56 protein-coding genes, 2 tRNA genes and 1 pseudogene (2 of these 59 only partly in view) are annotated in these 55,351 nt (G+C 62.7%); 24 read left to right on the top strand and 35 right to left on the bottom strand.

Annotation, left to right across the window (positions count from 1 at the left end; genetic code table 11):
* Positions 1-499 carry the start of a PAS-domain containing protein gene (locus H5P29_RS27615; protein ID WP_185910214.1) on the bottom strand. 2,996 nt of this gene lie to the left of the window's left edge, so only the first 499 of its 3,495 coding nucleotides appear in the window; its start codon is at positions 497-499; its stop codon lies beyond the left edge, outside the window.
* A 214-nt stretch (positions 500-713) separates the two neighbouring features.
* Between H5P29_RS27615 and mscL the strand changes: the two genes are divergently transcribed.
* Positions 714-1,136, top strand: coding sequence for a large conductance mechanosensitive channel protein MscL (mscL, locus tag H5P29_RS27610; protein WP_067965388.1), 423 nt, complete (start codon positions 714-716; stop codon positions 1,134-1,136).
* 114 nt (positions 1,137-1,250) lie between these two features.
* Complete coding sequence (locus tag H5P29_RS27605) at positions 1,251-2,417, top strand: pyridoxal phosphate-dependent aminotransferase (RefSeq protein WP_154387155.1); 1,167 nt, start codon at positions 1,251-1,253, stop codon at positions 2,415-2,417.
* Between the two features lie 84 nt (positions 2,418-2,501).
* Here the strand turns inward: H5P29_RS27605 and hemA are convergent, their stop codons facing one another.
* A complete protein-coding gene (hemA, locus tag H5P29_RS27600) occupies positions 2,502-3,779 on the bottom strand; it encodes a 5-aminolevulinate synthase (RefSeq protein ID WP_067965385.1) in 1,278 nt (425 codons plus the stop codon).
* A 248-nt stretch (positions 3,780-4,027) separates the two neighbouring features.
* Between hemA and galE the strand changes: the two genes are divergently transcribed.
* The 3 genes from galE (at position 4,028) to H5P29_RS27585 (ending at position 8,313) form a co-directional block, all read left to right on the top strand.
* Positions 4,028-5,023 (top strand): UDP-glucose 4-epimerase GalE, encoded by a 996-nt coding sequence (gene galE, locus H5P29_RS27595; RefSeq protein ID WP_154387154.1) that lies wholly within the window; start codon positions 4,028-4,030, stop codon positions 5,021-5,023.
* A 209-nt stretch (positions 5,024-5,232) separates the two neighbouring features.
* Positions 5,233-6,483 carry a D-amino acid dehydrogenase gene (locus H5P29_RS27590; protein WP_154387153.1) on the top strand — a complete coding sequence of 417 codons (1,251 nt, stop codon included), beginning with the start codon at positions 5,233-5,235 and terminating at the stop codon, positions 6,481-6,483.
* A gap of 3 nt (positions 6,484-6,486) precedes the next feature.
* Positions 6,487-8,313 (top strand): alanine racemase, encoded by a 1,827-nt coding sequence (locus H5P29_RS27585; protein WP_154387152.1) that lies wholly within the window; start codon positions 6,487-6,489, stop codon positions 8,311-8,313.
* On the opposite strand, the gene H5P29_RS27580 is transcribed toward H5P29_RS27585, so the two are convergent.
* The 3 genes from H5P29_RS27580 to H5P29_RS27570 are packed head-to-tail and all read right to left on the bottom strand — an operon-like array spanning position 8,314 to position 10,439.
* Positions 8,314-8,967, bottom strand: coding sequence for an amino acid ABC transporter permease (locus H5P29_RS27580; protein ID WP_154387151.1), 654 nt, complete (start codon positions 8,965-8,967; stop codon positions 8,314-8,316).
* Complete coding sequence (locus H5P29_RS27575) at positions 8,964-9,608, bottom strand: ABC transporter permease subunit (protein ID WP_154387150.1); 645 nt, start codon at positions 9,606-9,608, stop codon at positions 8,964-8,966. Before H5P29_RS27575 ends, H5P29_RS27580 begins: the two co-directional genes overlap by 4 nt.
* Before the next feature lie 27 nt (positions 9,609-9,635).
* Complete coding sequence (locus H5P29_RS27570; RefSeq protein ID WP_154387149.1) at positions 9,636-10,439, bottom strand: ABC transporter substrate-binding protein; 804 nt, start codon at positions 10,437-10,439, stop codon at positions 9,636-9,638.
* Positions 10,440-10,593: 154 nt separating this feature from the next.
* Here H5P29_RS27570 and H5P29_RS27565 point away from each other — a divergent pair, with 154 nt between their 5' ends.
* Positions 10,594-11,508: an ABC transporter substrate-binding protein gene (locus H5P29_RS27565; protein WP_154387148.1), complete on the top strand. Its 915-nt coding sequence runs from the start codon at positions 10,594-10,596 to the stop codon at positions 11,506-11,508.
* Here the strand turns inward: H5P29_RS27565 and tsaA are convergent.
* The 5 genes from tsaA to H5P29_RS27540 are packed head-to-tail and all read right to left on the bottom strand — an operon-like array spanning position 11,505 to position 15,093.
* Positions 11,505-11,996, bottom strand: coding sequence for a tRNA (N6-threonylcarbamoyladenosine(37)-N6)-methyltransferase TrmO (gene tsaA / locus H5P29_RS27560; protein ID WP_185910213.1), 492 nt, complete (start codon positions 11,994-11,996; stop codon positions 11,505-11,507). The two genes, H5P29_RS27565 and tsaA, sit on opposite strands and share 4 nt — an antisense overlap.
* Positions 11,997-11,998: 2 nt before the next feature.
* The gene (locus tag H5P29_RS27555) at positions 11,999-12,205 is read right to left on the bottom strand and encodes a molybdopterin-binding protein (RefSeq protein ID WP_154387146.1); all 207 of its coding nucleotides are present in this window, start codon (positions 12,203-12,205) and stop codon (positions 11,999-12,001) included.
* A complete protein-coding gene (locus tag H5P29_RS27550) occupies positions 12,202-12,990 on the bottom strand; it encodes an ABC transporter ATP-binding protein (protein ID WP_154387145.1) in 789 nt (262 codons plus the stop codon). The genes H5P29_RS27555 and H5P29_RS27550 overlap by 4 nt, the downstream gene beginning before the upstream one ends.
* The gene (locus tag H5P29_RS27545) at positions 12,987-14,018 is read right to left on the bottom strand and encodes an iron ABC transporter permease (RefSeq protein ID WP_154387144.1); all 1,032 of its coding nucleotides are present in this window, start codon (positions 14,016-14,018) and stop codon (positions 12,987-12,989) included. Before H5P29_RS27545 ends, H5P29_RS27550 begins: the two co-directional genes overlap by 4 nt.
* A gap of 22 nt (positions 14,019-14,040) precedes the next feature.
* Positions 14,041-15,093 carry an iron ABC transporter substrate-binding protein gene (locus H5P29_RS27540; RefSeq protein ID WP_067967080.1) on the bottom strand — a complete coding sequence of 351 codons (1,053 nt, stop codon included), beginning with the start codon at positions 15,091-15,093 and terminating at the stop codon, positions 14,041-14,043.
* Positions 15,094-15,314: 221 nt separating this feature from the next.
* On the opposite strand from H5P29_RS27540, the gene H5P29_RS27535 reads away from it, so the two are divergent.
* Positions 15,315-15,764: a universal stress protein gene (locus H5P29_RS27535; RefSeq protein WP_067965367.1), complete on the top strand. Its 450-nt coding sequence runs from the start codon at positions 15,315-15,317 to the stop codon at positions 15,762-15,764.
* A gap of 72 nt (positions 15,765-15,836) precedes the next feature.
* Here the strand turns inward: H5P29_RS27535 and H5P29_RS27530 are convergent, their stop codons facing one another.
* Entirely contained in the window at positions 15,837-16,895 is a 1,059-nt protein-coding gene (locus H5P29_RS27530; RefSeq protein WP_067965366.1) for a D-TA family PLP-dependent enzyme, read from the bottom strand.
* A gap of 159 nt (positions 16,896-17,054) precedes the next feature.
* On the opposite strand from H5P29_RS27530, the gene H5P29_RS27525 reads away from it, so the two are divergent.
* The 7 genes from H5P29_RS27525 (at position 17,055) to H5P29_RS27495 (ending at position 22,297) form a co-directional block, all read left to right on the top strand.
* Positions 17,055-17,894: a transporter substrate-binding domain-containing protein gene (locus H5P29_RS27525; protein ID WP_067965365.1), complete on the top strand. Its 840-nt coding sequence runs from the start codon at positions 17,055-17,057 to the stop codon at positions 17,892-17,894.
* Between the two features lie 72 nt (positions 17,895-17,966).
* Complete coding sequence (locus tag H5P29_RS27520) at positions 17,967-18,629, top strand: amino acid ABC transporter permease (RefSeq protein WP_067965363.1); 663 nt, start codon at positions 17,967-17,969, stop codon at positions 18,627-18,629.
* Between the two features lie 5 nt (positions 18,630-18,634).
* Positions 18,635-19,297, top strand: a complete 663-nt coding sequence (locus tag H5P29_RS27515) for an amino acid ABC transporter permease (protein WP_067965361.1) — start codon at positions 18,635-18,637, stop codon at positions 19,295-19,297.
* A gap of 10 nt (positions 19,298-19,307) precedes the next feature.
* Positions 19,308-20,078 (top strand): amino acid ABC transporter ATP-binding protein, encoded by a 771-nt coding sequence (locus H5P29_RS27510; RefSeq protein WP_067965359.1) that lies wholly within the window; start codon positions 19,308-19,310, stop codon positions 20,076-20,078.
* Between the two features lie 16 nt (positions 20,079-20,094).
* Positions 20,095-20,478, top strand: coding sequence for a RidA family protein (locus H5P29_RS27505; protein ID WP_067965357.1), 384 nt, complete (start codon positions 20,095-20,097; stop codon positions 20,476-20,478).
* 42 nt (positions 20,479-20,520) lie between these two features.
* The gene (locus H5P29_RS27500) at positions 20,521-21,342 is read left to right on the top strand and encodes an IclR family transcriptional regulator (RefSeq protein WP_067965355.1); all 822 of its coding nucleotides are present in this window, start codon (positions 20,521-20,523) and stop codon (positions 21,340-21,342) included.
* Between the two features lie 34 nt (positions 21,343-21,376).
* Positions 21,377-22,297, top strand: coding sequence for a sugar kinase (locus H5P29_RS27495; RefSeq protein ID WP_154387143.1), 921 nt, complete (start codon positions 21,377-21,379; stop codon positions 22,295-22,297).
* A gap of 36 nt (positions 22,298-22,333) precedes the next feature.
* Here the strand turns inward: H5P29_RS27495 and H5P29_RS27490 are convergent, their stop codons facing one another.
* Complete coding sequence (locus H5P29_RS27490) at positions 22,334-22,933, bottom strand: hypothetical protein (protein WP_154387142.1); 600 nt, start codon at positions 22,931-22,933, stop codon at positions 22,334-22,336.
* Between the two features lie 330 nt (positions 22,934-23,263).
* Here H5P29_RS27490 and H5P29_RS27485 point away from each other — a divergent pair, with 330 nt between their 5' ends.
* Entirely contained in the window at positions 23,264-23,947 is a 684-nt protein-coding gene (locus H5P29_RS27485) for an XRE family transcriptional regulator (protein WP_067967077.1), read from the top strand.
* Between the two features lie 102 nt (positions 23,948-24,049).
* Here the strand turns inward: H5P29_RS27485 and H5P29_RS27480 are convergent, their stop codons facing one another.
* From H5P29_RS27480 to H5P29_RS27450, 7 genes are all read right to left on the bottom strand, one after another.
* Entirely contained in the window at positions 24,050-25,090 is a 1,041-nt protein-coding gene (locus H5P29_RS27480; protein ID WP_067965351.1) for a DUF3445 domain-containing protein, read from the bottom strand.
* A gap of 42 nt (positions 25,091-25,132) precedes the next feature.
* A complete protein-coding gene (locus tag H5P29_RS27475; protein ID WP_067965350.1) occupies positions 25,133-26,098 on the bottom strand; it encodes a PDR/VanB family oxidoreductase in 966 nt (321 codons plus the stop codon).
* A complete protein-coding gene (locus tag H5P29_RS27470; protein WP_246787007.1) occupies positions 26,095-26,688 on the bottom strand; it encodes a dimethylamine monooxygenase subunit DmmA family protein in 594 nt (197 codons plus the stop codon). Before H5P29_RS27470 ends, H5P29_RS27475 begins: the two co-directional genes overlap by 4 nt.
* Positions 26,689-26,707: 19 nt before the next feature.
* A complete protein-coding gene (locus H5P29_RS27465) occupies positions 26,708-27,841 on the bottom strand; it encodes an aminomethyltransferase family protein (protein WP_067965348.1) in 1,134 nt (377 codons plus the stop codon).
* A gap of 285 nt (positions 27,842-28,126) precedes the next feature.
* Positions 28,127-29,806 carry a formate--tetrahydrofolate ligase gene (locus tag H5P29_RS27460; protein WP_067965347.1) on the bottom strand — a complete coding sequence of 560 codons (1,680 nt, stop codon included), beginning with the start codon at positions 29,804-29,806 and terminating at the stop codon, positions 28,127-28,129.
* Between the two features lie 53 nt (positions 29,807-29,859).
* Complete coding sequence (locus H5P29_RS27455) at positions 29,860-30,753, bottom strand: bifunctional methylenetetrahydrofolate dehydrogenase/methenyltetrahydrofolate cyclohydrolase (protein WP_067965343.1); 894 nt, start codon at positions 30,751-30,753, stop codon at positions 29,860-29,862.
* Between the two features lie 381 nt (positions 30,754-31,134).
* On the bottom strand, positions 31,135-32,844 hold the full coding sequence (locus tag H5P29_RS27450; RefSeq protein WP_154387581.1) for an APC family permease: 1,710 nt from the start codon (positions 32,842-32,844) through the stop codon (positions 31,135-31,137).
* Between the two features lie 439 nt (positions 32,845-33,283).
* Here H5P29_RS27450 and H5P29_RS27445 point away from each other — a divergent pair, with 439 nt between their 5' ends.
* On the top strand, positions 33,284-33,985 hold the full coding sequence (locus H5P29_RS27445) for a response regulator transcription factor (protein ID WP_154387582.1): 702 nt from the start codon (positions 33,284-33,286) through the stop codon (positions 33,983-33,985).
* A 433-nt stretch (positions 33,986-34,418) separates the two neighbouring features.
* Here H5P29_RS27445 and H5P29_RS27440 read toward each other — a convergent pair whose 3' ends face one another.
* On the bottom strand, positions 34,419-35,780 hold the full coding sequence (locus H5P29_RS27440; protein ID WP_154387583.1) for an NAD(P)-binding domain-containing protein: 1,362 nt from the start codon (positions 35,778-35,780) through the stop codon (positions 34,419-34,421).
* A 299-nt stretch (positions 35,781-36,079) separates the two neighbouring features.
* On the opposite strand from H5P29_RS27440, the gene H5P29_RS27435 reads away from it, so the two are divergent.
* Positions 36,080-37,255, top strand: coding sequence for an ABC transporter substrate-binding protein (locus H5P29_RS27435; protein ID WP_246670944.1), 1,176 nt, complete (start codon positions 36,080-36,082; stop codon positions 37,253-37,255).
* Here the strand turns inward: H5P29_RS27435 and H5P29_RS27430 are convergent.
* A complete protein-coding gene (locus H5P29_RS27430) occupies positions 37,238-37,963 on the bottom strand; it encodes a FadR/GntR family transcriptional regulator (protein WP_154387585.1) in 726 nt (241 codons plus the stop codon). The genes H5P29_RS27435 and H5P29_RS27430 overlap by 18 nt on opposite strands.
* 302 nt (positions 37,964-38,265) lie before the next feature.
* On the opposite strand from H5P29_RS27430, the gene H5P29_RS27425 reads away from it, so the two are divergent.
* Together H5P29_RS27425 and H5P29_RS27420 are read left to right on the top strand one after the other, a co-directional pair.
* Entirely contained in the window at positions 38,266-40,632 is a 2,367-nt protein-coding gene (locus tag H5P29_RS27425; RefSeq protein ID WP_185910212.1) for a DUF1989 domain-containing protein, read from the top strand.
* Positions 40,633-40,752: 120 nt separating this feature from the next.
* Complete coding sequence (locus tag H5P29_RS27420; protein WP_246787006.1) at positions 40,753-41,496, top strand: hypothetical protein; 744 nt, start codon at positions 40,753-40,755, stop codon at positions 41,494-41,496.
* Between the two features lie 353 nt (positions 41,497-41,849).
* Here the strand turns inward: H5P29_RS27420 and H5P29_RS27415 are convergent, their stop codons facing one another.
* The 3 genes from H5P29_RS27415 to H5P29_RS27405 all read right to left on the bottom strand — a co-directional run bounded on the left by H5P29_RS27415 (position 41,850) and on the right by H5P29_RS27405 (position 43,610).
* A complete protein-coding gene (locus H5P29_RS27415; RefSeq protein ID WP_154387621.1) occupies positions 41,850-42,872 on the bottom strand; it encodes a bifunctional diguanylate cyclase/phosphodiesterase in 1,023 nt (340 codons plus the stop codon).
* A 119-nt stretch (positions 42,873-42,991) separates the two neighbouring features.
* Positions 42,992-43,240, bottom strand: coding sequence for a hypothetical protein (locus tag H5P29_RS27410; RefSeq protein WP_083948695.1), 249 nt, complete (start codon positions 43,238-43,240; stop codon positions 42,992-42,994).
* Positions 43,241-43,355: 115 nt separating this feature from the next.
* Positions 43,356-43,610 carry a hypothetical protein gene (locus H5P29_RS27405; protein ID WP_154387625.1) on the bottom strand — a complete coding sequence of 85 codons (255 nt, stop codon included), beginning with the start codon at positions 43,608-43,610 and terminating at the stop codon, positions 43,356-43,358.
* Positions 43,611-44,061: 451 nt separating this feature from the next.
* Here H5P29_RS27405 and H5P29_RS27400 point away from each other — a divergent pair, with 451 nt between their 5' ends.
* From H5P29_RS27400 to H5P29_RS27390, 3 genes are all read left to right on the top strand, one after another.
* Complete coding sequence (locus H5P29_RS27400; RefSeq protein ID WP_067965327.1) at positions 44,062-45,435, top strand: efflux RND transporter periplasmic adaptor subunit; 1,374 nt, start codon at positions 44,062-44,064, stop codon at positions 45,433-45,435.
* Positions 45,436-45,437: 2 nt separating this feature from the next.
* Entirely contained in the window at positions 45,438-46,181 is a 744-nt protein-coding gene (locus H5P29_RS27395; protein ID WP_067965319.1) for an ABC transporter ATP-binding protein, read from the top strand.
* Positions 46,182-46,348: 167 nt separating this feature from the next.
* A complete protein-coding gene (locus H5P29_RS27390) occupies positions 46,349-47,569 on the top strand; it encodes an ABC transporter permease (RefSeq protein ID WP_067965317.1) in 1,221 nt (406 codons plus the stop codon).
* Positions 47,570-47,624: 55 nt separating this feature from the next.
* On the opposite strand, the pseudogene H5P29_RS27385 reads toward H5P29_RS27390, so the two are convergent.
* The 11 genes and pseudogenes from H5P29_RS27385 to H5P29_RS27335 form a co-directional block, all read right to left on the bottom strand.
* A pseudogene (locus H5P29_RS27385) lies at positions 47,625-47,909 on the bottom strand (helix-turn-helix domain-containing protein); the annotation flags it as partial.
* A 217-nt stretch (positions 47,910-48,126) separates the two neighbouring features.
* Positions 48,127-48,202: transfer RNA gene (locus H5P29_RS27380), tRNA-Phe, on the bottom strand.
* 170 nt (positions 48,203-48,372) lie between these two features.
* Positions 48,373-48,582: a DNA gyrase inhibitor YacG gene (gene yacG / locus H5P29_RS27375; protein ID WP_067965314.1), complete on the bottom strand. Its 210-nt coding sequence runs from the start codon at positions 48,580-48,582 to the stop codon at positions 48,373-48,375.
* Complete coding sequence (locus tag H5P29_RS27370) at positions 48,579-49,208, bottom strand: Maf-like protein (RefSeq protein ID WP_067965313.1); 630 nt, start codon at positions 49,206-49,208, stop codon at positions 48,579-48,581. Before H5P29_RS27370 ends, yacG begins: the two co-directional genes overlap by 4 nt.
* Positions 49,209-49,257: 49 nt before the next feature.
* Positions 49,258-49,476 carry a translation initiation factor IF-1 gene (gene infA / locus H5P29_RS27365; protein ID WP_006200926.1) on the bottom strand — a complete coding sequence of 73 codons (219 nt, stop codon included), beginning with the start codon at positions 49,474-49,476 and terminating at the stop codon, positions 49,258-49,260.
* Between the two features lie 87 nt (positions 49,477-49,563).
* Positions 49,564-50,022 carry a low molecular weight phosphatase family protein gene (locus H5P29_RS27360; RefSeq protein WP_083948693.1) on the bottom strand — a complete coding sequence of 153 codons (459 nt, stop codon included), beginning with the start codon at positions 50,020-50,022 and terminating at the stop codon, positions 49,564-49,566.
* A 2-nt stretch (positions 50,023-50,024) separates the two neighbouring features.
* Entirely contained in the window at positions 50,025-50,510 is a 486-nt protein-coding gene (locus H5P29_RS27355) for a UPF0262 family protein (RefSeq protein WP_067965312.1), read from the bottom strand.
* Positions 50,511-50,516: 6 nt separating this feature from the next.
* Positions 50,517-51,809: a histidinol dehydrogenase gene (hisD, locus tag H5P29_RS27350; protein WP_154385290.1), complete on the bottom strand. Its 1,293-nt coding sequence runs from the start codon at positions 51,807-51,809 to the stop codon at positions 50,517-50,519.
* A gap of 13 nt (positions 51,810-51,822) precedes the next feature.
* Complete coding sequence (locus tag H5P29_RS27345) at positions 51,823-52,257, bottom strand: DUF2948 family protein (RefSeq protein WP_154385291.1); 435 nt, start codon at positions 52,255-52,257, stop codon at positions 51,823-51,825.
* A 183-nt stretch (positions 52,258-52,440) separates the two neighbouring features.
* Positions 52,441-53,733 carry a UDP-N-acetylglucosamine 1-carboxyvinyltransferase gene (gene murA / locus H5P29_RS27340; protein ID WP_154385292.1) on the bottom strand — a complete coding sequence of 431 codons (1,293 nt, stop codon included), beginning with the start codon at positions 53,731-53,733 and terminating at the stop codon, positions 52,441-52,443.
* 131 nt (positions 53,734-53,864) lie between these two features.
* A complete protein-coding gene (locus tag H5P29_RS27335) occupies positions 53,865-54,053 on the bottom strand; it encodes a hypothetical protein (protein ID WP_154385293.1) in 189 nt (62 codons plus the stop codon).
* A gap of 159 nt (positions 54,054-54,212) precedes the next feature.
* Here H5P29_RS27335 and H5P29_RS27330 point away from each other — a divergent pair.
* Positions 54,213-54,287, top strand: a tRNA-Thr gene (locus tag H5P29_RS27330).
* Between the two features lie 289 nt (positions 54,288-54,576).
* On the top strand, positions 54,577-55,351 hold the 5' portion of the coding sequence (locus tag H5P29_RS27325; RefSeq protein ID WP_154385294.1) for a tyrosine-type recombinase/integrase. 740 nt of this gene lie beyond the right edge of the window; only the first 775 of its 1,515 coding nucleotides appear in the window; the start codon lies at positions 54,577-54,579; its stop codon lies beyond the right edge, outside the window.

Genomic DNA, 55,351 nt, shown 5'->3' with positions numbered 1-55,351 from the left:
CGATCAGCGAGATGTCGCTGACGAAGGGATCGAAGGATGGCGGCGAGCCGGTGTAGTGCTCGACCATCAGACTGACTGAGCCCGATATCGCCTTGAGCTGGAGCGCGATGTAGGGGATGGCGCCGACCGTGGCGATCAGGGTGGCGATCGAGGCGACGGAAAAGCTCTTGCCGTAGCGGGCGCCGAGGAAGTCGGCGATCGACGTGATCTTCTCGGCCTTGGCCAGCTTGATGATGCGGCTGAGCAGCGGGAAGCCGAACATGAACACCAGCACCGGGCCGACATAGATGGCGAGGAATTCGAGCCCGCGCTCGGATGCCAGCCCGACCGAGCCGAAGAAGGTCCAGGACGTACAGTAGATGGCGAGGCTGAGCGCGTAGATGAACGGTCGCGGCCGGCCCGGGCCCCAGTTCGCGGCCCGGCGGTCACCGATGCTCGCAATGGCGAACAACAGCGTCACATAGGCGACGGCGATGAGGACGACGGCCAGGCCCTGCACTCTTGGTTCTCACTCCCTCGGAAATGTCTGTTTCCGATGCAGTGAGGCAATCACAGCTGCGCCGGCATGTCCATTATCCTTGTCTCCTAGACTGGCCGCGTCGGCGCTTGCGGGGCGGGGTTTTGCAACCGGCGGTTTTTGCTATGGTGACGCTGTGCGGCGACGGTTGGCGGGGAACGATTCGCCTTTTTGCAGATCGTGAACGGAGGGTTCAATGCTAAAGGAATTCCAGGAATTTATTGCCAAGGGCAATGTGATGGATCTCGCGGTCGGCGTGATCATCGGCGGCGCCTTCGGCCTAATCGTTTCCTCGCTTGTCGGGGACATCATCATGCCGATCGTCGGTGCGATATTCGGCGGGTTTGACTTCTCGAACTACTTCCTGCCGCTGTCGTCGTCGGTGACGGCCGTGTCGCTTGAGGAAGCCAAGAAGCAGGGCGCGGTGTTTGCCTATGGCAACTTCTTCACTGTCGTCATCAACTTCCTGATCCTTGCCTGGATCATCTTCCTGATGGTCAAGGGCGTGAACACCATGCGCAAGCGCCTGGAGAAGCAGAAGGCGGCCGAGCCGGCCGGTCCTCCGCCCGCCGATGTCGCGCTGCTGACCGAAATCCGCGACCTGCTCGCCAAGAAATAGCCTGCGAAAGCTGGCATCGCGAAAACCCCCGGCTGGCTGGACCACCGGGGGTTTTTTCGTTTGTGCCGGCACGATAGGACTAAGCCCAAGCAGCAATTCAAGCCTGGGGTGACCATGAGCCTTCTCGACGCCGTTCGCATTGAGGCCCGCAGCGCGCCGATGAGCGGCATCGAGGCAGTGGCCAATTATGGGCGTGACCGCGCAGGGCTCATCCCGCTGTGGTCGGGCGAGAGCGACATGCCGACGCCGGCCTTCATCAGCGACGCGGCAGCGCGCGGGCTTGCCGATGGCGAGACCTTCTACACCTGGCAGGCCGGCATACCGGAATTGCGCCAGGCCATCGCACGCTACTACCAGCGCCATTTCGGCAAGAGCTTCGGCGCCAACGAATTCATCGTCACCATCGGTGGCATGCAGGCGATCACCATGGCGCTGCAAGTGACGGCGGGCGCCGGCGACGAAGCCATTTATCTGGCGCCGGCATGGCCGAACTTTGCCGGCGCGGCAGGCGTTGCCGGCGTCAGGCCGGTGCCCGTGCTGCTCGACATGACCGACAATGGCTGGAGCTGCGACGTCGAGAAGATCGCTGCCGCCATCACGCCGCGCACCAGGGCGATCTTCGTCAACTCGCCGTCCAACCCGACCGGCTGGACCGCCGACCGCGAGACGCTGCAGGCAATCCTCGACCTGGCGCGCCGGAAGAACCTGTGGATCATTGCCGATGAGATCTATGCGCTGTTCCACTATGATGGCCGCCGTTCGGCGTCGTTCATGGACATCATGGATCCGGAGGACAGGATCCTGTTCGTCAACACCTTTTCCAAGAACTGGGCAATGACCGGCTGGCGCGTCGGCTGGCTGAAGACGCATCCGTCGCTCAGTCGCACCTTCGAGAATCTGGTGCAATATTCGAGCTCCGGCGTGGCGCAGTTCATGCAGCGTGGCGGCATTGCCGCTCTCGACGAGGGCGATGCCTTCATCGCCGAGCAGGTCGAACGTGCCCACAAGGCGCGCGACATCGTCTGCAGGATTCTGGGCGAGACCGGCAAGGTGCGTTTCAGCGTGCCGCCGGGCGCCTTCTACCTGTTCTTTGCCGTCGACGGCATGAAGGATGCCGAGGCTGCCGCTTTCGACATTGTCGACAAGGTTGCGGTCGGCGTTGCCCCCGGCACCGCGTTCTGCGCCGGCGGCGAGGGGTTCCTGCGTCTGTGCTTCCACCGCCGCCTCGACCAGGTCGAGGAGGCATCGCAGCGGCTGGCCAGATGGATCAGGGAGCAATAGCCCGACCGGCGGATCCAAGGCTCAAGATGCAGAAAGGCCCGAAACCTGACCGGTTCCGGGCCTTTCGAATGAGATGAGCTGCAATCAGCCGCCCGACTGCGGCACCAGCAGCGAGACGATGCGCTCGCTCTTGGGAACTTCGGTATGGCCCTCGGTGCGATAGGGAATGCCCAGCGCGTTCCAGGTCTCGACGAGTGCTGCCTTGAGTTCGGCGATCAGCGCGTCGCTGTGGAACGGCGTCGGCGTCACGCGCAGCCGCTCGGTGCCGCGTGGCACGGTCGGGTAGTTGATCGGCTGGATGTAGATGCCGTGGACGCCGAGCAGGCGGTCGCTGGCCATCTTACACAGCTCAGGATCGCCGACCAGGATCGGCACGATGTGCGTTGCCGACTCCATGACAGGCAGGCCGGCGTCCGCCAGTACCTGTTTGGTGTGCGTCGCCTGGCGCTGCTGGGCGTCGCGCTCGGCTTGCGAGGTCTTCAGGTGGCGGATCGACGCCGTCGCTGCTGCTGCGATCGATGGCGGCAGGGCGGTGGTGAAGATGAAGCCGGGTGCATAGGAGCGTACGGCGTCGATGACGCTGCGCGTGCCGGTGATGTAGCCGCCGAGCGTGCCGAAAGCCTTGGCCAGCGTGCCTTCGATGATGTCGATGCGGTGGGCGAGGCCCTCGCGCTCGGTGATGCCGCCGCCGCGGCCGCCATACATGCCAACCGCATGAACCTCGTCGATATAGGTCATGGCGTTGTATTTCTCGGCGAGGTCGGCGATCTCGGCGATGGGGGCGATGTCGCCGTCCATCGAATAGACGCTCTCGAACACGATCAGCTTGGCGCGCTCACGGCCGGCGGCCTGTAGCAGGCTTTCGAGATGGGCGACGTCGTTGTGGCGGAACACCTTCTTCTCGGCGCCCGAGCGGCGCACGCCCTCGATCATCGAGGCGTGGTTGAGCTCGTCGGACAGGATCAGGCAGTTCGGCAGAAGCCGGCCGATGGTCGAGATGGCAGCTTCATTGGAGACGAAGCCGGAGGTGAAGACGAGGCCGGCTTCCTTGCCGTGCAGGTCGGCGAGCTCATGCTCAAGCTCGACAAGCGGATGGTTGTTGCCGGAAATGTTGCGCGTGCCGCCGGCACCGGTGCCCATGTTGCCGGCCGCCTGCTGCATGGCAGCGACCACGTCGGGGTGCTGGCCCATGCCGAGATAGTCGTTCGAGCACCAGACGGTGATTTCCTCGGCTTTGCCGTTGGCACGCCAGATGGCGCGCGGAAACTTGCCGACGATGCGCTCGAGATCGGCAAACACGCGATAACGGCGCTCGGCGTGGACCTGGTCGATCGCTTCTTCGAAAAACCGCTGGTAGTTCATATGGACGTCCCAATTTTTCAACCATGAGCATAATCAACGGTCGGTTCGGCGTCCATCGACCGTTTCTGGTCAAAATGCCACGCCCTCGACGTCCCAAACGACCACGGAACGCCGAAAAGTCCCTTGATGTGGATCAAATTCCACTGCGACCGAATGGTCAACGTGATCTCGCCGCGAAAGTCCTATCTCGCATTTGCCGGTATTGTCGGGCTACACAGAGCGCGACGGATGCGATGCGGAGTGTTGTCATGGCGGTATTGGTAACGGGCGGTGCCGGCTACATCGGCAGCCACATGGTCTGGGAGCTGCTCGATGCGGGCGAGAAGGTCGTCGTGCTCGACCGGCTGTCGACAGGTTTTGACTGGGCGGTGGCGCCCGAGGCCACGCTGGTCAGGGGCGACGTCGCCGACAACGATCTCGTCGGTCAGTTGATCCGCGAGCATGGCGTCGACGCCATTGTCCATTTTGCAGGCTCCATCGTCGTGCCGGAATCGGTGTCCGATCCGCTCGGCTATTACGAGAACAACACCTGCAAGACGCGCAGCCTGATCGAGACGGCGGTGCGCGAAGGGGTGAAGCATTTCATCTTCTCCTCGACCGCTGCCGTTTATGGCGCCGCTGGCATGGAGCCGGTGGTCGAGGACGCCCGACTTGCGCCGGAATCGCCTTACGGCCTGTCCAAGCTGATGAGCGAATGGATGCTGCGCGATGCGTCGGCGGCCCACCCACTGACCTACACGGCGCTGCGCTATTTCAACGTCGCCGGCGCCGATCCCAAGGGTCGTACCGGCCAGTCGACCAAGGGTGCGACGCATCTGATCAAGGTCGCCTGCGAAACCGCACTCGGCAAGCGCGGCTCGATGCAGGTGTTCGGCGAAGACTATGCGACCCCTGACGGCACCTGCGTGCGCGACTACATCCATGTTTCCGACCTCGCCGCCGCGCACCGCCTGGCGCTCGCGCGCTTGCGCGCAGGTGGCGGCAACCTCGTCGCCAACTGTGGCTACGGCCACGGCTATTCGGTGCTCGAAGTGATCGACAGCGTGCGCCGCGTCCATGGCGCCGACTTCGCCGTCGAGATGGCTGTCCGCCGCCCGGGCGATGCGGCCTCTGTCGTTGCCAATTCGGATCTGGCGCGCGGCGAACTCGGCTGGGCGCCAAAGCATGACGATCTCGATGCGATCGTCGGCGACGCGCTGAACTGGGAACGGCTGCTCAGCCGCAAGAACTCTTCCGTTATATAAGCTGCAGGTGGTGGATATCCGCCGCCCCGTCTCGATAATTGCAGCGCCAGGCGTTATGGGTGGCAAAGGGGCCTGGCCCCGCACGGTGAAGGGTTCCCGCCAGAGCCTGGTGCATCGGCCAATCCTCGGCATCGCCGATGCGCAAGAAACAGTTGGAGCGTCCTTTCCGCGTGCCAGGGGCACTGCACGACGCTCTATGGGGTGGGAGCATGAAGATACTGGTTCTCGGCGCAGGTGTGGTCGGAACGGCAGCAGCCTATTACCTGGCGCGCGACGGCCATGAGGTCACCGTCGTCGAACGCCATCCGGCGGCGGCACGCGGCACGAGCTACTCCAATGCCGGCCTGGTTTCGCCGGGCGACGCCACCGCCTGGGCCTCGCCGGCGGCGCTGAAGACCTTCATCCGCTCGCTCTATACCTCCGATCTCGGCATCAAGGTCAGGCTCAGGCTCGACCCCTATTTTTATGCCTGGAGCCTGCGCTTCCTGCGCCAGTGCACGACGGCGCGGCTGCGCGCCAACAGCGAGGTCAAGCTCCGGCTCGCGCTCTATTCGCGCCAGTGCATCAACGAGATCTCCGACGAAGCCGGCATCGGCTATGACGACCGGCGCAAGGGCATCCTCTATTTCTTCCGCTCGCAGAAGAGCCTCGACGAAGGCAGCGAGAATTACCGCTTCCTCGCAAAACACGGCCTGCCGATCGAGATCGTCGACCGCAATCGCATGGTTGAGCTGGAGCCCGGCCTGGCGGCCGCCAAGGACGGTATTGCGGGCGGCGTCTATTCGCCTGTGGATCAGACCGGCGACTCCCGCATGTTCGTCGAAAAGCTCGCCGCTTATGCCAGGGAGCGGCTGGGTGTGACGTTCAAGTTCGACACCACTGTCGAGGGCTTGGTCGTCGAGGGCGATCGCGTCGCTGGGGTGAAGACGCAAGCCGGCGTGCTCACAGCGGATGCGGTGGTCATCGCCATGGGGCCTGAGAGTGGATTGCTCGGTCGCCGCCATGGCATCGACCTGCCCGTCTATCCGGTCAAAGGCTACACCGCGACAGTGCCGCTCGATGCTCCCGAAAAGGGACCGACGATGGGCGGCGCCGATGAGGACAACCTGATCGCCTATTCCAGGCTTGGCGATCGCCTGCGGCTGGCTGCGACCGCCGAGTTCGCCGGCTTCGATCGCAGCTACAAGCCGAGCGATTTCGCCCGCCTGTTCAAGGCCGGCCAGGAGCTTTTCCCGGGCGCCTTCAATCCGCGCAAGGCCGAGGTCTGGGCCGGTCTCCGGCCAATGATGCCGGGCTCGGTGCCAGTCATCGGCCCGGCCCGCTACAAGGGGCTTTATCTCGACACCGGCCACGGCCATGTCGGCTGGACCATGGCCTGCGGCTCCGGCAAGTTCCTTGCCGACCTCGTGGCCGGCCGCAAGCCCGACATCGATCCACAGGGGCTGGTCTACGGGGGCTGAGTCATGTCTGGACCGCAAGTCGCCATCGATCTCGGTCGCATCGAGCGCAACGCGCGGGCAGTCGTCGAGCGCGCGAGCCAATCCGGCATCAAGGTGTTCGGTGTCACCAAGGGCAGCTGCGGCATGCCGCAGGTGGCGCGCGCCATGCTGCGCGGCGGTGTGGCGGGGCTCGCCGAGTCGCGTTTCGAGAACATCCGCCGGTTGCGCGAAAGCGGCATCGGCTGCCCTGTAATGCTGTTGCGCAGCCCGCCGATTTCGCGCGTCGAGGAGGTGGTGCGCACTGTCGACATCAGCCTGCAGTCGGAGCTGGAGATCATCCGCGAGATCTCGCGCATCGCCCAGCGCATCGGCCGTGTCCACGACATCATGCTGATGGTCGACCTCGGCGACCTGCGCGAAGGCATCTGGCCAAACGACCTTCTGCCGACCGTCGAGCGCGTGCTCGAACTGCCCGGCGTGCGCATTGCAGGCCTGGGCACCAACCTGACCTGCTTTGGCGCCATCATGCCGACGGAGGAGAACCTCAGCCAGCTTGTCGCCTATGCCTACAAGGTCGAGCGCCTTGCCGGCGTCAGCCTCGACTGGGTGTCGGGCGGCAATTCGTCGTCGCTGCCGCTGCTTCTGGACAACAAGCTGCCGGCCGGCATCAACAACCTGCGCATCGGCGAGGCGATCCTGCAGGGCGGCTACGAGACCTTCCGGGAAGAGCCGTGGCGGGAGCTGGAGTTCAACGCCTTCAAGCTCACCGGCGACCTGATCGAGGTCAAGCTCAAGCCGTCGCTGCCGATCGGTGAATCCGGCTACGACGCCTTCGGCAACCAGCCGGTGTTCGTCGACGAGGGCGACAGGCTGCGCGGCATCGCCAATATCGGCCGCGAGGACACGATGATTGAGGGCCTTGTGCCGATCCATCGGGGCGTGCGGGTGCTGGGCGCGTCGAGCGACCATCTCGTGCTCGACATTACCGACGCCGAGCCGCCGCTGGTCGTCGGCGATCGCGTCAGCTTCCACATGAACTATGGCGCGCTGTTGACGGCGATGACTTCGGAATATGTCGAGAAGGCGCCGATGCACGACATCACCGACGTCACCGGCCGCCGCATGGTCTCGATCGTGGCCGACAGTGCTGCCGGGCCACTGCTGGCAAGACAGTCTGTTGGTACGCGGCTCGAACAGATGCAGTTCGACGTCATCGAGATCGCCGATGCCGAGCATCCGCCGGCCGGCCTCATCAGGTTGCACGCCGGTGCTGACAGGCATGTGGCGTCGAAGGCGCTGGCAACAGCCGCCGAGGCGACACATTCCCTGGGACTGATCTGGATCGATTCCATTGCCGCGCTGATGCCGGAGGGCGAGGAGGGTGTCGAGGCGCCGGAGCGCTCGGTGCTGGCGCGGCTGCTCGGCCTCGACCACAAGCCCGGCGCGCTGCAGCCGCAGCTGTCGCCCGAAAATGTCGTGCTCGTCGGGCTGCGCGAGGCCGATCCGGCGGAGGTGCGCATCCTCAAGGATTCGCGCGTCACCGCCTTCACCATGGCAGAGGTCGACGGCTCCGGCATGCGCGAGGTGATGCGCGAGGCAATCCGCATCGCCTCATCGGGAACCGTCGGTTTCCACGTCAGCTATTCCCCCACGGCCACCGAAATTCCCGGCTGGGCGAGTGGCTCCGGCGGCATGACCGTGCGCGAGACGCACCAGGCGATGGAGGCGATAGCGCTGTCCGGCGGCATGCTGTCGATGGACGTTTCGGGATTGGCCGCGGAGACGGAGCCGCGCGTCGCCACCGAAGCGGTCAACTTCGTCATGTCCGCCTTTGGCAAGAGGATCCTCTGATCAGCGTCGGCGCGCGCTCTGCTTGGTTTCGTAGATGTACTGAAAGGCGATGATCGCCGCTGCGATGACGAGATAAAAGACCGACACCACCAGCAACACCTCGATGGCCTTGTAGGTCTCGGAGATGATGACGGTCGAGGCCGCCGTCAGCTCGTCTATGGCGACGAGGCTGGCGAGCGAGCTGCCCTTGACCATCTGGATGGCATTGGAAAACAGCGACGGTGCCGCCAGCCTGTAGGCCTGCGGGATCATCACCTTCCAATAGGTCGCAAATGGCCTAAGGCCGAGCGCCTTGGCGGCGTCGAGCTGGCCTGGGGGAATGCTCTCGAAGCCGGAGCGCAGGAATTCGAGATTGTAGGCGGTCGAGGCGAAGATCAGGCCGATCAACGCCGACGGCACCGGCTCGAGATAGATGCCGAGGCGAGGCAGGCCATAATAGAGCGCAAACAGCAATGCCAGAACGGGAGCCGCGCGGGCAAAGAAACTGTAGCCGATGATGACGCGGTGAAACGCGCCCTTGGGCCGCTGCATGTAGATGGCCAGCGGCAGTGCAAGGATGTTGGAGACAACGATGACGACCACCGAGATGAACAGCGTCATCGCCAGCCCGTCGAACAGCATCTGCTGGTAGGTCGGGTCGAGCAGGATGTTCATCGCGCCACCGCTTGCTTGGGCTTGCGCTCGTTGAAGACGAGCAGCGGCGTGACGATGAGGATGTAGAGGCCGACGGCGAGCGTCAGGAAGGTAAAAGGTGCGTTGGTGGCGGCGATGCCCTGCTTGGTGACGTAGAGAATCTCGCTGACCGACACCGCCGAGGCGATCGACATGCGCTTGACCGTGCCGATGGCGTAGGTGATCCAGCCCTTGCGTGCCAATGGCAGGATCTGCGGGATCAGCACCCTAAGGAACACGACCCGCTTGGGCAGGCCGAGCGCGAGGCCCGCCTCATACTGGCCGAATGGCACGGCCTTCAACGCGCCCTTGAATACCTGATAGTCGAAGGCGATGCCGACGAGCGTGAAGGCGATGATCGTCGAGCCGATCGGGCCGAAGTCGATGCCGACCTGCGGCCCGCCGAAGAAGAACAGGAACAGCACCACGAGTTCCGGCACCGAGCGGAAGAAGGCGCTGAACGCCTCGATACCGTTCCGGAGCCAGGATTTTTCGCGGCCGTAGTGAACGAGGGACAACAACAGGCCGAAGACTGCCGACAGGCTGAAGACCACTGCCGACAGCCCGATGGTGAGGGCCGCCGCAACCAACAGCCGCGGCAGCCAGGCAAGTGCGATTTCCATGTCCCGCGCCCCTCGCGGCAGCCCTGCTTACTGAGCCTTCGACCAGTCGATGGAGGCGCCGAACCACTTGTCGGCCAGACCCTGCAGGGTGCCGTCCTTGCGCCAGGTCTCGAACTGGGCGTCGATGGCGTCGGCCAGCGGCTTGTTCTTGTTGCTGACGGCAACGCTCTGGGTGATGGTCGACAACAGGTCGTCGAGGGTAACAGTGCCGGTCAGCTTGCCCGATTTGGCGAGGTATTTCGGACCGAGGAAGTCGTGGGCGGCAAAATCGATGCGGCGGTTCTCGAGGTCGAGGAACAGCTCGGTGGCGCCGGGATACTCACGGCTCTTGGTGACGCAATCGGCCGGAAGCTTCTCCTTGGCGACCTTCTGGAAGGCGCCGCCGCGCACCGCGCCCATTGTCTTGCCGCAGACATCCTTCCAGTTGGCGATGTCGGTGTCAGCCTCGCGGCGGGTGATGGCAGCACCGTTGACGATGTAGGGCGACAGCAGGAAGAAGTCCTTCGAAGCCAGGCGCTCCGGTGTGCGGGTCACGCCCGAGGCGATCAGGTCGAAGCGGCCTGCGGTGAGGCCCGGCAACAGCCCGGCGAAGTCGAGCTTCTCGAACTTGGCGGTCAGGCCGAGCTGCTTGGCGACGAGATTGACGACGTCGATGTCGAAGCCTTCAAGCTCGCCCGCAGCATTGGTCATGCTGAAGGGCGGGGCCGAGCCTGACGTGCCGACGGTGATGGTATCAGGTGCAACCAGGGCGGCCTTGTAGTCCTGTGCACTTGCTGCGCTCACGCCGAAAATCGCAATGAGGGCCAGCAGGGCTGTCCGCGCAATTCTCATGATCACTCCTTTGATGGGCTGCTTGAAAACAGAATGTTTGCGTTATATCGCAAATTGCTAAAGCCACCAAGGACGGCGGCCAATTTGGATACAATAGTTTCTGGAGAATCTGTTTCTCAAGAACGGCCGTTCCGAAAGTTCGAGGTTTTGTGAAATGGAACTGCGCTTCAAGCTCAACTATCTGTATCAAGGGCAGAATTCGCCGTTTCTGCATGCAGCCGACGCCGGCTATTTCGGTGACCATGGCCTGTCCTGCAGCTTCGTCGAAGGCTTCAGCTCGTCGCTGGTGACGCGCACGCTGGTGAACGATGAGGCCGATATCGGATACGGCGATGTATCCTCTGTCTTCGAGCGGGCGCTGCGCACAGGCGAAACCGAGATCTCCTGTCTCGTGCCGATCTATGAGCACACGCCCTGCTGTCTCGGCTACGTCTCCGACGGCAAGCGGCTGACCCTCGCCGATATTCCCGGCAGCACTTTGTGCGGACCGAACGGCGACACCTCGGCGCGGCTTCTACCGCTGCTGCTCAAGCGCAACGGCTTTGCGCCCGACAGCTACACCTATCTCGGCGTCCAGCCGGAAGAGCGTGACCGGCTGGTGGCGTCTCGCGCGGTGCTGGCGGCGACCTGTTTCGATGCGACACTGAAATTTGCCATGCAGATGCGTGGCCACGACGCCAGCGGCCTCGACTTCCTCTATTTCGCCGACAACGGGCTCGACATCTATTCGGGCGCGCTGGTGGCGTTGAATTCGGTGCTGGACCGGGAACCGGGTCTCGCCGGCAAGCTGCAGGCGATCACGCGCCAGGCCTGGCATGATTGCCTCGTCAATCCGCAGCTCGGCGTCGATGCGGTGATCAGGCGTTCGCCCGGCATGGATCCCGATATCGTCCTGCAACAGCTGACCTGGATCCTTGAACGGCAGGTCTTCCCGGATGGCGCGCGGGCGATGAAGTTCGATCTCGGCGGCGCCAAGATGGCCAACACGTTGGAATGCGCCACCTACTCCGTCGGCGCCGAGGCCAAGCGCAGTGCAGACGGAATGGCGGCCGAGATCTGCCTGAATTAGCTGGTCTGGAAGTCTCCCGGCTGGGGCGGGGCGATGGGGCTGAACAGCGTCCGGTCGGGCTTGATGTCGATCAGCGGCGTGCCGTCGAGGCAATCCATGCCGCGCACCGAAAGCATGTTGCCCTCGATGCTGACCAGTTCGACGATCTGGGTGCCTATCGGATTGGGGCGAACGGGCGAGCGCAGCGAGAAGGTGCCGCGCGCGGCGCCGTCATTGGCCGGACTCTGGCGCACCAGGTCGCGCCGGGAGAGGTGAAGCCAGTAGAGCACTTCCAGGCGTGCGAATTGCGCGACGTCTTCGAGGGCCGCCACGCATGGCTCGAAAATCTCGATATGGCAGACAGGACCATCGGCGCGGCCCTGTCGCGGGGTCAAAAGGCGCGAGTCCCAGGGTGTTCGGATGCGGCCGATGAAATAGATCTCGGCATCGTAACCCGAGGGCAGTGCGACGGCACTTTCAGCGTCGCGGATTTCGTTTTCGCGGACCACGCTCAGTCGACCGCGACCATGACGTCGGAGGCCTTGATGACTGCATAGGCGTCCTTGCCGACGGCGAGCTTCAGGTCGTCGACCGCCTCATTGGTGATCGAGGCGGTGACGACGGCGCCGCCGATGTCGATGCGGACATGCGGTGTTGTCGTGCCTTTGATCACTTCGACGATCTTGCCCTTGATCTGGTTGCGGGCGCTGATCTTCATGGTGCGTTCCTTTCGTTGAGGGTTGGCGTGCAGACATGGCGTCCGGCTTGTTCGAGATAGGCCACTGCAACGCCGACGCCATAGAGAGCTCGCAGCAATTGCGGTGTCAGCACGTCGGCAGGCTTGCCGATGGCGACCAGTGCCCCCGACTGCATCAGCGCGACACGGCTGGCGCAGGCAAAGGCATGGCTGGGATCGTGGGTGGAAATGACCACCGCCATGCCTGAGCCGGCGAAGCTCGAAATGCGACTCAAGACGCGGGCCTGATTGCCGAAGTCGAGGCTGGCCGTCGGCTCGTCCATCACGATCAGTTCGGGCTCCTGGGCGAGTGCGCGGGCAATCAGCGTCATCTGCTTTTCGCCGCCCGAGATGTCGGTGAAGGGGCGGGTGGCGAGATGGCCGATGCCGAGGGCTGCCAGCGCTTCCTGCGTGATCGCCCGGTCGGCCCTGGTCGGTGAGGCGAAGGTGTCGATGCGGCTGGCGCGGCCCATCAAGACGACGTCAAACACCGAGAATGGGAAATAGGCGCCGGTGGCCTGCGGCACATAGGCGATGTGGCGGGCGAACTGTGCGCGCGAGAAGGTCGAAATGTCCTTGCCGTTCAATTCCAGATGTCCGCCCTGGCGCGGCAATAGGCCGAGCAGGGTCTTGAACAAAGTGGTCTTGCCGCAGCCATTGGGACCGAGCAGGCACAACACTTCCCCGCGGTCGACCGACAGCGTGACCCCTTGGCCGATTTTGACGCGGCCATAGCCGAATGCGAGATCGGTTGCCTGAAGCATCATTGCCAGCCTCGCCGGGTCGTCAGAAGCAGATAGAGGAAGAATGGCGCGCCGATGGCGGCGGCGAGGATGCCCAGCGGGACCTCGATCGCGGCGATGCTGCGGGCAAGCGTGTCGACGCCGACCATGTAGGCGGCGCCGATCAGCATCGAGGTCGGCAGCAGGCGCGAGAAATCGGGCCCGACGAACATGCGCGCGACATGCGGCACCAAAAGGCCGATCCAGCCGATGATGCCTGAAGTCGAGACGGCGGCGGCGGTCATCAGCGTGGCGGCGGCGACGATGACGATTCGAATCCAGCGTGTCTCGACACCAAGCGCGCGCGCCTCCTCGTCGTCGAGCGTCATCAGGTTCATGCGCCAGCGCAGCAGCACCATCGGTAGCAGCGCGACAAGGACGGCGGGCAGGATGGAGCCAAGGTCGGCGCGGTTGATGCTGGCGAGACTGCCGAGCAGCCAGAAGGTGATGGCGGGCAGCTGGTTGTAGGGATCGGCGAGCACCTTGAGCAGCGACACGCAGGCGCCCAGCAGCGCGCCGATGGCGACGCCGGCGAGCACCAGCACGAGGATCGGGTCGCGCTCGCGCACGATCGAGCCGATGGCATAGACGATTGCCACAGCTGCCAGCCCGCCGGCGAAGGCGAGGCCCTGGATGGCGAGTACTGACAGCGACAGGAAGATGCCCACGACCGCGCCGAAGCTGGCGCCGGCGGAGACGCCGAGGATGTCGGGTGAAACCAGCGGGTTGCGGAACAGGCCCTGATAGACCGCGCCCGCCGCCGCCAGCGAAGCGCCGACGAGGATGCCGGCGCAGACGCGCGGCAGGCGCACGTTCCAGATCACGGTCTCGATTGTCGGCGCAACGCCGCTTTCGCCGCCCGACAGCTTGGCCACAACCACCGCGAAGATGTCGCCTGGCATCACCGGATATTTGCCGGTCAGGATCGCTACGAGGATGACGGCGACGAGCAGACCCGCCAGCGCGCCGATGGCGATCGGCCCGGCGTGCTGGGCTTTTGGCTGCTGCTGCAAGTGCTTGGCTTCCGCTCGAAGCTCAGGGCTTCCGGCCGGTGTCGGCAAGCAGCTTGCCGAGTTGCTCGGTGGTGAGATCGACATGATAGAACAGCTTGTAGAAGTCGCGGGTCTCGGCCTTCAGATCGATCTCGGCCTTGCCGGGATAGAGTGCGGAGGTGAGCCACGATATGCCGATGGCGCGATTGACGCCGGGAGGCGCGTCGAACCAGCCGAAGGGCAGGGCCGGCGCACGGAACACGCGGCCGTCTTTCACCGCCTTGATGCCTGCCCATGACGGGTCCGACAGCACCGACTTCCGAAACATCGGGCTGAGCGTCAGGATGACGTCGGGGTTCCACGACAGGATCTGTTCGAGCGAGACATTTGCGAGCGAGCCCTTACCTGCGGCTTCGGCGACATTGGTCGCACCGACGGCGGACAGCACTTCCATGTTGATCGAGCCGGCGAGGCCGGTCTCCAGTCCGTCGGGACCGCGGCCGTAATAGACGCGCGGGCGCTGGTCGGCCGGCACCTCGGCGACGACCTTGTCGAGCCGCTGCATCGCAGCCTCGGTGTAGGCAGCGAGTTTCTCCGCCTGTTCCTTCTCACCCAGGAGTTCGCCGATCTCGCGCAGCGACTTCGGCGCGTTGGCGAAGCTGCCGTCGACCAGCACGTAAGGGATGCCGGTCTGCTCCTGTACCTTGTCGGCGAGCGAGGCATAGGTCGGGTTGACGGTACCGACATCGAGGATGATGTCGGGTTTCATCGCCAGCACGGCTTCCATGTTGGCGGTGTCGCCCTTGCCGGTCAGGCGGCCGTGGACGGGCAGGTCACGATAAGGCGCTGCGATGAAGTCCTTTTCGTCGTCCGTGAATTCACGCACCCAGCCGACCATGCGGTCGGGCGCGACCGAGTAGAGCAGCACCGAGGCGGGCGGACCGGCGGCCATGACGCGGGTGATCTTCTCGGGCAACGCCACCTTGCGACCGGCGGCGTCGGTGAAGACGCGCTGCTCGGCGGCAGCGAGCGAGGCTGAAGCGACCAGGGCGGTGGCGGCAGCCAGGAATGAAATCAAGAGGTTGCGGCGTCTCATGCTGTCGATCTCGGGTTGAACAATGGGTTTGGATATATACATGCCAATATAACGAGCGGCGCATTGTTATGTTTGACTGAATATAACGGTCAAGGGATTTGTGCGGCTGTGCCAGCCGATTTCAAGGCCTTCGCCTTGACCCATGGGCGACGGTCGGAAAGGCTGGGCGTAAAAGTTAGCGTCGCAACCCAACGGGTTCGGCGAGCCAAGGAGAGAAATCCATGTACACCCACGTCCTCATTGCCACTGACGGATCGGAGCTGGCGCAGAAGGGGCTCGACCATGGCTTGGGCCTGGCCAAGGGCATCGGTGCCAAGGTGACGGTCATGAACGTGACCGAGCCGGCGCCGATCTTCGCCTCTGCCGGCATGTATGGTCCGGTCGCGACGGCCGAAGACATCGTCTCCTACCAGAAATCGGGCGAGGAATATGGCGCCAAGGTGCTGACCGCCGCCAAGGCCCAGGCCGACAAGCTTGGCGTCAATGCCGATACGGTGCATGTCGAAGAGATGTGGGCGGCGGAGGCGATCAATCAGCTCGCCCAGGAAAAGGGCTGCGACCTGATCGTCATGGCCTCGCATGGCCGCCGCGGCCTGGGGCGGCTTATCCTCGGCAGCCAGACCGTCGACGTTTTGACCAACAGCAAGGTGCCGGTGCTGGTCGTCCGCTAGACATCTCGACAGAAACGACAAAGGCCTCCCTGACCGGTGTCGGGGAGGCCTTTCACTATTGGATGGCGCGGCTCAGACGATCTTGCCGCGTGCCGGTACCGGCCATAGCTCCGGTGCCTTGTCCTTGCCGTAGACATAGACGCCGTCGACCATGTTGGTGACGACGCAGGCGTGGTTGGGCACGATGCGGATGCGCTGGCCGACGGTGAGATTGATATCGCTCTGGCAACGCAGGCGGCCGTGCTCCTCGGAAAGTTGGTCGATCGAGATGTCGGGGCGCCCGAGCACATGGCCGTGGCCCACGAGGCCGAGCAGGTCCGAGGTCAGCGTCTTCGAGCCGGCGTCGATGATGGCGCGGTTGGAGGCGGGCACCGAGACGACGGTGGCGAGCACGGTGAGTGCGCAGTCGTCCCAACTGGCGACGTCGCGGGCGACGAGCGAACGGTCGTTGTAGACATAGGTGCCGGGGCGGAATTCCGTGGCGATCGGCGCCAGATGCGCCTTCATCATGTCGGGCGTGCCCCCCGAGCTTATGGCGGGAACGGCAATGCCCCTGGCTTCGATCAGTGCCTTGGCCTCGGTCATGAAGGCCTGCACCTTGGCAGCACCGCCCACCGGTGGATAGGTCATCAGCCCGGCGAACCGCAGGCCGGGAGCCGCATGGATGCGGACGGCCAACGCGGCTGCCTCCTCAGTTGTGCCGACGCCGCAGCGGTCGGCACCTGTGTTGCACTCGACGAAGACATTGAGCGTAGCGCCGGCCGCCGCAAAGGCGGCTGAAAGCCCGTCGATCACGGTCATATTGTCGGCGACAACAGCAAGCTTGACCTTGCCGGCGAGCGCCACGAGCGCGTGCAGCTTGTCGTCGCCGAGGATGTTGTAGGTGATCAGCACGTCGTTCAACCGGCCGCTGCCGGCGACCATGGCTTCTGCTTCCGACACCTTCTGGCAGGTGATGCCGACGGCGCCCGCGTCGAGCTGCATTTCGGCGATGGCAGGCAGCTTGTGTGTCTTGATATGCGGACGAACCTTGAGGCCATGGCTGTCGGCGTAGGTCTGGAAGCGTTCGATGTTCCGCTTCGCCACATCGATGTCCACCAACACGGCGGGGGTCTGGATCCTGTCGAACATGGCTTTTGCCTTCCAAATCGAATGGGCGCGCGCGGACCTTGCCTGTGCCGCGCTTGACAAACAATGCCGCGCGGCGCTTTATACGTCAATCCGATATTAAGGACATATGTCCGAAATAGCGGACATTGGATTAGAGAACTCTTTGGGAGGAACGGCGAGATGAAGATCGCACTTTCCGCGGCCGTCGCCGCGCTCGCGCTGATGGCGGCAATGCCTGCCGGCGCGCAGGAAAAGCAGAGCAAGCTTGATGAGGTTCTGGCGCGTGGCCACCTGGTCCTGGGCACCGGCAGCACCAATGCGCCCTGGCACTTCAAGAGTGCCGACGACAAGCTGCAGGGCTTCGACGTCGACATGGGTCGCATCGTCGCCAAGGCGCTGTTCGGCGACCCGGACAAGATCGAATACGTCAACCAGTCGTCGGATGCCCGCATCCCCAACATCACCACCGACAAGGTCGACCTGACCTGCCAGTTCATGACGGTAACGGGCGAGCGCGCCCAGCAGATCGCCTTCACCATTCCCTACTACCGCGAGGGCGTCGGCCTGATGCTGAAGGGCGACAGCAAATATGCCGACTATGCCGCGCTCAAGGGCGCCGGCTCGGGCGTCACCATCTCGGTGCTGCAGAACGTCTATGCCGAGGCGATGGTGCATGCCGCGCTGCCGGAGGCCAAGGTCGACCAGTATGAGTCGGTCGACCTGATCTACCAGGCACTGGAATCGGGCCGCGCCGATGCAGTTGCCACCGACCAGTCTTCGCTGGCCTGGTACATGAAGCAGAACCCGGACCGCTACAAGGATGCCGGCTATGGCTGGAATCCGCAGACCTATGCCTGCGGCGTCAAGCGCGGCGACCAGGACTGGCTGAACTTCGTCAACACCGCGCTGCATGAGGCGATGACCGGCGTCGAGTTCGACTTCTACGCCAACTCCTACAAGACCTGGTTCGGCAAGGAGCTCGCTCCGCCGCAGATCGGCTTCCCGGTCGAGTACAAGTAAGCTCGCCAACAGTGGCGCGGCCCCTGGCACATGCGGCCGCGCCATCTCTTCTGACCGGAACCTGACGGCACCATGGGTTACACACTCAATTTCTCGGCGGTCTGGCGCAGTTTCGACCAGCTGCTCTGGGGTCTCGGGCTCAGCCTGGCGCTCGCCTTCGTGGCGATCGCCATCGGCTGCGTGCTCGGGCTGATCACCGCCTTCGGCCTGTTGTCGAAGCAAGGCGCGTTGCGCCACCCCGCGCGCATATATGTCACCATCATCCGCAACACGCCGATCCTGGTGCTGGTGCTGTTCACCTTCTTCGCGCTGCCGCAGCTCGGCATCCGGCTCGGCAAGATCGAGAGCTTCGTCGCCACGTTGGCGCTCTATTCCGGCGCCTATCTCGCCGAAGTGTTCCGCGGTGGCCTGCTCGCCGTGCCCAACGGGCTCAAGGAGGCCGGTCTCGCCATCGGCCTGACCCAGGCGCAGATCCGCAACTCGATCGTCATGCCGCTGATGCTGCGCAACGTGCTGCCGTCGCTGTCGAGCACGCTGATCTCGCTGTTCAAGGACACCTCGCTGGCCGCCGCCATCGCGGTGCCGGAGCTGACCTTCGAGGCGCGCAAGATCAATGTCGAAACCTTCCGTGTCATCGAGACCTGGATCGTCGCCAGCTGCCTCTATGTCGCCACCTGCTCGGTGCTCGCAGCCCTGCTGCGCAGGCTCGAGCGGCGCATGTCCATTCCCCGGTGAGTGCCATGGAAACAGTGACATTCTTCGAAACTCTCTGGCTCGCCCGCATCCCGATCCTCAAGGGCATCGGCGTCACCGTCTCGATCTCGGTTCTGGCGATCCTTGTCGGCACCATATTGGGCATCGGCGTCGGCCTGGCGCTGACCTATGGCAACAAGCCGTTGCGCTGGCTCGTGCGCGGCTACACCGACTTCATCCGCGGCACGCCGGTTCTGGTGCTGGTGCTCGCGAGCTACTACGTGCTCGGCACTGTCGGCATCGACCTCGGCCCGTTCCAGGCCGGCGTGCTGGCGCTTGCCGTGTTCTGCTCGTCGCATGTCGGCGAGATCGTGCGTGGCGCGCTGCAGTCGATCCCCAAGGGCCAGACAGAGGCTGCCAAGGCGATCGGCCTGACTTTCCCCCAGACATTTGCCTATGTGCTCGGTCCGCAGGCGCTGCGCCAGGTGTTGCCCGCCTGGGTCAATACGGCCGCCGAGATGGTCAAGGCCTCGACGCTTCTGTCGATCATCGGCGTGGCCGAGCTTCTGCTCAGGACCCAGGAGCTGATCTCGCGCACCTTCATGAGCCTCGAGTTCTATTTCTTCGCGGGCTTCCTCTATTTCGTCGTCAACTACGGCATCGAGCGTTTCGGCCGCTACGTTGAACGCAAAACCTCGATCCCCTCGTGAGGCCGCAACAATGACCGGCAACCTTCTCGAAATCCGCGACCTGCACAAGCGCTACGGCGATGTCGAAGTCCTCAAGGGCGTCGACTGCACCATGGCCCAGGGCGACGTCATCTCCATCATCGGCTCGTCCGGCTCGGGCAAGACGACGATGCTCCGCTGCATCAACATGCTGGAGGAATTCCAGGGCGGCTCGATCCGCATCGACGGCGAAGAAATCGGCTACGAGACCGCAGGCGGCACGCGCCGTCGCAAGAAGGAAAAGGAAATCGCCCGCCAGCGTGCGATGACCGGAATGGCCTTCCAGCAGTTCAACCTGTTCCCGCATATGTCTGCGGCCGAAAACGTCATGCTCGGCCTGGTCAAGGTCAAGAAGATGTCCCGCGACGAGGCGCGCAGCGTCGCCGAAAAGTGGCTCGACCGTGTCGGCCTCGCCGAGCGCCGCGACCGTTTTCCCGGCCAGCTCTCCGGCGGCCAGCAGCAGCGCGTCGCGATCGCACGCGCCATTGCCATGAACCCCAAGCTGATGCTGTTCGACGAGGTCACCTCGGCGCTCGACCCCGAGCTGGTCAACGAGGTGCTGCAGGTCATCAAGGATCTCGCCCGCGACGGCATGAGCATGCTGCTCGTCACCCACGAGATGCGCTTTGCCTATGAGGTGTCGTCGCGCGTGATCTTCATGAACCAGGGCCGCATCGGCGAGGAAGGTAACCCGCGCGAGATGTTCTTGAAGCCGCAGACCGAGCGGCTGGCCGAGTTCCTCAAGACCTCAACCTTCAACTAGCATTCGGAGAATAGACATGACGATCAAGCGCTATGGCACCGGCCAGACCGGGGCGGGCAAGCAGGCACTGCCCTTCGCGCGCGCCGTCGAGGCCAATGGCTGGCTCTACGTTTCCGGCCAGGTCGCCATGGAGAATGGTGAGATCGTCGGCGGCGGCATCATCGCCGAGACGCGCAAGACGATGGAAAACGTCATCGCCATCCTGGAAGAAGCCGGTTATGGGCTGGAGCACATCGTGCGTGTCGGCGTATGGCTCGACGACCCCCGCGACTTCTGGTCGTTCAACGGCGTCTATGCCGAGTATTTCGGTGACCATCCGCCGGCGCGTGCTTGCGTACAGTCGAGTATGATGGTCGATTGCAAAGTCGAAATCGACTGCGTCGCCTACAAGGCGCCGTAATGGCATGAAGTTTTGCCGGCGATCTGCCGGAAGAGGCGACACATGGACGACGTATCCGACGACATGACCAACAGGCGGGCGCGCGGTCTCGACCGCGCCTTCGAGATCATGAACTTCTTGCGTCTCAAGCGCACGCCGCTTCGCCCCAACGAGATCGCATCTGGCATCGGCGCGCCGCGTTCGTCCGTCTATGAGCTGGTCAATCTGCTGATGCGCCAGGGCGTGCTCGAATATCGCGGCGAGGACGGCCGGGTCTTCCTCGGCCGCAAGCTCTACTTCCTCGGCATGGCCTATGCCGAGCAGTTCGACCTGATGCGCGAATGCGACAAGCTGTTGACGCACATCGCCGAGGAGACGCGCGAGACGGCGCAGATGTGCCTGCTCGAAGGCAACAAATACACCGTCGCCCAGATGAAGGAAGGCCTGCGCCCGTTCCGCATTTCGTCCAATGTCGGCGATCCCGTCTCCATCGCCTGGACGGCGTCGGGCCGGCTGCTGGTCGCCCATATGAGCGACCAGGAAATCCTCGACTTCATCCCGAAGGAGGATTTCCAGCTGCCCAACGGCCAGTGGCTCGATCCGGCGCAGTTCATCGCAGAAGTGCGCGAGGCGTCGCGGGTCGGCTACTACACCTTCAACAGCGCCGTCGAGAACTTCACCCACTGCTTCGCCGTTCCGGTTTACCAGGCCGACAACATCTGTATCGCAACGCTCTGCCTCGTGGCGCCGCGCGAGGATGGGCTCAAGAACCACGCCAGCTATCTCAAGACGCTGCTCGATGCCGCCGCCGACCTGTCGAGCCGCCTCGGCCACGTCGCCGACGAGCACGCGCCGGGTGCAGCCCGCGCCGGCGGGCGGCGCTGAACGGCAACATACACAACATTTCTGGACACCCTTGATGGCCGGACGCGCACTCCTGATCGGCGAATGCATGGTCGAACTTCGCCAGGCCGGCGACGGCCTGATGCGCAAGGGCTTTGCCGGCGACACCTTCAACACCGCCTATTACCTCAGGAGCTTGCTGCCCGAGGCATGGCCGGTCGACTATTTCTCCGCCGTCGGCACGGACACGATCTCCGATGAAATGCTCACCTTCATCGAGGGCACCGGCGTCGGTACCGGCTTCATCCGTCGCCTGCCGGAGCGTACGCCCGGCCTCTACATGATCCATCTCAAGGATGGCGAGCGCAGCTTCTCCTACTGGCGCTCGACCTCTGCTGCGCGGCTGCTCGCCGATGACGCTTCGGCATTGCGTGCGGCCATCGGCGCCTCGGAGACGATCTTCTTCTCCGGCATCACGTTGGCGATCCTGGCGCCCGAAGCGCTCGCAACGCTGCTTGCCGAAATTGGCCACGCCAAGATCGCCGGCAAGCTCGTCGCCTTCGATCCCAACATCCGCCCACGCCTGTGGGACGACGCCGACAGGATGCGGCGCGCAATATCCGATGGGGCCGCGGTCTCCAGCATGGTGATGCCGAGCTTCGAAGACGAGGCGACGCATTTCGGCGACGCCACGGTCGATGCGACGATCGCGCGCTACGTTGGGCTTGGCGTGAACAAACTCGTGGTCAAGGACGGTGCCGCTGGCATCGCGCTGGATTTCGACGGCGAGCGAAGCTTCGTGCCGGCCAGCCGGACGAAACAAGTTGTCGACACGACTGGTGCCGGCGACAGCTTTAACGGTGCTTTCCTCGCCAACTATCTGCAGACCGGCGACCACCTGAAGGCAGCAGCCTTCGCGGCCAATGTGGCGGCCGCCGTCATCGGCCACCACGGCGCGCTTGTCGGCCGGTCCGAACTGAGGATACCGGCCGCATGAACAGCCTGGATGGACGATCCTTGAAGGCGCTTCCGCTTATTGCGGATGCACCATCTTGGTCGGCTCCTCCAGCAGGCTGAACGGATGGCCGTCGCACGACACGTCGGGGTTGGTCGGGCTGAACATCCCGTTCGGATTGTCCTTGAACAGCCAGGCGTGCAGGTCGTAATGGGCGAATTCCTTGGGGATCAGGGGTTCGTGCCCTTCCATCGGTCCCTGGAACGGCTGGCCGAGCACGGTCGGCCGTTCCTTGACCGCGTCCATTGGAACCAGCCACTCGACCGCGACGAGGGTGAGCTTGCCGTCGGCACCCGGTTCGTAGACCAGCACGTTCGGCTTGGTGGGGTCGGGCGGGCCCTTCACCGTCAGATTGACGAAGTGTACGCCCATCGCGCCTTTGGGATACTCCATCCGCCCTTCGATCTTTTCCCCGGTGTAGTGGACGCAGCCGACCGTCGACAGATAGAGGTCGCGCACGGCGACGTAGGGATCCTTGTATTTTTCCAGTGCCTGGCGCGCGGCGTCGAGTTCGGCTTTGCTGGGTTCGGCGGCGCGGGCGTCGTTGATAGTCGGGGCCGCAGCCCATATCAGAGCCAGGGCGACGATGGCGCCACTGGCGAAACCGGCAGACCTCATGGCAGTTCCTCCGCTGATGCATCGTGCAATTGCACGGGGCTGGGAGTTTCGCGCTCTCCGGGAGCGCTGTAAATCAATCGAATGGGGGAGGGCACTAGTCAAATCAGTGGGCCGCCGCAGTCCGATGGCGCGTGCCTGGAGGTGATGGCAAGGCTTTGTGGCGGAATGATTTTCCGCGGCAAGCTGCCTTTTCGTTATGCATATTGCCTGCAGTTTGATCGTCGGCCCTTGAAACTTGTGTAAAGAAATTTTACCATGGGTGAACTGGTGAATTTGTGAGTTTTTGCAACGAGGGATAGCGGCGTGAAAGAAGACCGTTTGTCAGCCGTGATGACTGCCGACGGCAAGAAGGCTGCCGCCGCGATCGCGGCGAAGGCGCAGCCATCGCCGCTTCACCAGGATCCTCATGCCATCCGTGACACGCCCGAGAAGGTGCTGGAGGTGGCGCTCGGCCACGAAGTCCGCTCCTTCCGCAAGAAGCTCGGCATCACCGTGGCCGACCTTGCGGCGATGACCAACATCTCGCTCGGCATGCTGTCCAAGATCGAAAACGGCATCACCTCGCCGTCGCTGACCACGCTGCAGGCGCTGTCGCGGGCGCTGGGCGTGCCGCTGACCGCCTTCTTCCGCCGCTTCGAGGAGGAGCGCAGCGCCGTCTTCGTCAAGTCCGGCGAGGGCGTCGACGTCGAGCGTCGCGGCACCCGCGCCGGGCACCAGTACAACCTGCTCGGCCATATCGGCTCCAACACCGCCGGTGTCGTGGTCGAACCTTATCTGATCACGCTTGCCGGGGATTCGGACGTGTTTCCGATGTTCCAGCATGAGGGCATGGAGTTCCTCTACATGCTGGAGGGCGAGGTCGTTTATCGCCACGGCAGCAACCTCTACCGCATGACGCCGGGCGACAGCCTGTTCTTCGACGCCGATGCCCCGCACGGTCCGGAAGAGCTGACCCAATTGCCGATCCGCTATCTCTCCATCATCTCCTACCCGCAGGGGGCGAGCGGCGACTAGCCTCGGCGGCAGTGGTGTCGAACGAAAAAAGGAGGCGATGACATCGCCTCCTTTTTCGTGGTCGGTGGCCGGGCCTCGGTGAGGCCAGGCCGGATCGATATGTTAGTCCGGGCTGAAGCCGGATGAGGTCGGAGCGCCGTCGTCATATTTCGACAGCCAGTCGACGGTGGTCTGGCGATAACGGGTCAGGCCCTTGTATTCGGCGAGCTCGACCGGCAGGTCGCGCAGCACGCGGTGGAAGCGGCGGGCCCATTTCGGCACCGTTACCAGCTCGTCCATCTTGAGCAGGTAGCAGCGGATCGGGAAGACCAGCGCGTTGGAACGCGGCAGGCGCCAGAAGCTCTGCAGTTCGACGCGGAGATGGACCTTCTGGCCGACATTCTCAGGCGTCACCGTCAGGCGGTCACTGCCCCATTTGTGGAAGTTCTCCGGGCTGGTGTCGAGGCGCGGATTGATCGTCATGGTCCAGTTCAGGCGGCGTGCGGGCTTGCCCTGCTGGATGTTGGTCAGGAATTTCAGGGCGCGGGTGAAGACGCCCATCTCATGCGCCAGCGGCACCGGTGCATGCCATTCGAAGAAGTTCATGCCGATGTCGAAATCGAGCGACCAGTCGGCCTGGGTGGTGACCATGCCGGCGTCCATCCAGAGATTGTTGTCACGCTGGTCGAGGATGGCGAAGTCGCCCTGGCTCTGGCGGGTGATGTACTCCATCGGCCCATAGGGCAGGGTGGAGATGTCGCCAAAGGTGAAGGTGTCGTCGATGCCGAGTGGCCGGTTGATCCAGCGCCAGCGGTCGCCGTCGCGGGTCAGCGTGAAGTGCTCGGGATAGCTCGCGGCCTTCTCGGTCATCAGAAGTTCGAGCAGGTCCCAGCCGGCCAGCGTCATGTGCGGCAGCGACTGGCAGCGCAACGGATCTTCCGCCAGCACCATGGCGCGGTCCTGCATCTCCGAGACATAGTGTTCGTCGACGTCGATCAGGTGCTCGAACACGCTGCCCTTGGGGCCCGGCACATGCGGCTCGATGTTGACCGAGTACATGTAGGCGTCTTCGTGATAGGGGAAGGGAAACCGCTTGATCTGTTCCGGACTGTTCCTGAAGGTAAAATCGTCGCGGAACGTTTCTTTCCTGAAGTTTATTCCCATCAATTCCTCCCTCTTCCAAAGCGCTGGGCGCTCCGGGATGTTCTACCGTTCCAGGACCAGCGAGCGGCCCTCGAAGCGCGAAACGCATGGCATGATCTTCTTGCCCGAGCAGTGCTCCTCATCGCTCAGCCAGTGGTCGTTGTGCTTGAACGTGCCGTCATAGGAGATGACGTTGGTCTCGCACTGGCCGCAGACGCCGCCGCGACAGAGATAGGGCGGGTCGACGCCTGCCGCCTCGATCGCCTCGAGCAGGCTCTGCTGTTCGCCGACCCGGATCTCCAGGCCGCTGACTGCCAGCTTGACGTCGAAGGGCGTGCCCGGCTGCGGTGCGGCGAAGTGCTCGTAATGCACCGAGTCATCCGGCCAGCCATGGGCAGCGGCGGTGTCGCGCACCCATTTGATCATGCCAGCGGGGCCGCAGACATAGATATGCGTGCCGAGCGGCTGGGTGGCGAGCAGGCGGTCGAGCGGGATGCGCTCGTTGTGCTCGTCGTAGTACAGGTTGACCCTGCTGCCGTAGCGTTCGCGCAGCACCTCGGTGTAGCTGCCCAGCGCCTCCGAACGGCAAGTGTAGTGCAGCTCGAAATTGCCGCCCGACGAAGCGAGCTGGGCGGTCTGGGCGAGAAACGGCGTGATGCCGATGCCGCCGGCGATCATCAGGTGCTTCCTGGCGCGCAGGTCCAGCGAAAACAGGTTCACCGGGTAGCTGATGACCATTTCGCTGCCGCGCTTGACGCGGTTGTGCATGAACAACGAGCCGCCGCGGCCGACGTCGTCGCGACGCACCGAGATGGTGTAGTCGCGCGTGGCGAGCGGCGAGCTCATCAGCGAATAGGGATTGAGCCTGGTGATGTCGCCGTCGCGCATTTCGACGACGACGTGGGCGCCGCCGGAAAAGGTCGGCAGGTTGCCGCCGTCGGTGCGCTCGAAGTGGAAGCGCTTGACCAGTTCATTGACCGCGACCACCTCGGTCACGGTGACGTTCAGCTTGTTTGTTCCCGCGCTCACCGGAAAATCTCCTCTGTCTGAGGGATCTCGGTCGGATCCTCGGCATTGATGCAGACGCCCTGGAAGGCGGCATGGCGCTTGGAATAGTGGTCGCGCACCAGAAGCAGCAGGCCGCAATGCGAGCAGGTGACCGGCTGGGTGGTGACGTTCTCGGTGATGCCCTTGCAATGAACGCACTGTACGCGCCGCGCCCATGAGCCGCGGTGCTCAGTCTGGATCGAGGCAGGGTCGATGCCGGCTTCGATTGCCGCCTGCATCATCTGGCCGATAAGGCCTTCGGTCCCGGCGAGATACATGCGCAGGCCCATATGGGCGTTGGCAAGTGTCCAATTGAGCCGCGGCAATGCCGCCGCGACCGTCGGGCCTTCATAATACTGGGCCGGCTTCAACGCCTTCAGCGATGCCTGAAAGCTGTCTCCGGTCCGGCCCGGTATGAACATGATATGTGCATTGGCGAAGAAGTCCTCTGGAGCCTTCTTCGCCAGGTCCAGGATCGCGGACGCCCCTTCGGCGTCCGCAATCAGAAGGTGGCTCTTGCCGGCCTGCGGTGACAATGTTCCGTAGACCGGGCGACTGAGGATCGTCTTCACCGGTGCACTGTCCAAGGTCTCAGCCCTTTGCCGTCCGCTTCAGCTTCTTCGGGTCGTCGAACGGCAGCGACTGCGCCGTTGCCTTGACCGTACCGCTGGCGTTGCGGATTTCCAGCGGCGTTCCGACGATGGCGCAGTCGACGTCGAGGCGAGCGATGCCCATCGACTTCTTGACCAGCGGTGAATACATCGCGCAGGTCACGACACCGACCTTCTTGCCGTCGCGATAAATCTCGGCGCCTTCGTCAGCTGGCTTGTCGCTGTCGAGCAGTACGCCGAAGATCTTGAAGCGTTCCTTGCCCTTGAGGCGATAGTGCTCTTCGGCACCGCGGAAGCCGGTCTTGCCGGGGCTGACGGTGAAGTCGAGACCAAGTTCCCACAACGTGTCGCCAGGGCCCTCGTTCGCGAACGGGTACTTCTGCGAATTGTCATACGGGTAGAACAGAAGGTAGCTCTCGACGCGCAGCATGTCGAGCGTGGTGAAGCGCGTCGGGATGATGCCCATCGGCTTGCCTTCGGCAACGATGGTGTCCCAGATCTGGCCCGCGTCCTGGCCGCGGCAGAAAATCTCGTAGCCGCGCTCGCCGGTGTAGCCGGTGCGCGAGATCATCACCGGGAAGCCGAACAGTTGGGTCTGCATGTGGTGGAAGTAGTTGAGGTCCCGGATGCCGGGAACGTGCTTGGCAAGGTAGTCGACGGCGAGTGGGCCCTGCAGCGACAGGTCGTGCAGATTGTCGTCGAAGCGGACCGAGACGTCGCGGCCGATCGATGCGCGGGTCAGTTCCTCATGGCCCGAGCCCGAACCGTGCACGACCATCCAGGAGTTCGGACCCATGCGGTAGATGACGCAGTCGTCGGTGAACTTGCCGGCGTCGTTGAGCATGCAGGCATAGACCGACTTGCCGGGGTAGATCTTCTCGACATTGCGGGTGGTGCACAGGTCAATGACATGCCCTGCGTGGGCGCCGGTGATGTGCACCTTCTTGAGGCCGGAAACATCCATCAGGCCGGCCTTGGTGCGGATCGCCACATACTCCTCGTCGGCGTCCTTGTCATAGCTCCAGGCCGTGCCCATACCGCTCCAGTCTTCCAGTTTGGAACCCAGTGCGCGGTGGCGGTCGGCCAACATCGAAAAACGCCATGAAGCTGTCATTTCAGGTACTCCTCCATATTGTTCCCCGCCCTTGGCCTTGCCTTGAGGCGGTCATTTGTTGAGGGCATTTGAACCCAAATTTGCCTCTAGGGCAATATCCAAGTGCAAGAATTTTTACTGATAGGCAACATTTTGCCTGTCGTTTCTTCCAGGCCTGTACTGCTCAGCAAGCTTGGTTGCGGGCAAAAAAAAGCCTGGCACATGAGGTGCCAGGCCTTGAAAGGGCGCTCCGGGCCTGGGGGACAGGAGGGGTGGATTGGAGCGCCTTGGGAGAGAGGTTTCGCCTCAGAACAGTCCTTCGATCTGGCCCTGTTCGTTGAGGAAGATCTTCTCGGATGACGGTGCCTTGGGCAGGCCGGGCATGGTCATGATCTCACCGCAGATGGCGACGATGAAGCCGGCACCGGCTGCCAGGCGCACTTCGCGCACCGGCACGACATGGTCGACAGGGGCACCCCTGAGGTTCGGGTCGGTCGAGAACGAATACTGCGTCTTGGCCATGCACACCGGCAGGTGGCCGTAGCCGGCCTGTTCCCAGGCATGCAGCTGGTCGCGCACCGACTTGTCGGCGATGGCTTCGGAGCCGCGGTAGATGCGCTTGACGATGGTGTCGATCTTGTCGAACAGCTTCATGTCGTCGGGATAGAGCGGCGAGAACTGCGAGGCGCCGCTTTCGGCCAGCTGCACCACCTTGTGGGCGAGCTCCTCGATGCCGGCCGACCCCTTGGCCCAGTGCTTGCACAGGATCGCTTCCGCACCCATCGAGGCGACATACTCCTTCATCGCTGCGATTTCGGCGTCGGTGTCGGAGACGAAGTGGTTCATCGCCACCACCACAGGCACGCCGAACTGCTTGACGTTCTCGATGTGGCGGCCAAGGTTGGCGCAGCCCTTCTTCACCGCCTCGACATTCTCCTTGCCGAGCTCTTCCTTCTTGACGCCGCCATTCATCTTCATCGCGCGCACGGTGGCGACGATGACGGCGGCTGCCGGCTTGAGGCCCGCCTTGCGGCACTTGATGTCGAAGAACTTCTCGGCACCGAGATCAGCGCCGAAACCGGCTTCGGTGACGACATAGTCGGCGAGCTTCAATGCGGTGGTGGTGGCGACCACCGAGTTGCAGCCATGGGCGATGTTGGCGAACGGGCCGCCATGGACGAAGGCCGGGTTGTTTTCCAGCGTCTGCACCAAATTGGGCTGGACCGCGTCCTTCAGCAGCACCGCCATGGCGCCATCGGCCTTGAGGTCGCGGGCATAGACGGCCGTCTTGTCGCGGCGATAGGCAACGATGATGTCGCCGAGGCGCTTCTCGAGATCTTTCAGATCGGTTGCCAGGCACAGGATCGCCATGACTTCGGAAGCGACGGTGATGTCGAAGCCGGCTTCACGCGGAAAGCCGTTGGCGACGCCGCCGAGCGAGCAGTTGATCTGGCGCAGCGCCCGGTCGTTCATGTCCATCACCCGGCGCCAGACGACGCGGCGGGTGTCGATGCCGAGCTCGTTGCCCCAGTAGATGTGGTTGTCGATCAGCGCCGACAAAAGGTTGTGGGCGGTGGTGATGGCGTGGAAGTCGCCGGTGAAGTGGAGGTTCATATCCTCCATCGGCACGACCTGGGCATAACCGCCGCCGGCAGCACCACCCTTGACGCCGAAGTTCGGCCCGAGCGAGGCTTCACGGATGCAGACGATGGCCTTCTTGCCGATGCGGTTCAAACCGTCGCCGAGGCCGACCGTCGTCGTGGTCTTGCCTTCGCCGGCCGGCGTCGGGTTGATCGCGGTGACCAGGATCAGCTTGCCGTCCTTGTTCTTGCGCGCATTGGCGATGAACTCGGCCGAGATCTTCGCCTTGTCGTGGCCATAAGGCAGCAGATGCTCGGTCGGAATGCCGATCTTGGCACCGACCTCCTGGATCTGCTTCTTCTTCGCCGCACGCGCGATCTCGATGTCGGTCTTGAATTCGGCCATGACTCTCTTCCCTTGAGTTTGGTTCGATTTCCGCGGAGCCTCGGGCTCCCAGATTAAAAACGTGGTGCTGACTGGCCCGCCGAACGGAAGGCCGAGACGACCGTATTGGCCATCAGAAGTGCAATGGTCATCGGCCCGACGCCGCCCGGCACCGGCGTGATGGCGCCGGCCTGCTCGGCGGCGCTGCCGTAGTCGACGTCGCCGACGAGCTTCGACTTGCCATTGAGACCGCCCTCCAGGCGGTTGATGCCGACGTCGATGACGGTGGCGCCCGGCTTCACCCAGTCGCCCTTGATCATTTCAGGACGCCCGACGGCCGCGACGAGGATGTCGGCGCTGCGGCACAACGCCGGCAGGTCCTTGGTGCGGCTATGGGCGACGGTGACGGTGGCGTTGGCATTGAGCAAAAGATTGGCCATCGGCTTGCCGACGATGTTGGAGCGGCCGACGACGACCGCATTGAGGCCCGACAGGTCACGGCCGAGCGCACGCTCGATCAAAAGCATCGAGCCTGCCGGCGTGCAGGGCACAAAGGCGGTGTCGAGCTCACCGGTGCCGAGCTTGCCGACATTGGTGAAATGGAAGCCGTCGACATCCTTGTCGGCCGAGATCGTCTGGATGATCTTGCCGGCGTCGATATGGTCGGGCAGGGGCAGCTGCACGAGGATGCCGTGGATCTTGGGATCGGCGTTGAGCTTCTGCACCAGTGCGACCAGATCGGCTTCCGAGGTATCGGACGGCAGCGCGTGCTCGACCGAGTGGAAGCCGCATTCCTTGGCCTTCTTGCCCTTGGAGGCGACATAGACCTGGCTTGCCGGGTCGTGGCCAACGATGACCACTGCGATACCGGGGACGACACCGGTCTCGGCGATCAGCTTTTCGGCTGCGATCCGGACCTTTGTCACCACATCGGCGGCAACTGCCTTGCCATCGATTACCGTCGTCATGCTGTGCAATTCCTCCCAGGCGCGCGCGTACGATCCTATGGCATGAGCCATCGGTTCCAGCCCCGGATTACACCATCCGGACAGCTTTTTGCGCTGAATTTTCCCGTCTGAATCTATAGCAGCTGACGGGGGTGAAAGTCAACCACAATGCAAAAATCTTTCATGGAAAGAAATATTGGCCCAGCGTGGTTTTGCGCGCTTCCGGAGTGGGCGACGCCGGGGCAAATCGGCGCCAAGCGTGCGGCGGTTGTCGAAATGAATTGCGCAAAAACAAGAAGATAGAGCGGCGATGCGAATCGCTGAAAAGGACGGCAACGCCGCGGCGCGAAATGCAAAAGGCCGGCTTGCGCCGGCCTTCGCAGGTTGAATGTGCGTCAAGCTTCAGAGCACGAAGAACCAGTTGGCGAGAAGCACCACGGCCAGACCGGCGAGCAGCGTCAGGTAGGGCAGGATACCCGCCTTCTTCACGCGCAGGTCGCTCTGCTGCATGCCCAGATCCTCGAGCATGTGCTCGGGGAACTTGCCGCCGTCCTGGATATAGTGGCGGTAGCAGAACACCGGGATGATCAGGGCCGCGGTGAACAGGCCGGCCCAGAGTGCCATCGGATTCCACACCTTGGCGCCGGCGCCCATGAAGATGGCGTTGACGTAGGCAAAAAGGGCACCGACCGTGATCAGCCAGGTCGGCGCGCGCCACGGCCGCTTGATGTGGCCGTTGTCCATGCGATGGATCCAGCCGGAGTTCAGGTTGAGGAAGTTGAAGATGATGTAGCCGCAGTTCGAGACGGCGAGGATGAAGAAGAAGCTCGTCGCATCCGTCGAGGCGATGGCCAGGACGAACAGGTTGGCGATGAGATCGGTCCACATGGCGCGGGTCGGCGCGCCGTGCTCGTTGACGTGGCTGAGGTAACGCGGCAGCCAGCCGTCGACCGAGCCCTGGTAGAGCGTGCGCGACGATCCGGCCATCGCCGTCATGATGGCGAGCAGCAAGGCGAGGATCATCAGCATGACGAGCAGGTTCTTCACCAGCCCGCCACCGCCGACCATGCCGGCAAGTGCATCGGCAACACCGGAACCGTCGACGATCGGCGTCGACAGCATGCCGTTGAGCCCGAGCACGCCCTGGAAGGTGAAGGGCACGATCATGAACAGCAGCATGCAGAGCAGGCCGGAATAGAAGATGGCCTTGAAGGTGTCGGTGGCCGGGTTCTTGAACTCGCGGGTGTAGCAGACGGCGGTTTCGAAGCCGTAGGTCGACCATGCGGCGATGAACATGCCGCCGAGCACCAGCGTCCAGCCAGCGACGTTCCACGCGCCGGGTTCAGGTGCGTAGGCTGCGGCCAGCGGCACGAAGGGCGAGTAGTTGTCCCAGTTGATCTGGCCGGTGAGGATCGGTACCACGCCGACGATCAAAAGCGGCACGATGACCAGCAGGCCGACGACCTTCTGCACGGCAGCAGTGCCGAGAATGCCGCGATGCTGGATCGCGAAGGTCACCAGCATCAGCACGGCGCCGATCCAGAAGGTTGCGTTGAGCGAGAAGCCGACCGGACCGAGCGAGTGGCTATAGAGCGTCCAGGTGCGGATGCCGGGCGTCGCTGCGGCGGTTACCGCTGCAACGGCGTCAGCGGCAGTGGTGCCGACATTTGCCGCCATGTACTGCAGCACCTCCGGCGAGGCTTCGGTGAAGCCGGGGATCGGTGCCAGCGCGTTGAGGATGTAGGCGGCGGCGATCGAACAGCCGAGCGACAGCACCGGTGACCAGGCGAACCAGTTGCACCACACCGACAGCGGCGCGACGAACTTGGAATAACGCAACCATGCGGTGGCGCCATAGACCGAGGCGCCACCCGACTTGTTTGGGAACAGGCCGGCGATCTCGGCATAGGTGAAGGACTGGATGAAGCCCATCAGCATGGAGCAGATCCAGATCGCAAAAGCGATGTTGCCGGCGGTACCGGCAATGCCGCCGATCGAGAACAGGACAAGAGGCGGCACGCCGCTGGCAACCCAGAAGGCGCCTCGCCAGTCGATTGTCCTGTGAAGCTGGCCGGCGGAATCCGCCGGACTGATGTCCGTAACAGCGCTCATTGGTCAAATTCCCCATTGATTAGGATGCCCGTCGCCCAAGCCCGGCTTTCCCGGTTTTCAAGGTGCGGCGGCAGTTTCCGCTTAGGCTTCTTTTTTTCCTCAAAGTGAAGTTTGTCCGAATTCGAGGCGCCGTCAAGCTATTTTGTCGCAGCACTGGACCAATCTTCACAACTGGTACCCCCGGTTGGAAAATTGGGCAGACGATGATGCCTCTCTGGACAGCGGCGGCCTACCCGAACGGGTGGGTAAGCAGGCTTGGCGCCATTTGCCGGCTTGTGGAGGCCAGTTCGGCAGTAAAAATGCCGCATCCACTGGAATGAAAAAATCATTCATGATATGAATTGCGTTCACAGGGTCGATCCGGGCAGGACCGGAGAGGAGCGACCCAGCGCAGGAGACGTCGGCAAGAGGTGCGTGCACGAACATAGGCGGGAGGAACATGAACGCCGAATGGAAGGGTCAGCGCCATGGCATCGGGATAGAGGTGGTGCCGGTGGTGAAGGAAAACAGCTTCAGGGTTCTGATAGCCGAGCGCAATCCGCTCGTCATCGCAGCCCTTGGCGACATGCTTTCGCGCGACAGCCGCTTCGAGCTGGCCGAGAGCGTGCAGACCGGCAGGGCTTTTCTCGAGGCGGCCTCAACTGCTGCCCCACAGTTCGATATCGCGGTGCTGGGCTGGCGGCTGCAGGACATGGATTCCGGCGAAGTGCTGGCCGAAATGCAGCGCCGCGGCCTTCATGCCCGTGTGGTGATCTTCTCCAACGACCACGACATCTCGATCCTCAAGCAATGCGTGCGCCTTGGCGTGCAGGGCTTCTGCTATCAGTTCGACGATCCGGCGATCCTGTTCGACACGCTCGTCGCCGTCGCCCACGGCCGCATCTGCATTCCCTACATGGACGTGTCCAAGATCAACGACACGCCGCTGTCGCGGCTGACCGCACGCGAGCGCGAGCTTCTGTCGGTGCTGGCTGACGGCTGGACAAACCTGCAGATCGCTGCGCGCACCGGAATCTCGGAAAATACGGTCAAGTACCACCTCAAGAATCTCTACGACAAGCTCGACGTCCGCAATCGCGCGATGGCGGTGGCGCTCTACGCCAGCGAGAAGAACCGCGGGCCGCATCTGAGTTCGCAGTAAACGTCAGCTCCGGATGAGTTGCGGCTAAGGGCCAGCTCATCTGCGTTCGCGTCATCCCCTGACGCGCCGCCTTGGCGCCCGGCTACGCCTCTCCGAAAAATTTCAGAGCTGTCTCTTCCTGCTTGGGAGGGCGTGGAAACGCCAGTCGCTTGGGGGCCCAGGTCGCCGAAATGGGCTCCCTCGCCGCCCGGAAAGCGGGGGGGCAGGCCGAGCACGACTTGTCGAAGATGCATGGGAGAAGGTGAGGGGATCGGTGCCGGCGACCTACCCGCAACAGCTCTCTTTTTGAGGCGCGAAACAGGCAGCCCGGTATGCTCCCGCGCAACCCCTTTTCGTCGCGCGGGCAGTGGTCAAGGCATGCAAAAGGGATGCCGCCCCGGCTGGGGCGGCGTTTCATGTCAGGAAAGCCGGACGGTCCGCTAGGACCGCATTCTTACTCAGCCGCTTCGGCGGTGCGCAGGTAGGATTCCAGCGAGTCGTCGAGGGCATCCTTCCACGGCGTATGATGGGCGGGTGCCATGGTGCCTGTTATGACCGACTTGTAGGAGTGGTTGCGGAATTCCATGATGCCCTTCTTCTTGTGTTCCTTCCACTCGAAGAAGGCCTCGTTGGCGCCGTCGACGTCGAAGCTCGGATAGTCGGTCTCGGCGATCAACTCCTTGACGTATTCGCCCTGGTATTCGATCGCGTCATGCGAGTCCTTGCCAGCATCTTCGCCGGCAACGCGTTCCTGAACATCGTCGAGCAGCGCCTGCTTGCTGTCGGGCAGCTTGATGCGGCCGAGGATGACGTCGCGTGCCCACCATGCCTGGGCGTCGAACATGTTGAAGGTGAACCACTGGTCCTGCATGCCGAGATAGAACATCGCCGGGTTGTGGACATAAGCGACACCCTTGTAGAGGTCGGCGGTCGCAAGGCGGTTGGCGGTCTTGAGGCGCAGGTCGTCGGGCAGGAACGGGAAGTGGTGCTTGTAGCCGGTGCACAGGATGATGGCGTCGATCTTCTTGGTCGAGCCGTCCTTGAAGGTCGCGGTGTTGATCTCGACCTTTTCCAGCAGCGGCCGCTCTTCCCAGTTGTCGGGCCATTTGAAGCCCATCGGCGCGGTGCGGTAGCAGTTGGTGATCGACTTGGCGCCGTACTTCCAGCACTGCGAGCCGATGTCTTCAGCCGAATAGCTAGTGCCGACGATCAGGATGTCCTTGCCGGCGAATTCGCGGGCGTCACGGAAGTCGTGGGCGTGCAGGATGCGGCCGTTGAACCGGTCGAAGCCGGGGAATTCAGGAACGTTCGGAGTAGAGAAGTGGCCCGAGGCGACGATGACGTGGTCGAACTCCTCGGAGTAGCAGTGGTCCTTGGGCAGGTCCTGGACGGTGACGGTGAATTTCTTGGTCTCCTTGTCCCAGGTGACCATGCGGACGGCTGTCTCGAAGCGGATCCACTTGCGGACGCCGGCCTTCTTCACGCGGCCCTCGATGTAGTCGAACAGCACGGCGCGTGGCGGGTAGGAGGCGATCTGCTTGCCGAAATGCTCCTCGAAGGAATAGTCGGCGAATTCCAGGCCCTCCTTGGGGCCGTTGGACCAGAGATAGCGGTACATCGAACCATGAACCGGCTCGCCATACTGGTCGAGGCCGGTGCGCCAGGTGTAGTTCCACAGACCGCCCCAGTTGGCCTGCTTCTCGAAGCAGACGATTTCCGGGATGTCCGCGCCTTTCGCCGCGGCCGACTGGAATGCCCTCAACTGCGCCAGTCCAGATGGTCCGGCACCGATCACGGCGACACGCTTGGCTGTCATGGTTTCCTCCTTTTGGTATAGACCAAATTTCGTTATTGGTTCCTCTGGTTCAGTTATGTTGCCTGCCATTATACCAATTTGTCAACGGCGTGTTTCCTGTGAGGAAGGAAAATTTCGCTAAGATAGGGTGAAACGCCCGATTTTTGGTGGTATTCACAGCCATGACGAACTCCAGCTTTGCCCATCGACTCGCCGTTTCCAGCGTCCTGCCGCGGCTTTCCGTCGGCATGCCGGACGCGGTGAACATTGGATTCCTCGGACCGCTCAGCGGTCAAGTGGAGTCTTGGGGGCGGCCCGGATTGCATGGCTGCCGGATCTGGGAGGACTGGCTCAACCGGACCGGCGGGCTCTTGATCAACGGCCGCCGCTATCCGATCCGGATCGTCGAGTTCGATTGCGGCTATGATGCCGGCCGGGCTCTGGAGGGCGCGCGTCAACTGATCGAGCGGCATGACGTCAAGCTCTTGATGATGCTGGGCGGCGATACGATGGCCGAGATCAGGGATTATCTGAGCCAGCGCAAGGTCCTGACCTCGACCCTTTTGCCGAGCGACCTGTCGCCCGATACGCCATATCTGATCGCGCCCAGCGAACTGCACCCGATCTTCAACGTGACAGGGGTGGAGTGGCTAGCGCAGGCGAGGCCGGAACTGCGGACGGTGGCACTCTGCAGCCAGACTGACGCGCTCGGCCTGCCGTCGCTTGCCACCTATCGCGCCGCCTTCAAGGCGGCCAAGCTGGGGATCGCCAAAGAGATCCAGTACGATCCCGACACGACCGATGCGGTCGCGATCGTGCAGCCGATGCTGGAATCGGGTGCCGACATCCTGTGCTGGTGCACCAGCTACACGCCGATGGTCCATGCGATGACCGAATATGCGCATGCGCAAGGCTTCAAGGGCCAGATCATATCCTGCACACTGGACTATTACGACCAGCTCGTCAGCAGGACGTCGGTCGATTTCATGGAAGGTTTCGTCTTCCAGTTTCCCGACTTCGATGACGAGAAGCTGAATGACAAGACCTTCTTCTTCAATCAGCCGAAGGGCTTTTTTGACGAGTACAACAGCCGCTTCCCGGGTACCTGGACGGCGGTGAGCTGGGAGTATGTCGCCATCCTCGACATCTGGCATGCGGCGGTCGAGAAATCGAACAGCGTCAATCCGGCATCCGTGCTGGCGGCGATGAAGCAGCTCGGCCATGTCACTCATGCCTTTGGCCCAGCCCATTGGTGGGGCGAGAGCATGTTCGGCATCGACAACGCGCTTGTCGGCGACTGGCCGGTGGTGACGGTGAAAAGCGGCAAGGCCAGGATTGCCGCCTTCGGCTCGATCCCGCGCTGGCTGAAGCGCCATGGCGGCCTGCTCAAGCAGGAGATGTCGGATCTTGGCCAGCTTTGGGACCAGCGCCTGCGGGCGAGCGGCAACGGCACCGTCCTGCAGGCAAGGACGCCGGAGTCAGTCCTGCAGAAGTAGCTTCTGCTCCTCGACGAGGTGCAGCTTGATGAACTCGACGGCGCGCTCGACGTCGCGGGAGGCGATCGCGTTGAACAGTGCGTTGTAGCGCTGCTGGTATTCGAGAATCCGCTTCGGTGACAGGTGCCGGCGCAACTGCGTGGTGCGGAAGCTCACCCTGCAGGCCTCGATCGCCAGATTGTAGCAGGATGCCAGCAAGGGGTTGTGCGTTCCCTCGGCGATCTTGCGGTAGATCTCCTCTTCGCATTTGACGAAGGCGGCGACGTCGGTCTGCACGTTTTCGATCTGCGACGTCAGCTGTTCGAGGTCCCAGACCTCGCGCGGGGTCATGTTGATGACGGCCAGGCGGACCATTTCAGGTTCAAGGATGCCGCGCACGACGAGGTGGTCCAGCGGGCTGGTTTCCAGCGCCACCGAGCTCTCCGTCCTTTCAGGCACTTCTTCCGAGCGGTAGGTGACGAAACTGCCGCTGCCGGGACGCCGCTTGATGACCTTGCGGTCTTCCAGTACGTCGAGCGCCTCGCGCACGGTGTTGCGGGCAACCCCCATCTCCGAGGCCAGCGCCCGCTCCGATGGCAGGCGTGTGTCGAGCGGATATTCCTCAGACCTGATCTTGGCAAACAGCCGGTCGAGCACGGTCTGCACCGTCGCTCCCACCGAATAGGAGGCGATGATTTGCGAAGTGAGTTGGCCGGTTTCAACCTTCATTGCGCGACCTTGCATGTCAGTCCTGCCTCGTGGCCACGGCGCGGGACGAATCCCAGCGCAGCGTAGACCAATTTTGAAATATTTATCGAATCTGGTCCAGTACACGCTCGGATGGGCCGGGACAATCGCGTGGCGGAAGGCTGATCGGCGCTCCCTGATGGACCGCAAGGCTGCCTGCCGCATGGTCACCTCTCCGCATTTTTGATTACTGTGATGAAACGAAGCCTTGCGGCAGCGGCAAAATTGAGTATTCTTCTGGCTCAAATAATTTTACACACAGGCAAGATTTGAACGAGGTGGCGATGACGATTTCAGTCTACCCCGAAATTGTGGCCGGCCCTCCGCGTCCGAGCCTGGTTGTGCAGCCTGGCCTGTTGCTGCCCGGCATGGAGCGCTATCACGTGCCTGGTGGCGGTGCGGTGCTGATCGACATCGAAGCCGGCGATCATGTGACGGTGCGCAATCTCGAAGGCGGGCAGGCGTGCGAGCTGGTGGCGTTTGATGCTGCCGGCCGCGCCGATCCGGGTATCCTGTCGACACGCTCGAACAGCGATGCGTCGGGGCTGAAGGCGCTGCTCGTCGATGGCGACGAGAGCCTGCAGAAGTTTCGGCTTGGCCTCGCCCGCCGCAAGCTCGAGCTTGGCCGGGTCGAGGCGGTGCGCTTCTTCGATGGTGCGACCGCTGCCGGGGTCGAGGAGCGTTTTGTCGTCTCGCGGCCGGGCTCGCTGGTGATTGCCGCACCCGGGGCGCCGATGTCGGTCGACAGCCAGGACACGACGACGCCTCTGGTGGTGATGGTCAAGCGGGCCAAGGTCCGTGCCGTGTCAGGCGGCTTCGAGCTGCCCGATCCGCTCGCCGATCCGGTGCTCGATGTCAGGGTCAAGTCGAAGACGGCGGAGAGCTATTTCGTCAAGGCTGGCGACTACATCCAGATCATCGACGTCGACGGCCGCCAGTGCACCGACTTCCAGTGCTTTTCCGCCCGCAAGCTCGACAAGGGCAGGGACCTCGCCCTCGACGTCACCGCCACCCGCTCGCTGATGGGCCACGCCTATCCGATGCCCGGCCTGCATGCCAAATATTTCGACCAGGATTTCGAGCCGCTTGTCGAGGTCGTGCAGGACACCTGCGGCCGGCATGACGCTTTTGCGCTCGCCTGCTACGCCAAATATTACGACGACATCGGTTATCCCGGCCACATCAACTGCTCGGAGAACTTCAACGGCGCGCTTGTCCCGCATGGCGTCAATGCCCGCGCCGGCTGGATGGCGGTCAACTTCTTCTTCAACACCGGCATCGACGCCCATGGCGTGATGTTCTCGGACGAGCCGTGGTCGCGGCCGGGCGACTATGTGCTGCTGAGAGCGCTGACCGACATCGTCTGCGTCTCCTCTGCCTGTCCCGACGACACCACGCCGGCCAATGGCTGGAACCTCACCGACATCCACGTCCGGACCTATTCCGGCTCCAACACATTCCAGCGCGCGATCGCCCGACGCACGACCCCGGAGGCAGAACCCAAGATGACCCGCGAGACCGGCTTCCACGCAAGCTTTGCCAAGCACACCCGCAACTTCATCGAATACAAGGGCTTCTGGCTGCCGCAGGAATTCGCCAAGGAGGGCGCCATCGCCGAATACTGGGCCTGCCGTGAGAAGGCGGTGGTGATGGATCTCTCTGCCCTGCGCAAGTTCGAGGTCACGGGCCCTGATGCCGAAGCCTTGATGCAGTACACGCTGACCCGCGACGTCAAGAAGCTCGGTGTCGGTCAGGTCGTCTACACCGCCATGTGCTACGAGCATGGCGGCATGGTCGACGACGGCACCTTGCTGCGTCTGGGCAAGGACAATTTCCGCTGGATCTGCGGCGACGACTATTCCGGCGTCTGGCTGCGCGAGCAGGCGGAGAAACTCGGCCTCAAGGTGCTGGTCCGCTCCTCGACCGACCAGATGCACAACATCGCCGTCCAGGGCCCGAACAGCCGCGACATCCTGAAGGAGATCGTCTGGACGCCGCCGCACCAGCCGGCGCTCAGTGAGCTCGAATGGTTCCGCTTCACCATCGGCCGCATCGGCGATGCGACCGGCGTGCCGATCGTCGTCTCGCGCACCGGCTACACCGGCGAGCTCGGTTACGAGGTCTGGTGCCATCCGCGCGATGCCGAGACTGTCTTCGACGCGGTGTGGGCAGCCGGCCAGCCGCATGGCTTGAAGCCGATGGGCTTTGCAGCCCTCGACATGGTGCGCATCGAGGCCGGCCTGATCTTTGCCAATTACGAGTTCTCCGACCAGACCGACCCGTTCGAGGCCGGCATCGGCTTCACCGTGCCCTTGAAGACCAAGACCGACGACTTCATCGGCCGCGAGGCGCTGATCCGGCGCAAGGACAACCCGATCCACAAGCTTGTCGGCCTCGACATCGACGCCAATGTCGCTGTCGGCCATGGCGACTGCGTCCATATCGGCCGCGCACAGATCGGCATCGTCACCTCGTCGATGCGCTCGCCGATCCTCGGCAAGAACATCGCACTCGCTCGCATCGAGGCAGCGCATGCCGAGATCGGCACCGAGGTCGAAGTCGGCAAGCTCGACGGCCAGCAAAAGCGCCTGCCGGCCAGGATCGTGCCGTTCGCCCACTACGACCCCAAGAAGGAACGCCCACGCTCGTAGGCAACCGCCCCTCCATCATCCTCACACAACGCAAAAGCCCCGCAATCGCGGGGCTTTCTGTTGGTAGCGGCGGCCGATTTGGCCTATTCAGGTTCAGGGATGGCTCTGGGGAGGGGCGTCGTGGACATATTTGCCTGGTCGCCGCTGATCATGACGCTGCCCTTCATCCTTGTCGGGGGCATAGCCTTCTTCCTTGGTGCGGCGTTCCTGGCGGTTTTCGCCCGGCAGGCGGCGGACAACCCGCTGACCATGCCGGTCGCTGCCTTTGTCGGCACCATCACCACGGCCTGGGCGCTGTCGCTGGGCTTCACCGCCGCCGATGTCTGGTCGGTTAATTCCCGTGCCAGCCAGGTGGCCAGCGCGGAGCGATCCTCGATGATGCGGCTGGCCGGCATGGCAAAGCCCGAAGCGCTGGCCTCGGCCGAGCTCATGGCAGGCCTCAAGGCCTACAAGGATGGTGTCGTTCAGATGGAATGGCAGAATGCGAACCGATCGCCCGAGCCTGTTGTCGAGCAGGCCCTGCAGGGCATCCGCCTTGCCATGATCGACCTGGCGAAGGCGGGTCATCCCGATCCGATCATCAGCCAGATGGTGCAGGATCTCGACGAGTTGCAGGATGCCCGCAATTCGCGTCTCGCCATCGGCACGAGCTCGGTCAACCAGCTCAAATGGTATCTGGTGCTGTTCCTGACGATGTTGTCGGCGATTGTCGTCGGCGCTGTCCACGCCGACAGGCCGCATGCCGGCAGGAAGGCGATCCTGATCTTTGCCGTCACCGCTGGCGTCAGCCTGTGGATCCTCGCGCTGCACGCCAACCCCTATGTCGGCGTTGCGCAGGTGACGTTGGGCGAGGTCCGGCTGTAGCGCAATTCCAGGGAAAACCGTATGGCGGTTTTCCGTCCTGGATTGCGCAAAGACGACAACTTGATCGGCCGGGCGTCAGCGCTTGCCGCGCACCGGCTCGGACGTCAGGCTGGCATAAGCAAGGGCCACGGCGAAGAAGCCGAAGGCGGAAAGCACGGCGGCAACGACGATGATGGTTTCGGTCGGCATGTCATTTCTCCTGTCTGGACATGTCCTGATTTGAACCGATAGCCGGGACGCCGCCTTGATCTGGATCAACGGACCGAACCGGCCGCTTGCGGCCGGGGCGATTGCGGCCGGGGCGATTGCAGGAAAAGTGTGCGGCGGACTTTGTCTGGATGCGCGTCAGAACGCTAAGCGACGTGGATCGCCTCCGTCCGCTGCGCTCCTGTGCTGTGGGTCTCCAGCCACGCCTCCGCCTGAGTGCTCGGCATCGGGAAGGCGATGCCATAGCCCTGTACGGCAGGGCAGCCGAGGTCGTGGAGCCAGGACAGCTCGACGTCGGTCTCCGCACCCTCGGCGACGATCGAGATGCCCAGGCCACGCGCCAACTCGATGATCGCCTTGACGATCTTGGTGTTGGCCGGGTTCTTGTCGATATCGCGGACGAAACGGCGGTCGATCTTCAGCCTGTCGACCTCGTTGGCGCTGATATGGGCGAGCGAAGCGTAGCCGGTGCCGAAGTCGTCCAACTCCAGCCGAATGCCGGCCTTGCGCAGGCGCTTCAGCGTCAGCCCGATGCCGGTGTTCTCGTCGTCGAGCATCACCGTTTCGACGATTTCGAGTGCCACCAGCCGTGTCGGCAGCCCTTCCTGCTTGAGCAGGTCGAGCAGGTGGCCGGCGAAATCCGCCTCGCGCAGCTCCTGCGCCGAAACATTGAGCGACAGCCGGCCGAAGTCGATGCCGGCGCGATGCCATTCGGCACCGGTCGCAATCGCCTTGGCAAAGACGATGCGGCCGAGTGCCGGCATCAGCCCGGCCTTTTCCGCCACTGGCAGGAACTCGCCTGGAGACACGTTCCTGCCCGCCATTTCCCATCGCACCAGCGCCTCGACGCCGATGACCTTGCCGCCCTGCAGCGAAACCTGGGGCTGGTAGTGAACGGCGAAGGCCTGGCTTGTGATGGCCTCGCGCAGCTCGCGCTCGAGATTGGCCTTTTCCTCGAATTTGTCGCGTAGCGTGGTGGCGAAAAGCTGGTAGCTGCCCCTGCCTTCGGCCTTGGCGAGATAGAGCGCCAGGTCGGCGTTGACGATCAGGTCGCCGACCGTGCCATTGCCGCCATGGTACAGCGCGATGCCGGCGCTGGCGCTCGGCTTCAGTGACGTCCCGGCAAACTCCAGCGGCTGCTTGAGCCCGGTGACGATGCGCTCCGCCACGAATCCATGCCGTGACCTTCAAATTGCGTCTCCGGTCCGGGCCCGCAGTTCAATTGGACCAAGCACGCGACCCAACGAAAAAGGCCGCCGGTCGATGGACGGCAATTCTGAAACTAAGTTCAGTTGAACGTCGGTACGATCCACGGGTTGATGTCGATACCGACCCGCGGCTTTTTCGCGCCGATGGAGTTGGTGGTTGCCGGGCCGCGATCGTCCCTGGTCGAGCCCGTTGAACCGCAGTCGACCTTTTCCCCGGATACGGTTTGGCTGCACATTGTCGGTTTGTGCGTCGTCTTGGTGGTGTCGTTTGCCATCGCAAAATCACTCGTCGCAGCGAGCGCCGCGAGCGCCAGAATAGTCCGTCGCATTGTCATCTCCTTGCGCTTAAACAGAACAGGGGGGCGCTGCCCCCCTGCGTGCGTTGCGTTGGATATCTAAACCTCTCAGGAGTTGGCTAACTCCGGGGGCAGATCACAGCTAAGTTCAGCTCCAGAACTGATCACAATTCGTGACGGCAGTATTAAGCTGCTTCTTGTCATTAGCGCTGCCGGTGTTGGAACCCGTCTGGCCATTTGCATTCTGTTTGGCAATGTTGTCGACGCAATTTGCGATTGCCTTCGCTTGGCCTTGGTCGTTATTAGGATTGGTATCATCTGCATTGAAGGCCAGCGCAAAAGTGCTGCCCATGGAAAGTGCGAGGGCAGTTGCGAGAAGTGTATTTGTCAGCTTCTTCATCATTTCCTCCATCTCACTTTACAGCCAATAGGTCTCCGGCCGATTCCGAATTCACATTCGCAATCGCGCTGATACAAGTCACCGGAAACGACGCAGAATTAACGCCCACTAAGCGGCATTTTCAAGAGTTTTCAAGAATCCGTGACGCATCGAATCGATTGATTCTTTGTTATCTAGATCGTTAGATTGATCTAAAAGACAGTGACATCCCCCAATTGGGTCATGTTATTTCGATGACATAGATCAATTTACTTTCGCGTATTCGTATTTTATGCCTTAAAGACGGTGATCGTCTCCTGAATTTCTCTACCTTCCGCAACCGCTCGTTATGGAAACGCGCCTCGCATTGGAATAGTGTGCTCGGATGGGCGACACCTCAAATGGAAGTCGACATGTAGCAGCTTGACGCAAAATGGCGGTACCGCGCTGTTTTGTCCGGCAAATGTGAGCTCAAATGAGAAAGCTGGTCGGATCCGTCGCCGTCGTGCTTCTGGGTGCCGGGGCCGTGTATGGCATGGGAAGCAGTGTCGGATGGCCTCCTTGGCGGGAGGCCGCAGCCGCGACGCGCTACATGACGGCACCCGTCGAACGAGGCGACGTGGTGCAAACCGTGTCCACGACCGGAACACTGAATGCCTTCGTCACGGTGGAGGTGGGGACGCAGCTTTCCGGACAAGTTGCGCGCCTTTTCGTCGATTTCAATACCAACGTAAAAGCTGGACAAGCGCTGGCGCAACTCGATCGCAAGAGTTTTGAGGCACGCCTCGCAGAATCCAAAGCCTCAACTGCTGTCGCTGAGGCCGCCGTAAAAATCCAACGCTCCAGATTGGAACGCGCCCGGATCGACCTTCGCAACGCTGAGGCACAGCGGGCAGTTCTCATGGCCCGACTGGACAATGCCCGAGCGCAATCCGAGGTCACCGCCAACACATTCGAACGGTCCACTTCGCTTCAGAAAATGGGCAACACATCCAAAAGTCAGACCGAACTGGCACGCGCGGCACGGGATTCAGCAGCTGCTGAAATGCGGGAGGCGGAGGAAATTGTAGCCGCGCACGAACTGGTTGTGGCCGGAGCAGCGGTTGATTTGGAACGGTCGCAAGCCGAACTCGATAGCGCACTTGAAACCGTGCGTCAGAGGGAGGCTATCGAGGACTCGATGGAGATTGACCTTGAGCGCACGACAATTCGTTCCCCTATCGACGGTACCGTCGTCGGTCGGAATGTCAGTGAGGGTCAGACGGTGGCGGCAAGCCTCGAAGCTCCCGTCTTGTTCACCATTGCTGGCGACCTTCAGCGCATGGACATCTATGCACGCGTGGACGAGTCGGACATCGGCAAGATACGTGTTGGCCAAGCGGCTCAGTTCTCTGTCGATGCCTATCCGGATCGGCGTTTTTCCGCGATGGTACGTGACATTCGCAAGGCTCCGCAGGTCACGCAAAACGTTGTTACTTATACTGTCGTTCTTGGGACCACCAATCCTGGAGCACTTTTGCTTCCGGGGATGACCGCAACCGTCCATGTCGTCACATCGCAAGCCAGGGATGTCCTCCGCATACCGATGACCGCTTTGCGCTTTGCGCCAAGTGTGGCTGATGGGTCAAAGGAGCTCTCCCCCGGCAACGGCAACAATGGGGTGCAGACTACTGTGTGGACGCTTGACGGGACCCGGATTGCTGTCCCGGTAAGCGTCGTACTTGGTGACGATGATGGGAGCTATGCCGCATTGGTCGTCGGAGACCTGAAGGAAGGGGACCAAATCGTCGTAGGCGAAGCGGAAGAGGCAGCGCGAGACCGATTGTTCGGCTTCCGGCTTGGGTTCTGAGCATGCTCCTCAAAGCCATTTCCCTCTCGCGGAGCTACGGCCATGATAGCACCACTACCGTCGCCCTGCGCGACGCGTCATTCGATCTGATGGATGGTGAGTTTGTGGCGATCATGGGACCTTCGGGCTCCGGTAAATCGACGCTCATGAATATCATCGGTTTACTTGACCGACCAACATCCGGCAGCCTGATTTTTGCGGGCGAGCATACTGCGAACATGTCGCCCGATCACGCAGCGCGGTTGCGGAATTGTCGGATCGGCTTCGTGTTCCAGTCATATAATTTGCTGGGCCGCAACACGGCTTTGGAGAATGTAGAACTGCCGCTCGTTTACGCGGGCGTGCGTAGACGCGAGCGTGAGCTGCGTGCGGCGGAAGCATTGGACAAGGTGGGGCTTTCTGACAAAGCACAACGATGGCCGCTGCAACTCTCAGGTGGCGAGCAGCAGCGCATCGCAATCGCCCGGGCGCTCGTAACAGACCCCGCGCTAATCCTTGCAGACGAGCCCACAGGAGCGCTTGATAGCCGGACGGGCAACGAAATCATGGCGCTTCTCCAGCATCTCAATGAGCAGGGACGTACCATCATCATGGTGACGCATGACGACATCGTCGGAAGTCATGCGTCGCGCATCATAAGGCTGCAAGACGGCACGATCATTGGCGACCAGGACGTACCTGATCGCTTGCTGACCGGGCCGACTGGGCGCAAATTACGTGGATGGGGCGTGACCGGCTTCGGTTAGTTCCTCAAGTCGTGATTGGAGAGCGTTCGAGTTCGTGCACGGGTAGGTAGCAGGCAGACGATGGCTGTCCCCCGCTTTTTGGGATCATGTACAGTTGCTCATTCAAGCTCACTTGACCGGGAGAAGCTCGATCAGGTCCGGCGTCCCCTATTCGCAGGAGCAGTGACGTGAACTGGTGGGAGGGGTTTCGCATCGCGCGCAGGGCGCTTTGGGTGAACAGGCTGCGCAGCTTTCTCACCATGCTCGGCATCGTTGTCGGGGTCGCCTCGGTCATCGCGATGGTCGCGCTGGGATCGGGCGCAAAAGCACAAGTCGAAGAACAGATCCGATCATTCGGGGCGAATGTCTTGGTGATCGAGCCGATTGCAGGTCAAAGCGGCGGCGGTGCCCGCTTGGGCACTCTGACCGAGTCCGACGCCCGAGGCATTGCCGGGCTCCCTCCCGTGCGGGCAGCCGCGCCTTCGGTTCGCGGCCGCGCTCAGATAGTACGTGGCAATAGAAATTGGAGCACAACCGTCAATGGAACGACCGTAGACTATTTTGTGGTCCGTGATTGGCCACTTTCGGCTGGACGACAATTCTCCAGCAAAGAAGAAAGTAGTGCTGACAAGGTCGTGTTAATCGGACACACGGTCGCCCAAGAGCTGTTTCAGGGAGGCAATCCAATTGGAGCCGAAGTCCGGATTCTGAATGCACCTTTTCAGGTCATCGGTGTTCTAGCGGCCAAAGGCCAGTCCGGTGCGGGGACAAACCAAGACGACGTCGTATTTGTTCCGATTTCCACCGCAAAGAGGCGGCTCTTCGGGGGCGGCGACGATGGCGACCGCCAGTCTGTTGCCTACATTCTTGCCAAGATAGTAAGTGAAGAAAAAGTCGGACCGGCGGTTGCTCAAATCCAAGCACTGCTGCGCCAGCACCACCGCCTAGGGTCGGATCGCGACAGTGATTTCATTATTATCAATCCGTCAGAGGCTATGGCACTGCGCAACGCCACGACAACGACATTTGCCTGGCTGCTGGCTTCGATCGCATCGGTGTCCCTGCTCGTTGGCGGCATTAGCATCATGAACATCATGCTGGTCTCGGTCACCGAACGCACTCGCGAGGTCGGAATCCGGCTTGCCATAGGCGCGCGACGCAAGGACATACGAACCCAGTTCCTGATGGAAGCCATTACGCTCTGCCTGCTTGGAGGGTTGATAGGCCTCGTTCTAGGCGCCGGGATCGCCATCGCAGCAGGCCGACTCGCCGGATGGCCCATTTTCATTGGGCTCAACGCGCCGGTGCTCGCCATCGCTTTCTCCGCCTCGGTCGGTTTGCTTTTCGGATGGTATCCGGCATCCAGAGCAGCTCGGCTAGAGCCGATGGAAGCACTCCGCCATGAATAACTCCGCCAAGAAAAATTGAGTGAACTGCCGTCTTGCACAGGGGGGCATTGGGACCTTATCCAGCCGGAGAGGCACGCAGAACCCGATAGACCTGCATTCGCGAGCAGCCGACGGCTTTGGCAATCGCCGTCGCCCCGACGCCCTCAGCATGCATCTCACAGATCGTGGCGCGGTCGATCCGAGGCTTACTGCCTTGGTAGACTCCGGCGGCCTTTGCCTTGTCGATGCCTTCTCGCTGCCGCTCCTTGATGAATCGTCGCTCCATTTGTGCAGCCATGCCGAGCACAGTCAGGACGAGTTGGCCCATCTCGCCTCGGGTCGAAACGTGAGGGTCGAGCACGGCTTCGTGCCGAGTGTCTTGGTGATGATGCTGCGGCCGCTTGATTCCGCAATATCAGCCGGTAGCCGCTTTCGAAGCCAATACACGCCGGTCTTTGGGTGTTTGAAAGGACGGCTCATTGAAAGCACCATGTGCGTCACCCGTGTGCATCACTCGGGTGGCCTTAAGTGCTTAATTTTACTGATTTTTCAGCTATGTCAACACCTTAGGAAGGTGATGGTGCCCAGACGCGGATTCGAACCACGGACACGCGGATTTTCAATCCGCTGCTCTACCAACTGAGCTATCTGGGCCTAGTTCCAGGATCGGGCGAGAGCCTTGATCCGGATGCCTTGAGTGGTGCGCTGCACCCTGAAAGCGGGTGGGTTATAACACGAGATTTGCCGCTGTCCAGCGCCTGCGAGATGTTTTTCTGGAAGAAATCACAGGCCGTTGCGTAAGCTGCAAATGCCGCTCGGCGTTATCAGCCGGCTTCGCTGTTTCCGTCCGAATCCTCGTCTTCGTCGTCGCGGACCGGAATGGCGTAGCTGCCCGAGAGCCAGCGGTTGAGATCGACCGCCTTGCAGCGCGGCGAGCAGAACGGGTAGCTCTCGCGTACCGAGGGCTTGCCGCATTCGGGGCAGGAGGTCTTGGCGCGCAGCGGGGTTACCACGCCTTCGGGCTTGTCGGTCATACGCGCGCGCCGGCCTGCCAGTTGAGCTGGACCTGATAGCCTTCGCCCGACAGCAGCGACGTCGTCTCGTAGAGCGGCAGGCCCACCACATTGGTGTAGGAGCCGACGAGCTTGACCACGAAGGTGCCGGCGAGGCCCTGGATGCCATAGCCGCCGGCCTTGCCGCGCCATTCGCCCGAGGCGAGGTAGTTTTCCATGTCCTGCCTCGACAGGCGCTTGAAGCGGACGCGCGTCTCGACCAGCCGCTGGCGCAGCTTGCCCGCAGGCGTCACCAGCGCGAGGCCGGTATAGACCCGGTGCGAGCGACCCGACAGAAGCTGCAGGCAATGCAGCGCCTCGTCAGAGCTCTCGGCCTTGGGCAGGATGCGCCGGCCGACGGCAACGACGGTGTCGGCGGCAAGAATGAAGCCGGAAGCGGGTTCCGCTTCCTTGGAAAGGACGTCATGCGCCTTTTGCGCCTTGGTCACCGACAGGCGCTTGGCCAGCGAGCGCGGATGTTCGGCGCGCATCGGGCGTTCGTCGACATCCGCCGGGAACAGGCGATCAGGCTCGATGCCGGCCTGCTGCAGCAGCTCGACACGGCGGGGCGAACCCGAGGCAAGCACAAGCTTTTGCAGATCGCTCAATCGATGATCCTGTAGGCTGAGGCGGGCCAGCCCGCTGTGAGCAGGCGGCTTACTTGAAGCGGTAGGTGATACGGCCCTTGGTCAGGTCGTAAGGCGTCATTTCGACGAGGACCTTGTCGCCGGTGAGAACGCGGATGCGGTTCTTGCGCATGCGGCCGGCGGTGTGGGCGATGATTTCATGTTCGTTTTCGAGCTTGACCCGGAACATCGCATTCGGCAACAATTCCGTAACAACGCCCGGAAACTCGAGGACTTCTTCCTTCGGCATTCGGTACCTTTGGTTTGGATGACGTTCCGGCGACCCGGCCGGAATTTGGGCGGAACCTATATGATAATCCACGCTTTGTGAACACGCTTAATCGGCGTCGTTTCCTTGGGCCTCGGCGGCAAATCGATTGGCCATTCTGTGCTTCAGCCGTTCGCGCACGTCGCGGTAGGCATGCATGATCTGGTCGCGCGTGCCGGTGACGGCAGTCGGATCCGGTGTCGGCCAGTATTCGACGTCGACCGCCATCGAGCGGGTGAATTCGAGCGCGGCGTGATGCGCTTCCGGTGCAAGCGTGACGATCAGGTCGAAATAGTCGTCCTCGAGATCGTCGACGGTGCGCGGCTGGTGCTCGTCGAGCCCCATGCCTTCCTCGGCCAGTACGGCATCGACGAACGGGTCGCGGTCGCCGGCGCGCACGCCGGCCGACGTCACGAACACCGATGCTGGCAGGTGGTGGCGGGCGATCGCCTCGGCCATTGGCGAGCGGACCGAATTCATCCGGCACATGAACAGGATGGAGCGGGGAGCAGAAGCGTTTTCCGCCATCCTCATCCGCGCCAGTGCAATACGCAGATCAGCGTGAACAGGCGGCGCGCGGTGTCGAAATCAATCTCGATCTTGCCGGAGAGCCGGTCAAGCAGGGTTTGCGAACCCTCATTGTGCAGGCCGCGCCTGCCCATGTCGATCGCCTCGATCTGGCTCGGCGTCGAGGAGCGGATCGCCTCGTAATAGCTCTCGCAGATCATGAAGTAGTCCTTCACGATCCGGCGGAACGGCGTCAGCGACAGGATGTGGGTGACGACAGCTTCGCCGTGCTCACGCGAAATGGCAAAGACCAGCCGGGCGTCGACGAGCGACAGCTTAAGCCGGTAGGGGCCATGGCCGTCGTCATTGATCGGGTGAAAACTGTTCTCCTCGATCAGGTCGAAGATCGCGACCGCGCGTTCGTGCTCCACGTCGGGCGTCGAACGGCCGATCGATTCGTCGAGTTCGACGTCGACCAGGCGGGAGCGTGCGTGGCCTTTGTCGGACATCGCCGCCTACATGTTCAATCTGATGGCGACGGAGCGCGCATGCGCGTCGAGCCCCTCGGCCTTGGCCAGCGCGATCGCCGCGGGAGCAAGCTCGCGCAACTGGTCGGGGCCAAGTTTCAGGATCGAGCTGCGCTTGACGAAGTCCAGCACCGTCAGGCCAGAGGAGAAACGTGCCGAGCGTGCCGTCGGCAGGACGTGGTTGGAGCCGCCGACATAGTCGCCGATGACTTCCGGCGTGTGCTTGCCGACGAAGATCGCACCAGCATTGCGGATGCGGCCGAGCAGCGCCTCGGCGTCGTCGACGGCGAGTTCGAGATGTTCGGCGGCAATGCGGTCGATCAGCGGGATGGCGGCGTCGAAGTCGTCGACGACGATGACGGCGCCAAAGTCGCGCCAACTGGCGGCAGCGGTCTCAGCACGCGGCAGGAGCTTGATCTGGCGTTCGACGGCCGCTTCCACCGATTTGCCGAAGGCGGCGTCATTGGTGATCAGGATCGACTGCGCAGAGACGTCATGCTCTGCCTGGGCGAGCAGGTCGGCGGCAAGCCAGTCGGGGTCGTTGTCGCTGTCGGCGACGATCAGCACCTCGGACGGACCGGCGATCATGTCGATGCCGACGGTGCCGAACACCTGGCGCTTGGCGGCCGCGACATAGGCGTTGCCGGGACCGACGATCTTGGCAACCGGGCGGATCGTCTCGGTACCATAGGCGAGGGCGGCAACCGCCTGGGCGCCGCCAACGCGGTAGATTTCAGAAACGCCAGCGATGTCGGCTGCGACCAGCACCAGCGGATTGATGACGCCGCCCGATGCCGGCACGACGATGACGATGCGCTCGACGCCGGCAACCTTGGCCGGCACGGCATTCATCAGCACCGAGCTCGGATAGCTCGCCGTGCCGCCGGGGACATAGAGCCCGACCGCCTCGACGGCGGTCCAGCGCGAGCCGAGCTCGACGCCGATCGGATCGACGTAACGGTCATTCCTCGGCATCTGCCGGGCATGGTGCGAATGGATGCGGTCACGGGCAAAACGCAGCGCTTCGACAGTTTCCGGATCGGCGTCCTTGTAGGCCTGCTCGATGTCGGCGCGGCTCACCGCAATGCCGAGCTTGCCAAGGTCGGCGCGGTCGAACTTGTTGGAGTAGTCGATAAGGGCCGCGTCGCCGCGGCCGCGCACGTCGTCGATGATGGCGCGCACGGTCGCGTCGACGTCGGGAGAGATCTCACGCTTCGTGGTCAGGAAGGCGGCGAAGCGCTTCTCGAAGTCTGCGTCTGATTGGCGAAGCGTGATGGCCATTGTCTGGAAATGCTCAGGTATTGTGGATCGGGCGGGAAGAGGCCTGCCAGGCAGCGCCGGTGTCGGTCAGCCGGGCCTCGATGACCTCGACATCGAGGCGGATGGCGGCGTCGCCGGAAAACAGAAGCTCGATCGTGCCGGTCGGGCCTTCCTCTCCGGCAAAGCCGATCGCCAGCAGTTCCAGCACGTCCTCGGTCTTGGCGCGGGAAATGCCGTGCAATTGCGCCGACAGCACGCGGTCGAAATGCAGGATCGACCTGCGCCGCTCGTATTTCGGCCGGAAGAAACCCTTCTTGGTTTCCCAGGCGAAGCGGTTCATCGCCAGCGCAAAACGTTTCGCCGGGGCATCGAAAGCGATGTCGCCAACCCTGATCACCGCATCCTGCACATGCGCCGAAACGATCTCCAGATCTTCTTCGTCGAGGGCGACTAGCTTGAGCAGGTTCATGTCCGGTCGGCTGCCTGTGCGGAAAGGTAATGCTTCCGGCTTTGTTAGGCGGTCTTGATGCAGCGCGCAACCGCGGGAAAAGAGGGGAGTAAGGGAATAGGGGAATAGGGGAGTAGGGGAATAAGGGAGTAGCGGAGAAGCTTTCCTGTTCTCTTACTCCCTTATTCCCCTGTTCCCCTTCCTTCAGCCGCTGATGCGCTCGATGACGGCACCGCAACGCGACAGCTTTTCTTCCAGGCGCTCGAAGCCGCGGTCGAGATGGTAGACGCGGTTGACCACCGTCTCGCCTTCGGCGGCGAGGCCGGCGATGACAAGCGACACCGAAGCGCGCAGGTCGGTCGCCATGACGGGCGCGCCCTTGAGCTTGGAGACGCCCTCGACGATCGCCGTCTGGCCCGACAGCGTGATGTGGGCGCCGAGGCGGGCGAGTTCCTGCACATGCATGAAACGGTTTTCGAAGATCGTCTCGGTGATCTTCGACTTGCCCTTCGACATCGTCATCAGGCCCATGAACTGCGCCTGCAGGTCGGTCGGGAAGCCGGGGAAGGGCTCGGTGACGACATCGACGGGTGCGATGCCCGAACCGTTGCGCAGGACGCGGATGCCGGAATTGGTCGGGATGATCTCGGCGCCGGTGCGCGACAAAACGTCGAGCGCGCCCTGCAGCAGGTCGGCGCGCGCGCCTTCGAGCAGCACGTCGCCGCCGGTCATGGCGACAGCCATGGCATAGGTGCCGGTCTCGATGCGGTCGGGGATGACGCGGTGGCGTGCGCCCGACAAAGAATCGACGCCTTCGATGGTGATGGTCGAGGTGCCCTGGCCGGTGATCCTGGCGCCCATGGCGTTGAGGCACTCGGCGAGGTTGACGACCTCAGGCTCGCGGGCGGCGTTTTCGAGCACCGTCTCGCCGCGGGCAAGCGTTGCCGCCATCATCAGCACATGGGTGGCGCCGACCGAAATCTTCGGGAACACATAGCGGTTGCCGGTGAGGCGCTTGTTCCTGGCCTTGGCCACGGCATAGCCGTTCTCGACGTCGATGTCGGCGCCCAGCGCCTGCAGGCCGTCGATGAACAGGTCGACAGGTCGCGTGCCGATGGCGCAGCCGCCCGGCAGCGACACCTTGGCTTCGCCCATGCGGGCAAGCAGCGGGCCAATGACCCAGAAGCTGGCGCGCATCTTGGAGACCAGTTCGTAAGGGGCCGTGGTGTCGACGATGTTGCGCGCGGTGAACGAGATGGTGCGCGAATAACCTTCGCCCTGGCGCTCGCGGCGGCCGGAGACGGCATAGTCGACGCCGTGATTGCCGAGAATGCGGATCAGCTGCTCGACATCGGCCAGATGCGGCACGTTTTCGAGCGTCAGCGTGTCGTCGGTCAGCAGCGAGGCGATCATCAGGGGAAGGGCTGCGTTCTTCGCGCCCGAGATCGGGATGGTTCCGGTCAGCTCGTTGCCGCCGACAATTCTGATGCGATCCATTGGCCGTCGTTTCTCCGGGCGATCCCGGTTCTGGCGAGAAATTTTCTTGCCGTCCGTCTAGACCATCGCGCTTTCCGGTTCAAGAAAGGCACGTTTTGCGTTCTTTGGCGCCAAGCGCCTGCCGTCGCCGGTCAGGCTTTCTCGGGTTTCTCCGTCTTTCCCTCCGATGCCGCCAGACCTTCCGGCCTGGTGTCGGCCTCGCCTGTGCGGCGCGAGCGCGCCTGCGCCTTGCGTTTCATCAGGTTGGCGCGCAGCTCGGCCGCGAGCCGCGCCTGACGCTGTTCGGCACCGCTTGAGGGCGTTTTCTTGGTCGACGACATGTGGTGGTCCCCGCTTGCCGATCGTTCATAGCGGCTTGGCAACCGAAATGGCCAGTATTGTGGCGTAAGCGGGCCTGTGGAAAATGATACACGATTTCGGGCAATTGATAACTTGCGCTCCCGGGAATCATGTGGCACAAGCCGCCCCGTTCACGGAATGCTGCCGTAGCTCAGTGGTAGAGCACTCCCTTGGTAAGGGAGAGGTCGAGAGTTCAATCCTCTCTGGCAGCACCATTCTTTTTCCAAGCAGCTTCAAAAGCATAGAGTTTTCCATGGCTTCCGTCAAATCGGACTGTTATGGGAATGTGCTCTGGGTATGGCTGGAAGACGGTGGCGAATGCGGGGCCTCTCCAAACGAAAAGGCTCGGATGTCTGGCAGGGGCGATTCCGAATCCCCGAACGTCTTTGGCGCGAAAGAGACAAGCTGCGGTCCCTTGGAGTCGCTGACCTAGGGGCATGCCAAGAGTTCACGCGAAGCACTGGCCACCATGACCGTGACAAGGCGGGCGAAGAGTACCGCTCCATGCTGGCCGCATGGGACGCCAAGATAGGCGCATGGCGGTCGCTGCTCGAATCGGGACCCCAGTCGCTTTCCCACAGGCAGATAGTGGCGCTTGCGGGCGATCATGCTAGGGCGTTCCTGACCCAGTATGAGGACGACCCATTCGAGGCCCCCGCAGAGCTGCAATTGGGGTCGGGCACTTCTGAAGCCGGCGATGAGGTCTTGGCGGTAGGCCTGCGGGGACTGTCTGGGCACGATAAGAAGCGGCTCAAGGCAGACCTGCTGGCCTTTCTCAGAGCGGATGAGGGGCAGCGCGGGCCGCTCGGCCTCTCCCTTCTTGCCCGGTACCCAGCGTTCCAGGCCGCTTTAAAATTGGACCTTCAACCGGCGTTGGAGCGCATGCACGGGGGCGATACCGACAAGGCCCTGGCTGGACGAGACCTGCATGTCAGTGCTGAGATTAGGGGGCTTCTCAATCTCGAAATGCTCCGCATGGTTGGGGCCGCTCGAAGGGGACTAGAGCGGCGCAAGGGCGGCGACTATGGGCCGGTACCAGAACTTGAGGCGGCTCCCGAGTTCGTAGTCCCCAAGCAAGCAAGGACGCCCGAGAAGGTTACCTTTGAGGCTATCATTAGCTCTCAGGCCCGTAAGCGGTTGGCTGGTGCGGGCTCAAAGCCCATGCCTGAGAAATCCATCCAGAAGTACAAGCGGCTCGGGGAGGATTTCGCGCGGTCCCGAGGCTCCACGGATGCCACCACGGTGAAGGTTTCTGAGGTAGAGGAGTGGATGGATTCGA

Origin of the sequence: Aminobacter sp. MDW-2 (genome assembly GCF_014250155.1) — a bacterium.
Classification (GTDB): Bacteria; Pseudomonadota; Alphaproteobacteria; order Rhizobiales; family Rhizobiaceae; genus Aminobacter; species Aminobacter ciceronei.
Note: the sequence above shows the minus strand (reverse complement) of the source record. Positions and strands in the feature narration are given on the sequence as shown.

What these genes read in the sequence shown, in the direction of transcription:
- mscL (WP_067965388.1), top strand. Translation starts at nt 714, where the DNA reads ATGCTAAAGGAATTCCAGGAATTTATTGCCAAGGGCAATGTGATGGAT.
- H5P29_RS27605 (WP_154387155.1), top strand. Translation starts at nt 1,251, where the DNA reads ATGAGCCTTCTCGACGCCGTTCGCATTGAGGCCCGCAGCGCGCCGATG.
- hemA (WP_067965385.1), bottom strand. Translation starts at nt 3,779, where the DNA reads ATGAACTACCAGCGGTTTTTCGAAGAAGCGATCGACCAGGTCCACGCC.
- galE (WP_154387154.1), top strand. Translation starts at nt 4,028, where the DNA reads ATGGCGGTATTGGTAACGGGCGGTGCCGGCTACATCGGCAGCCACATG.
- H5P29_RS27590 (WP_154387153.1), top strand. Translation starts at nt 5,233, where the DNA reads ATGAAGATACTGGTTCTCGGCGCAGGTGTGGTCGGAACGGCAGCAGCC.
- H5P29_RS27585 (WP_154387152.1), top strand. Translation starts at nt 6,487, where the DNA reads ATGTCTGGACCGCAAGTCGCCATCGATCTCGGTCGCATCGAGCGCAAC.
- H5P29_RS27580 (WP_154387151.1), bottom strand. Translation starts at nt 8,967, where the DNA reads ATGAACATCCTGCTCGACCCGACCTACCAGCAGATGCTGTTCGACGGG.
- H5P29_RS27575 (WP_154387150.1), bottom strand. Translation starts at nt 9,608, where the DNA reads ATGGAAATCGCACTTGCCTGGCTGCCGCGGCTGTTGGTTGCGGCGGCC.
- H5P29_RS27570 (WP_154387149.1), bottom strand. Translation starts at nt 10,439, where the DNA reads ATGAGAATTGCGCGGACAGCCCTGCTGGCCCTCATTGCGATTTTCGGC.
- H5P29_RS27565 (WP_154387148.1), top strand. Translation starts at nt 10,594, where the DNA reads ATGGAACTGCGCTTCAAGCTCAACTATCTGTATCAAGGGCAGAATTCG.
- H5P29_RS27555 (WP_154387146.1), bottom strand. Translation starts at nt 12,205, where the DNA reads ATGAAGATCAGCGCCCGCAACCAGATCAAGGGCAAGATCGTCGAAGTG.
- H5P29_RS27550 (WP_154387145.1), bottom strand. Translation starts at nt 12,990, where the DNA reads ATGATGCTTCAGGCAACCGATCTCGCATTCGGCTATGGCCGCGTCAAA.
- H5P29_RS27540 (WP_067967080.1), bottom strand. Translation starts at nt 15,093, where the DNA reads ATGAGACGCCGCAACCTCTTGATTTCATTCCTGGCTGCCGCCACCGCC.
- H5P29_RS27535 (WP_067965367.1), top strand. Translation starts at nt 15,315, where the DNA reads ATGTACACCCACGTCCTCATTGCCACTGACGGATCGGAGCTGGCGCAG.
- H5P29_RS27530 (WP_067965366.1), bottom strand. Translation starts at nt 16,895, where the DNA reads ATGTTCGACAGGATCCAGACCCCCGCCGTGTTGGTGGACATCGATGTG.
- H5P29_RS27525 (WP_067965365.1), top strand. Translation starts at nt 17,055, where the DNA reads ATGAAGATCGCACTTTCCGCGGCCGTCGCCGCGCTCGCGCTGATGGCG.
- H5P29_RS27520 (WP_067965363.1), top strand. Translation starts at nt 17,967, where the DNA reads ATGGGTTACACACTCAATTTCTCGGCGGTCTGGCGCAGTTTCGACCAG.
- H5P29_RS27515 (WP_067965361.1), top strand. Translation starts at nt 18,635, where the DNA reads ATGGAAACAGTGACATTCTTCGAAACTCTCTGGCTCGCCCGCATCCCG.
- H5P29_RS27510 (WP_067965359.1), top strand. Translation starts at nt 19,308, where the DNA reads ATGACCGGCAACCTTCTCGAAATCCGCGACCTGCACAAGCGCTACGGC.
- H5P29_RS27505 (WP_067965357.1), top strand. Translation starts at nt 20,095, where the DNA reads ATGACGATCAAGCGCTATGGCACCGGCCAGACCGGGGCGGGCAAGCAG.
- H5P29_RS27500 (WP_067965355.1), top strand. Translation starts at nt 20,521, where the DNA reads ATGGACGACGTATCCGACGACATGACCAACAGGCGGGCGCGCGGTCTC.
- H5P29_RS27495 (WP_154387143.1), top strand. Translation starts at nt 21,377, where the DNA reads ATGGCCGGACGCGCACTCCTGATCGGCGAATGCATGGTCGAACTTCGC.
- H5P29_RS27490 (WP_154387142.1), bottom strand. Translation starts at nt 22,933, where the DNA reads ATGAGGTCTGCCGGTTTCGCCAGTGGCGCCATCGTCGCCCTGGCTCTG.
- H5P29_RS27485 (WP_067967077.1), top strand. Translation starts at nt 23,264, where the DNA reads ATGACTGCCGACGGCAAGAAGGCTGCCGCCGCGATCGCGGCGAAGGCG.
- H5P29_RS27480 (WP_067965351.1), bottom strand. Translation starts at nt 25,090, where the DNA reads ATGGGAATAAACTTCAGGAAAGAAACGTTCCGCGACGATTTTACCTTC.
- H5P29_RS27465 (WP_067965348.1), bottom strand. Translation starts at nt 27,841, where the DNA reads ATGACAGCTTCATGGCGTTTTTCGATGTTGGCCGACCGCCACCGCGCA.
- H5P29_RS27460 (WP_067965347.1), bottom strand. Translation starts at nt 29,806, where the DNA reads ATGGCCGAATTCAAGACCGACATCGAGATCGCGCGTGCGGCGAAGAAG.
- H5P29_RS27455 (WP_067965343.1), bottom strand. Translation starts at nt 30,753, where the DNA reads ATGACGACGGTAATCGATGGCAAGGCAGTTGCCGCCGATGTGGTGACA.
- H5P29_RS27450 (WP_154387581.1), bottom strand. Translation starts at nt 32,844, where the DNA reads ATGAGCGCTGTTACGGACATCAGTCCGGCGGATTCCGCCGGCCAGCTT.
- H5P29_RS27445 (WP_154387582.1), top strand. Translation starts at nt 33,284, where the DNA reads ATGAACGCCGAATGGAAGGGTCAGCGCCATGGCATCGGGATAGAGGTG.
- H5P29_RS27440 (WP_154387583.1), bottom strand. Translation starts at nt 35,780, where the DNA reads ATGACAGCCAAGCGTGTCGCCGTGATCGGTGCCGGACCATCTGGACTG.
- H5P29_RS27430 (WP_154387585.1), bottom strand. Translation starts at nt 37,963, where the DNA reads ATGAAGGTTGAAACCGGCCAACTCACTTCGCAAATCATCGCCTCCTAT.
- H5P29_RS27425 (WP_185910212.1), top strand. Translation starts at nt 38,266, where the DNA reads ATGACGATTTCAGTCTACCCCGAAATTGTGGCCGGCCCTCCGCGTCCG.
- H5P29_RS27410 (WP_083948695.1), bottom strand. Translation starts at nt 43,240, where the DNA reads ATGCGACGGACTATTCTGGCGCTCGCGGCGCTCGCTGCGACGAGTGAT.
- H5P29_RS27405 (WP_154387625.1), bottom strand. Translation starts at nt 43,610, where the DNA reads ATGATGAAGAAGCTGACAAATACACTTCTCGCAACTGCCCTCGCACTT.
- H5P29_RS27400 (WP_067965327.1), top strand. Translation starts at nt 44,062, where the DNA reads ATGAGAAAGCTGGTCGGATCCGTCGCCGTCGTGCTTCTGGGTGCCGGG.
- H5P29_RS27395 (WP_067965319.1), top strand. Translation starts at nt 45,438, where the DNA reads ATGCTCCTCAAAGCCATTTCCCTCTCGCGGAGCTACGGCCATGATAGC.
- yacG (WP_067965314.1), bottom strand. Translation starts at nt 48,582, where the DNA reads ATGACCGACAAGCCCGAAGGCGTGGTAACCCCGCTGCGCGCCAAGACC.
- infA (WP_006200926.1), bottom strand. Translation starts at nt 49,476, where the DNA reads ATGCCGAAGGAAGAAGTCCTCGAGTTTCCGGGCGTTGTTACGGAATTG.
- H5P29_RS27360 (WP_083948693.1), bottom strand. Translation starts at nt 50,022, where the DNA reads ATGGCGGAAAACGCTTCTGCTCCCCGCTCCATCCTGTTCATGTGCCGG.
- H5P29_RS27355 (WP_067965312.1), bottom strand. Translation starts at nt 50,510, where the DNA reads ATGTCCGACAAAGGCCACGCACGCTCCCGCCTGGTCGACGTCGAACTC.
- hisD (WP_154385290.1), bottom strand. Translation starts at nt 51,809, where the DNA reads ATGGCCATCACGCTTCGCCAATCAGACGCAGACTTCGAGAAGCGCTTC.
- H5P29_RS27345 (WP_154385291.1), bottom strand. Translation starts at nt 52,257, where the DNA reads ATGAACCTGCTCAAGCTAGTCGCCCTCGACGAAGAAGATCTGGAGATC.
- murA (WP_154385292.1), bottom strand. Translation starts at nt 53,733, where the DNA reads ATGGATCGCATCAGAATTGTCGGCGGCAACGAGCTGACCGGAACCATC.
- H5P29_RS27335 (WP_154385293.1), bottom strand. Translation starts at nt 54,053, where the DNA reads ATGTCGTCGACCAAGAAAACGCCCTCAAGCGGTGCCGAACAGCGTCAG.